The following is a 56502-nucleotide window of genomic DNA, read 5'->3' as shown; positions in this document are numbered from 1 at the left end:
CCAGGACCCGACCGCCTTCCGCCGTCTGGGCTCCGGCTTCGGCGGCCGCCGGGTCACCGGGGTCGGTTTCGACCAGGACACGCTGCGCGAAGCCGGGATCGAGGAGGCGGGCGCCTTCGCCGCCGTCAGCAGCGGCGACAACTCCAACATCATCGCGGCCCGGGTGGCCCGCGAGATGTTCGGCGTGGAGAACGTCGCGGCCCGGATCTACGACCCGCGGCGCGCCGAGGTCTACCAGCGGCTGGGCATCCCCACGGTCGCCACCGTGCGCTGGACCGCCGACCAGATGCTGCGCCGGCTGCTGCCCTCCGGGGCCGAGCCGCTGTGGCGCGACCCGAGCGGCGGCGTCCAGCTCGCCGAGGTGCACACCTCGCCGTCCTGGGTGGGCCACAAGATCAGTCAGCTGCAGGAGGAGACCGGCGTACGCGTCGCCTTCCTCACCCGGCTGGGTGAGGCGATGCTGCCGACGTCCCAGACCGTGCTGCAGGAAGGCGACCTGGTGCACGTCATGATGCGCACCGACGAGGTCGAGAAGGTGGAAGCGGTGTTCGCCGAAGGGCCCGAGGAGGCGCAGGCATGAGGGTCGCTATCGCGGGCGCGGGCGCGGTGGGCCGGTCCATCGCCGGCGAGCTGCTGGAGAACGGGCACGAGATCCTGCTCATCGACAAGGCGCCGACGGCGATCTCGGTCGAGCGGGTGCCGCTGGCGGAGTGGCTGCTGGCCGACGCCTGCGAGATCACGTCGCTGGACGAGGCAGCGCTGCAGCGCTGCAACGTCGTCATCGCGGCGACCGGCGACGACAAGGTCAACCTCGTCGTCTCGCTGCTCGCCAAGACCGAGTACGGCGTGCCGCGGGTGGTGGCCCGCGTCAACAACCCCAAGAACGAGTGGCTGTTCAACGAGGCGTGGGGAGTGGACGTCGCCGTCTCCACCCCGCGTCTGATGTCGGCACTGGTCGAGGAGGCGGTGAGCGTCGGCGACCTGGTACGGCTGCTGCGCTTCAGCCACGGCGACGCCAACCTCGTCGAGCTGACGCTGCCCCCGGAGGCGGCACTGGCCGGCACCCTGGTCGGCGACGTCCAGTGGCCGGAGGACACCTCCCTGGTCACGATCATCCGCGGCAACCGGGTGCTCACCCCCAACAAGGAGGACGCGCTGGAGGCCGGTGACGAGCTGCTGTTCGTCGCGGCCCAGTCGCGCGAGGAGCAGCTGGAGGACCTGCTGTCGGTACGCCGCGAGGCGTGACACCGGGCGGGACGCACCCGTAACGGCGAGGGGCCGGGAACCCATGGGTTCCCGGCCCCTCGCCGTTCGTACTCGTACGCGGCCCTTCGCCGTCCGTACGGCCCGGTGTCAGGCCCGGTGCCGCCCGGCCCGGCCCGGCGGCTCGGCGGCCAGCGCCTGCGGCGTGACGTCCTTGTAGAGGTCGTCGGCCACCCGGTCCAGGACGTCGTTCTCCGTCACCCGGCCCTCCCGCGCGGCCTTCGCCTCCTCCTCGGCCTTCTCCTTGGCCTCCATCTCGGCGAAGACGTCGATCGGCGCCGGCGCCTTGGCCAGGAACACCCAGGTGAGCCAGACCGCCAGCAGGAACGGCGGGATCTTCAGCGCGATCAGTATCCAGCCCAGGTGCGTGGTGTCCGCCCACCAGTACAGCGGGAAGAGGATCGCGCACTTGGCGAGCAGGATCGCGCCCCAGGCGTAGCTGGCCTTGGCGTACGCCTTCTTGCGGCCCGGGTTGCGGGTGCGCCAGGAGAGGTTCTCCTTGAACACCGGCCCCAGGATCAGGCCGATCAACGGCGCACCGGCCAGCGTGGTGGCGATGTAGGCGACACCCAGGCCCAGCGTGTAGAGCATGCCGGGCAGGTAGAAGTCCTTGGCGTTGCCGGTCATCATCGCGAAGACCACGCCGAAGGCCACTCCGAAGACGCCGCCGAAGGCGTGCTTGACGGTGTCCTTGCGCACCAGGCGGGCGACCGCCAGCACCAGCGAGACCGCCAGCGCGGCGATGGCGGAGCTGTGCAGGTCCTTGTTGACCGTGAAGATCGTGACGAACAGCAGGCCGGGCAGCACGGTCTCGACCATGCCGCGCACGCCGCCGAAGGCCTCGAACAGGGCGGCCTCGGTGACGGCCCTGCCGTCCGCTGCGGCGTCCTGCTCGTGGACCGGCTCGCCGGCCGGTCCGGTGGTTCGGTTCGGTCGGTCGTCAGACGTCACCGGCTACTCCTGTCCGAGTGGTCGGAGTTCGTATTTCGGATTGAACAGCACCCGGCGCCCGTGGCTCATGGAGATGCGGCCCGAGGCGATGAGCTTGCGGCCCGGCTCTATGCCGGTGATGGCACGCCGGCCGAGCCAGACGACGTCCAGTGCGGCGGAGCCGTCGAACAGCTCCGCCTCCAGGGCGGGCACACCGGCGCGCGGCCGCAGCGTGACGTGCCGCAGGGTGCCGGTGACCTTGACTATCTGCCGGTCGTCGCAGTCGCAGATGCGGGTGCAGCCGGTGTTCTGCGCGTCCTGTTGCAGCTCGGCGGACTCCAGCTCCTCCTCGGAGGAGGACAGCCTGTCGAGCATCCGGCGGAAACGGCCTGCCGGCTTCTCGGATCGGGTCCCAGCGCTCATGAGGCCAGCGTACCGGTGTGCGGGACCCGGGATCACGCCCCGCACGCCGCCGGACCGCCCGGCTGCCGCGGGCCCGCGGTCACTGCTCGAAGCGGTAGCCCATCCCCGGCTCGGTGACGAAGTGCCGGGGGTGCGAGGGGTCGCTCTCCAGTTTGCGGCGCAGCTGTGCCATATAGACCCGCAGATAGTTGGTCTCGGTGCCGTACGAGGGCCCCCAGACCTCCTGGAGGAGCTGCTTCTGGCTGACGAGACGGCCCGTATTGCGGACCAGGACTTCCAGCAGGTGCCACTCGGTCGGCGTAAGGCGCACGTCCCGGCCGTCGCGGTTGACCTTCTTCGCGGCGAGGTCGACGGTGAAGCCGTCGGTCTCCACGACCACCTCGTCCTCGGCGGGCCCGGTCGGCTCGGCGCGGCGCACCGCGGCCCGCAGCCGGGCCAGCAGCTCGTCCATCCCGAAGGGCTTGGTGACGTAGTCGTCCGCCCCGGCGTCCAGCGCCTCGACCTTCTCGTCGGAGGTCTGCCGGGCGGAGAGCACCAGGATCGGCACCCGGGTCCAGCCGCGCAGTCCCTTGATCACCTCCACGCCGTCCATGTCGGGCAGGCCGAGGTCCAGGACGATCACGTCGGGGTGGCGGGCGGCGGCCAGCTTGAGGGCGGTGGCCCCGTCGGGGGCGGCGTCGACCTCGTACTTGCGCGCCTTCAGGTTGATCACGAGGGCCCGTACGATCTGCGGCTCGTCATCGACCACAAGCACCCGGTTCACTGTCGTTCTCCTCGTGGTGGGGAAACCCGCCGGGCCGCGCCCGCGGGGTGTCGGCTGGATGGCGGCTCCAGGGGGCCGGGAGGCGGCACGCGCGGTGCCGCTCCGGACCCGGCGGGGCGCGCGCTCACGTCGTCGCCTGGGCCGGGAGATCGGGCCGCACCGGCGGCCCGCCGGGTACGGCACGGAGCGTGAGGACCATGGTCATGCCACCGCCGGGGGTGTCCTCGGCGGCGAGCGTGCCGCCCATCGCCTCCGCGAAGCCGCGGGCCACCGCGAGGCCCAGGCCCACGCCCGCGCCGCGCGGGGCGTCCCCGTACCGCTGGAAGGGCTCGAAGATGCGGTCCTTGGCGCTGTCCGGCACGCCGGGGCCGCGGTCGGCGATGCGCAGCTCGACGCGGTCGCCGAGGGCGCTGGCGGAGACCAGGGTCCGTTCGCCCTCGGGGCTGTACTTGACGGCGTTCTCGACCAGGTTGGCGACGGAGCGTTCCAACAGGCCCGGGTCGACGGCGACGATCGGCAGCTCCTCGGGGATGTCGAGGGTGACGCTGCCTTCGGGGACACCGCCGAGCGCCATCGGCACCACCTCGTCCAGGTCGATCTCGCGGATCAGCGGGGTGACCGTACCGGTCTGCAGGCGGGACATGTCCAGGAGGTTGCCCACCAGGTGGTCCAGCCGGTCGGCGCCCGCCTCGATGCCCTCCAGCAGCTCCGCCTCGTCCTCCTCGGACCAGGCGACGTCGTCGGAGCGCAGCGAGGTCACCGACGCCTTGATGCTCGCCAGGGGCGTCCGCAGGTCGTGGCTGACGGCGGCCAGCAGCGCCGTACGGATGCGGTTGCCCTCGGCCAGTTCGCGGGCCCGCTCCGCCTCGCCGACCAGCCGCTGGCGATCCAGTACGACGGCGGCCTGCGCGGCGAAGGCGGCCAGCACGCGGCGGTCCTCGGCGGGCAGGACCCGGCCGGTCAGCGCCAGCGCCATGTGGTCGCCGACCGGCATGTCCACGTCCGCGTCCTCGGGCCGCTGCAGCGGCCTGGCCTGCGGGTCGCCGTCCCCGCTGCCGCCGACGCGGCCGGCGCAGGTCCACGGCTCGACGTCGCCGGCCCGCTCCAGCAGCGCGACCGAGTCCATGCCGAAGGTCTCCCGTACCCGCTCCAGCAGCGCGTCCAGTGTCGTCTCGCCGCGCAGCACGCTGCCCGCCAGGAAGGAGAGGATCTCCGACTCGGCGCGCAGCCGCGCCGCCTGGTGGGTGCGGCGGGCGGCCAGGTCGACGACGGAGGCGACCGAGACGCCGACCGCGAAGAAGATCAGGATGGCGACGATGTTCTTGGGGTCGGCGATGGTGATCGAGTGGGTGGGCGGGGTGAAGTAGAAGTTCAGCAGCACCGAGCCGACGGCGGCCGCGGCGAGCGCCGGCATCAGCCCGCCGAGCAGCGCGGCGGCGACGGTCAGGAAGAGGAAGAGCAGGACGTCGTTGGCCAGTCCCGGGCCGTTGTCGATGGCGGTGAGCAGCAGCGACAGCAGGACCGGCGCGACGGCGCCGACCAGCCAGCCGGCGATGATCCGGGTCCGGCCGAGCCGGGCGCCGCGCGCCACGGGCAGGCCGCGGCCCTTGGCGACCTCGTCGTGCGTGACGATGTGGACGTCGAGGTCGGGCCCCGAGTCGCGGGCGACGGTGACGCCGACGCCCGGTCCGAAGATGTACTGCCAGGTCTTGCGGCGGCTGGAGCCCAGCACGATCTGCGTGGCGTTGACCCCGCGCGCGAACTCCAGCAGCGCGTTCGGTATGTCGTCGCCGATGACGTGGTGGAACGTCCCGCCGAGGTCTTCGACGAGGGTGCGCTGCACGGCGAGTTCCTTGGGCGAGGCGGAGGTCAGCCCGTCGCTGCGCGCGATGTAGACGGCGAGGACCTCGCTGCCCGACCCCTTGGCCGCCATACGGGAGGCACGGCGTATGAGCGTGCGCCCCTCGGGGCCGCCGGTGAGCCCGACGACGATGCGTTCACGTCCCGCCCAGATGGTCGAGACGCTGTGCTCGGTGCGGTACTGCTGGAGGTATTCGTCCACGCGGTCGGCGACCCACAGCAACGCCAGTTCCCGCAGCGCGGTCAGGTTGCCCGGCCGGAAGTAGTTCGACAGGGCGGCATCCACCTTGTCCGACTTGTAGATGTTGCCGTGCGCCATCCGGCGCCGGATCGCCTGGGGCGACATGTCGACCAGTTCGATCTGGTCGGCCCTGCGGACGATCTCGTCCGGCACGGTCTCGCGCTGCCGCACACCGGTTATCGACTCGACGACGTCGCCCAGCGATTCCAGGTGCTGGATGTTGACCGTGGAGATCACGTCGATCCCGGCCTCCAGCAGCTCCTCGACGTCCTGCCAGCGCTTGGCGTTGCGGGAGCCGGGCACGTTCGTGTGCGCGAGTTCGTCGACGAGCGCCACGGCCGGGGCGCGGCGCAGCACCGCGTCCACATCCATCTCGGTGAAGGCCGAGCCCCGGTAGTCCAGCTCCGCGCGCCCGGTCTGCTCCAGGCCGTGCAGCATGACCTCCGTACGGGGCCTGCCGTGGTGCTCGACGAACGCCACCACGGCGTCCGTACCGCGCTCCACCCGCCGGTGCGCCTCGGACAGCATCGAGTACGTCTTGCCGACGCCCGGTGCAGCGCCGAGGTAGATCCGTAGCTTGCCGCGTGCCATGGCCCCATTGTCTTACGTGAAGGCCGCCCCCACCGGGCTGAACCTGAGGCGACCCTACCGACCCCACACCGCCACAAAAGGTGCAGGTAGCGGCTTCGGGCCAGGTCTTGACGCGACTCTGATACGGGAATCCGGGGAACCGGACCCGGACACTCCCGCCCCTCCCCCGGGCCCCATTGACGCACCGAACTCCGGGAAACTACTTTCCTAGCAGGAAACAAGTTTCACTGGAGCAACCGGCCCTCAAGGGGACATCCATGGCATCGGCGCCCTCACCGTCCGGCCTCAAGGGCCTCGACGGCCTCGACGGCCCCCATCCCACGGCGGCTTTCGGACTGCTCGCCGTCGGCTACGTCGCACTGCTCAACACTCGCCGCGGCTCGGCCGTGCTGGGCCGGCCCGTACGCGGCGGCCGTCGCGCGGGAGAGAGCGCCCCCGATGGCACACGCTGACTTCGATCCGGTGCTCCTCGACCCCACCCGGCTGACGATCGTGTCCCTGCTCGCGAGCGCGCAGTGGGCCGAGTTCGGCTGGGTGAAGGAGTCGGCCGGGCTGTCCCCCTCCGCCCTGTCCAAGCAGATCAGCACGCTGGAATCGCACGGGTACGTCGAGGTACGGAAAGGCTACGTCGGCAAGCGCCCCCGCACCTGGGTGAACCTCAGCGACGGCGGACGGGCAGCGCTGGAGGCACACGCGGCGGCCCTGCGACGGATCGTCGAGGAGTCACGGCGCACGGCGGGCGGGGGCACCGACGGCGCAAGCCCTTGATGCCGAGGCGAGCGGTGAAAACACCTTCAGCCCGTACGTCAGCTCAACCCGTGCGTAGGTACACCCCATGCGCAGGTTCACCCCGTACGTCAGCGCGGAAGGTCACCTTGCGTCGGTATGCGGCGCAGGTTCAGCTCGGCCCTCGGGCGGGCGGGGACGCTGTGGTCCAGCTGCCAGCCGAGCGACGCGGCGATCTCCAGGGCGGCGCGCGGTCCGATGCCCCGATAGAGGTGGGCCCGGAGCGGCGCGGTGGTGATCTTGGGCTTCCGCCCGTTCAGCTCCTCTTCGATGCGGGTACGGGGGAAGCCGGGCTCTCCTTCATGGCGGATCTCCCGCCACGTCGCCCACCACTTGGGCCGGACGGGAACGAAGCTCAACGTGCGCTCCATCAGCCGCAGCGCAGGCTTCTCCAGGAAGAAGAGCACCGCGAGCACGATCTCCCCCACGAGCCCGAACGCGAGCACCAGGGCGAACACGGCGACCCACATCGCCACATGGACGGGGAAGTGAAGCAACATCCCGATATGACACAGAATCAGCACCGGCCGCGAGCGGGTGGACTTCGGCTCCCAGCCCGTATCCAGGCGCGGTGGCGGGCCGCTGGGCTGGGCGTACGGCTGACCGGGCGGGTACGGCGGGGCTGCGGGCATGCTCACCGAGCCATCCCATCACGGCGGAGCAGTACATGACAAAGCCACACGGGCAGCACGCCGTGACGCCATTACGCCGTCACGCCGCCCCACCCCCGCCAAGCTCCCCGACCATAGAAGGCATGACGGACGCACACACCCACCTCACCCCCACCCCCCTCACACGCACTCGCCTCGCGCACACCGCGGAACTCGACGCCCACACCCGCGCCGCGGCCAAGGCACTCCTCCAGGACGCCTTCGCGGGCGACATGTCCGAGGAGGACTGGGACCACGCGCTGGGCGGCATGCACGCCCTGGTGTGGGAGGGCGCGGAGCTGATCGGCCACGCCTCCGTCGTACAGCGCCGGATGCTGCACGCCGGCCGCTCCCTGCGCTGCGGCTACGTGGAAGGCGTCGGCGTCCGCGCGGACCGGCGCCGCCGGGGACACGGCGCCGCCATGATGACGGCCCTGGAACAGGTCATACACAACGCCTACGACCTGGGCGCCCTCAGCGCCTCCGCCGACGCCGTCCCCTTCTACACCGCCCGCGGCTGGCAACTCTGGCAGGGCCCCTCCGCCGTCCTCTCCCCAACCGGCCTCCAGCACACGAAGGACGAGGACGGCGCCATCTACGTCCTCCAGGGCAACACCCCCCTGAACCTCAAGGACCAACTGGCGTGCGACTGGCGGGACGGGGACGTCTGGTAGCCGCTTAGGGCGCTCCTGACGGATCTCCGCAGAATCGCGACGCCCACGGAGATCCATCAGAAACGCCCTGGCCGTCCCCGGCTCCCGGATTACTTGGTGAGTTCCCTCAACCCCATATTGAGCCTCAGCACATTCACCCGCGGCTCCCCCATGAACCCCAGTACCCGGCCCTGTGTGACGTCCTCCACCACGCGTTCGACCTTCGTGCGGTCCAGGTGGTTTTCTTTTGCCACTCGGGTGACCTGGAGTTCCGCGTATGCCGGGGAGATGTCCGGGTCGAGGCCGGAGCCGGAGGAGGTGACGGCGTCCGCCGGGATCCGGGACTGTGGGACGCCGTAGGTCCGGGAGACCCACTCCTTGCGTTCCTTGACCGCGGCGATGAGGTCGGTGTTGGTGGGGCCCTGGTTGGTGGCGCCGGAGACCTGGAGGTCGTACTGGGTGTTGACGCCGTTGGTCCGGTTGCTGCCGAGGCCCGCGGACGGCCGTGGCTGGAAGTACCGCAGGTCGGGGATCGGGTTGCCCTTGGCGTCCGTGCCCTTGTCGTAGCGCTGGCCGAGGAGTTCGGAGCCGACGGTCCTGCCGTCCTGCCGGACCTCGGAGCCGTTGGCCTTGTTGTGGAAGGCGGCCTGGGCGACGCCGGTGACCGCCAGGGGGTAGAGCACGCCGCAGATCACGGTCAGGACGAGCAGGGCGCGCAGGCCGGCGCCGAGGAGGCGGGCGTTGTTGCGTACCGCGTTGTTCATGAGGGGGTCACCCGATCCCGGGGATCGCAGAGATGAGCAGGTCGATGAGTTTGATGCCGATGAACGGGGCGATCAGGCCGCCCAGTCCGTAGATGCCGAGGTTGCGGCGGAGCATCCGGTCCGCGCTCACCGGCCGGTAGCGCACGCCCTTGAGGGCCAGCGGTACGAGCGCGATGATGATCAGCGCGTTGAAGATGATCGCGGACAGGATCGCGGTCTGCGAGCTGTGCAGCCGCATGATGTTGAGGGTGTCCAGGCCCGGGTAGGCCACCGCGAACATCGCCGGGATGATCGCGAAGTACTTCGCGACGTCGTTGGCGATCGAGAAGGTGGTCAGCGCGCCCCGGGTGATCAGCAGCTGCTTGCCGATCTCGACGATCTCGATGAGTTTGGTCGGGTTGGAGTCCAGGTCCACCATGTTCCCGGCCTCCTTGGCGGCCGAGGTGCCGGTGTTCATGGCCACGCCGACGTCCGCCTGGGCCAGGGCCGGCGCGTCGTTGGTGCCGTCGCCGGTCATGGCGACCAGCTTGCCGCCCGCCTGCTCCCGCTTGATCAGCGCCATCTTGTCCTCGGGGGTGGCCTCCGCGAGGAAGTCGTCGACGCCCGCCTCGTCGGCGATGGCCTTGGCCGTCAGCGGGTTGTCACCCGTGATCATGACGGTCTTGATGCCCATCCTGCGCAGCTCGACGAAGCGTTCGCGCATGCCGTCCTTGACGACGTCCTTGAGGTGGATGACGCCGAGGACGCGGGCGCCGCGCTCGTCCTCCAGGGCGACCAGCAGCGGCGTGCCGCCGGCCTCGGAGATGTGGTTGGCGAGCCGGTCGGCGTCGTCGGGGACGGTGCCGCCCCGCTCCCGTACCCAGGCGATGACCGAACCGGTCGCGCCCTTGCGGACCCTGCGGGCGGTGCCGTTCTCGGTCACGTCCACACCCGACATGCGGGTCTGGGCGGTGAAGGGCACCCAGGCGGCGTCGGCCAGTTCGCCCTGGTGGCGTTCGCGCAGGCCGTACTTCTCCTTGGCCAGGACGACGATGGAACGGCCTTCGGGGGTCTCGTCGGCGAGTGAGGACAGCTGGGCCGCGTCGGCGACCTCGGCCTCGGTCACGCCCTTGACGGGGACGAACTCGGCGGCCTGGCGGTTGCCGAGGGTGATGGTGCCGGTCTTGTCGAGCAGCAGCGTGGAGACGTCGCCGGCGGCTTCGACCGCGCGCCCGGACATCGCCAGCACATTGCGCTGGACCAGGCGGTCCATGCCCGCGATGCCGATGGCCGACAGCAGCGCGCCGATCGTCGTCGGGATCAGGCAGACCAGCAGCGCCAGCAGTACGATCATGGGCTGCTCGGCGCCCGCGTAGATCGCGAACGGCTGGAGGGTCACCACGGCCAGCAGGAAGACGATGGTGAGCGAGGCGAGCAGGATGTTCAGCGCGATCTCGTTCGGCGTCTTCTGCCGGGCGGCGCCCTCGACGAGGTTGATCATCCGGTCGATGAAGGTCTCGCCGGGCTTCGTCGTGATCTTGATGACGATGCGGTCGGAGAGCACCTTCGTACCGCCGGTGACCGCGGACCGGTCGCCGCCGGACTCGCGGATGACCGGCGCCGACTCGCCCGTGATGGCGGACTCGTCGACCGACGCGACGCCCTCGACGACATCGCCGTCACCGGGGATGATGTCGCCGGCCTCGCACACGACGAGGTCGCCGACGCGCAGCCCGGTGCCGGGGACCCGGGTTTCCGTACCGCCCTCCAGGCGCCGCGCCACGGTGTCCGTCTTGGCCTTGCGCAGGGTGTCCGCCTGCGCCTTGCCGCGGCCCTCGGCGACCGCCTCCGCCAGGTTGGCGAAGATCACGGTGAGCCAGAGCCAGACGGCGATGGCCCAGCCGAACCAGTCCGAGGGGGACGCGACGGCGAAGCAGGTGGTCAGCACCGAGCCGACCTCGACCACGAACATCACCGGGGACTTGACCATCACCCGGGGGTCCAGCTTGCGCAGCGCGTCCGGCAGCGACTTCACGAGCTGCTTGGGGTCGAAGAGACCGCCGCCGACGCGGCCGTCACCGTCCGGCTTGGGCCCGCCCGGTACGTCCTGGTGGGGCGCGCGGGTCGGGGTAGCGGTGGACATGGAGCGGCGCTCCTCGTGCTGTACGTCGTTTACGTCGGTGGTCATGACAGCCCCTCCGCGATCGGGCCGAGGGCCAGCGCCGGGAAGTACGTCAGGCCGGTGATGATCAGGATCGTGCCGGCCAGCAGCCCCGCGAAGAGCGGCTTTTCGGTACGGAGCGTGCCGGCCGTCTCCGGGACCGGCTGCTGCCCGGCGAGGGAGCCGGCCAGGGCCAGCACGAACACCATCGGCAGGAAGCGGCCGAGCAGCATCGCCAGTCCGATCGTGGTGTTGTACCAGGGGGTGTTGGCGTTCAGGCCGCCGAAGGCGGAGCCGTTGTTGTTGGCGCCGGAGGTGAACGCGTACAGCACCTCGGAGAAGCCGTGCGGGCCGGCGCCGAGCGCCTTGGTGTTGAGCATCGAGCCCAGCGCGTCCGGCAGCACCATCGAGGCGGCGGTGAAGCCGAGCACGAGGGTGGGGGTGACGAGGATGTAGCAGGCCGCGAGCTTGATCTCGCGGGTGCCGATCTTCTTGCCCAGGTATTCGGGCGTCCGGCCCACCATCAGGCCCGCGATGAACACCGCGATCACGGCCATCACGAGCATTCCGTACAGTCCGGAGCCGACACCGCCGGGCGCGATCTCGCCGAGCATCATGCCCAGCAGCTGGATGCCGCCGCCGAAGGCCGTGAAGGAGTCGTGGAAGGCGTCCACGGCGCCGGTCGAGGTGAGGGTCGTGGCGACCGAGAAGATCGACGAGCCGCCGATGCCGAAGCGGTTCTCCTTGCCCTCCATCGCCGCGCCCGCCGCCTGGAGCGCCGGGCCGCCGTGGGCGAACTCGGTCCACATCATCAGGGCGGTGAAGCCGAGCCAGATGACGCCCATCGTGGCGAGGATCGCGTACCCCTGCCGTACGTTGCCGACGAGCCGGCCGAAGGTACGGGTCAGGGCGAACGGGATGACCAGGATGAGGAAGACCTCGAAGAGGTTGGTGAAGCCGTTCGGGTTCTCGAACGGGTGGGCCGAGTTGGCGTTGAAGTAGCCGCCGCCGTTGGTACCGAGCTCCTTGATGACCTCCTGGGACGCGACCGCGCCCCCGTTGGTCTGCTGGGTGCCGCCCAGGAACTGTCCGAGACCGTGGATGCCGGAGAAGTTCTGGATCGCGCCGCACGCGACCAGCACGAGCGCGCCGACGACGGCGATCGGTATCAGCACCCGCACGGTGCCGCGTACCAGGTCCGCCCAGAAGTTGCCCAGTTCGCCGGTACGGGTCCGGGCGAAGCCGCGTACGAGGGCGATGGCCACCGCCATGCCGGTCGCGGCCGAGACGAAGTTCTGCACCGCCAGGCCGGCCGTCTGCACGACGTGCCCCATGGCCTGTTCGCCGCTGTACGACTGCCAGTTCGTGTTCGCGACGAACGACGCGGCCGTGTTGAACGCCTGGTCCGGGCTGATCGACGCGAAGCCGAACGACAGCGGCAGGACGCCCTGCAGGCGCTGCAGCAGGTAGAGGAAGAGCAGACCGGCCACGGAGAAGGCGAGGACGCCGCGCAGATAGGCGGGCCAGCGCATCTGGGTGTCCGGGTCGGCGCCGATGCAGCGGTAGATCACCTTTTCGACGCGCAGGTGCTTGCGCGAGCTGTACATGGCGGCCATGTGGTCGCCGAGGGGGCGGTACGCCAGGGCGAGCGCCGCGACGAGCGCGGTGAGCTGGAGCACGCCGGCCAGGGTGGGGCTCATCGGGACGCTCAGAACCTCTCCGGGAAGACGAGGGCGAGGACCAGGTAGCCGAGCAGGGCGACAGCGACGATCAGCCCGACGACGTTCTCGACGGTCACAGCTTCGTCACCCCCTTGGCGACGAGAGCCACCAGCGCGAAAACCGCGAGCGTGGTGACGACGAAGGCCACGTCGGCCATCGTGTGCTCCTAGTGGGTTCGGTGAAACGGACCCTTAGAGCAAACCCCCAACCTGACCGATTCCGACCACCGTTGACGCCTCCCTTACGGCCATTAGCGTCCCGTTGACGATTCTCATACGCTTACCGACCTGACCTGCGGAAACGCCGATGGGCCGCATCCCTTCACAAGGGGATATGGCCCATCGATACGCGGGTTTCGAGCCGCCGAGGCGCCCTCGGGGAGGCCCGGACGCGGCGACCGGCCTCAGGAGGACCAGACCGCCCGCATCAGCTCTCGGCGCTCCGCCGGAGCCTCGGCCCGCACGAAGGCGCCCGAGGTGTCACGGTGCACGCAGTCGATTCCGTAACGGTGCAGGAGAGCGAGATCCGCACGCGCCGGCGGGGCCGGAAGCAGCGCACTCAGCCGGTCGGGCGGCGCAGGGCAGTACGGCGCGTAGTCCAGCAGTTGGCCGAGCGCCTGGCGTACGCAGTAGTGCGAAGCCGTGCTCTTGGCCTCTATGAGCTCGGCGCCCTCGACATCCTCAAGGTAGAGGTCGCTGACACCCGACGGGCAGTAGAAGCGGTCGGCCGGCTCCCGTCCGCAGGATGCGAGATGCTCCTTGAAGGCGGCCACGAGCCGGGCTTCCCGGCGATCGACGACGATGAGCCGTCCGGTCCGCCGGTACGAGGTCTTCGAGGTGCGCATCTCTTCCGCCGCGGCCCGGCGGACGGCTTCCTGGGAGCCCGTGTCCGGCGCGCGGGCCGGTTCGGCACAGGCACGGCTGAAGAACAGGCCTGAAGTGATCATGAACTCGTCCAGCACCGACTGCGCCTTGTCGCCGCGCAGGACCATCTGTCCCGGGTAGTTGTGGTGGGGCCGGTAGCCGAGAACGGCGTTCAGTTCGGAGTACGGGATGTCCGCCTCGACCAGGTCCAGCAGGGTGTAGACGGTGTGCCAGCTGGGACCGCCCGGTTCCGGGGGCCATAAGAGATCGGCCAGTTCGGCGTTGCGGAAGATCACCCCGACCTCGGCCACCGCCCGCACCCGGCCCTGCCCGGTGAAGAACACGATGTCACCAGGCACGACGTCACGCATCTTCGTGTCGTGCGTGGGCACCGCGCCCCAGAAGCACGCCGTGCCGTCCGGGTGGACGGTCTGCAACCGGGCACGCTGCTCGGCACTCAGTGCGTGGACGTACCTGTCGTCGGTGAAGGTAACGGGCTGGTCGACGGTGTCGGCCCAGTGGCGACGTGTCGCTGAACTCCCATAGGACGGCGATATAAGAACGCGCACGGAAGCGCTTCCTCCGGTTCATGGTCTGGAGGGCGGGCACGAACCGCCCTGGAACAGGGGGAAGCCTGGCACAGCCGGGCGGTCTGCCGCGCGAGGAGTTGCCGCGGCCCGGTAACGCACTTCGCTCCCGCGACCGGTTCGGTCACGGGAGCGAAGTGAGGAGGCGTCAGCCGACGCCGCGCGTCAGCGGATTTCGGTGATTTCCGGGCCGCGTTCCAGGCGTTCGACGCCGCCGCCGAAGCGGGAGGTTTCCGCGGGCTCCTGCTGGACGCCGTCGGGGACCATCTGGGCGTCGTCGGGGAGCTTCAGGACGATGGGGTCGCGGGGGGCCATGGGGGACTCGCCGCGGACGACCACCGTGTCCTTGAAGATGTGCTCCAGGATGCCGGCGGCCTCGGGCTGGACCGCGCCCTGGCCGGAGATGACGCCGCGCAGGAACCAGCGCGGGCCGTCGACGCCGACGAAGCGCACGACCTGGACGCCGTTGGTCCCGTCCGGGAGCTGTACGGGGACCTGCGCGCGCAGTTCCCAGCCCAGCGGGCCCTCGATCTCGTCGATGACGCCGCCCTGCTGGGTGATCCCGACGCCGATCTCCTCGCGGACCTCGCCCCAGATGCCCTCCTTCTTGGGAGCGGCGAACGCCTGGAGCTGCACGGCGCTGTCCTGGAGGACCACGGTCGCCGCGACGATCGCGTCACCGGCGACCTCCACGCGCAGTTCCATGCCCTCGACACCGGGGACGAACATGCCGCCCAGGTCCACCCGCCCCTCGGCGGCGTCCGTGACCTCGGAGAGGTCCCAGGGACCGTCGGGCCGGGGAGCCGGAGGCAGGTTCAGCCGCCGCTCCTCCTCGCCGGGCCCGGCCGTCTCGTCCGCGGAGGTTGCGTCCGAGGCCGTCTCGTCGGCGGTTTCCACTGCCGACTCCGCGGGAGCCTCGTTCTTCTTGCGACGTCCGAACACGTCACTGTCCTTCCCGGTCGGCACCGACCGATGCGTATCCATTCCCACCCGTGGAGCCGTCCACCGCCGCATGACCGCCGGTGGAACCGAATCCCCCCTCGGCCCGCGCCGAGCCGGGAAGTTCCGCCACCTCGTGGAAGCGCACCTTCTCGACCTGCTGGACGACCAGTTGGGCGATCCGGTCGAATCTCTCGAACCGCACGCTGTCGCGCGGGTCCAGATTGACCACGATCACCTTGATTTCCCCACGGTACCCGGCATCCACCGTCCCGGGGGCATTCACGAGCGCCAGTCCGCACCGGGCGGCCAGGCCCGAGCGGGGGTGCACGAACGCCGCGTACCCGTCGGGCAGGGCGATGGAGACTCCGGTGGGGAGCACCGCCCGCTCCCCCGGCGCGAGTTCCGCCGCCTCGGTGGTCACCAGGTCGGCGCCCGCGTCGCCGGGGTGGCCGTAGGCGGGCAGCGGCACCTCCGGGTCCAGACGCCGGATCAGCACATCCACCGGATTGCGTACCTGACTCACGGGTTCACCTCAAAAGCACGAGCTCGTCTGACCTGGTCCGGATCGGCCATGGCGGCCTGGATCTCGGCCGGCCGTCCGTTGTCGATGAAGTGGTCGACCTTGACCTCCACGAAGACGGCGTCGGCGCGCACCGCGACCGGGCCGTCGGGCCCGCCGATGCGGCCCACCGCCGTCGAGTAGATCTTCCGGCGGTGCACGGCGGTTATCTCCGCGTCCAGGTGCAGCACCGTGCCGACCGGTACGGGCCGCAGGAAGTCGGTCTCCAGGCGGCCGGTCACCGCGATCACCCGCAGCAGCCAGTTCAGCGAGCCCAGTGTCTCGTCCAGGGCGGTGGCCAGCACACCGCCGTGGGCGAGGCCGGGGGCGCCCTGGTGGGCCTCCTTGACCGTGAACTCGGCGGTCACCCGGACGCCGTCCTCGGCGCGGGCCTGCAGCTGCAGGCCGTGGGACTGTCCCGCGCCGCATCCGAAGCAGTGGTCGTAGTGCGCGCCGAGGAGTTCTCCGGGCGCGGGGGCGTCGGGGTGCCGCACCGGGGCGACGGCGTCGGCCGGTGGCGTCAGCCGCGTCGGGGCCTTGTCGGTTCCACTCACGAGTGCAGACCCTACCCGCGCGCGTAACCGGCCCGCGCCGCCGTGCCAAGCTGGGGCCATGCAGTCGTACGAAGAACGCCTCACCGCGCCCCGCTCCTGGTGGGTGATAGCGGGCCTGATCGGCGTGGCCTGCGCCCTGATGCTGCTCCCGCTGGGGACGCTGCCGATGCTCGGCGGTCTGATCGGCGGCGCGGCGCTGTCCGCCGTGGCGGTCAGCTCGTACGGCTCCGTACGCATCCGTGTGGTGGGCGACTCGCTGATCGCGGGCGACGCCCGGATCCCGGTCGCGGCGCTGGGCGAGGCGCGGGCGCTGGACGCGGAGGAGGCGGTGGCCTGGCGTACGCACAAGGCCGACACCCGCGCCTTCATGCTGCTGCGCAGCTACGTCCGTACCGCGGTGCGGGTGGAGATCACGGACCCGGCGGACCCGACTCCGTACGCGTATCTCTCGACCCGCGACCCGGAGGGCCTGGTGGCCGCACTGGCGGCCGTACGGGCCTGAAACGCCCTGCGGGGGCTTGCCTGGCGGCCAGGGCGCCGTCGGGCGGCACAGCGGCCTTCCCGGGGGTGTGTGGCGGACGTCCGGCGGGGCGGTGGGCCTCGGCGGACGCTCAGTGGCCGTTTCCCGGCGACAGCGCCGCCGACATGGTGTCCGGCAGGGCGTCCCACGGCACCTGCCGGGCGCGCAGGTCCTTGCGGATCTTGTCCGCGAGTTTCCTGGTGTCCCGCCGGTTCATGAGCGCGCCGACCGCGGCGCCGACCATGAACGGCGTCAGGTTCGGCAGGTTGCGCAGCGTGCGCTTCATGATCTGCTGGCGCAGCTCGCGCTTCATCTGGCCGCCCAGCGCCGCGTTGACCGTCGTGGGCTTGGTGACGTCGATGCCGCGTTCCTCGGTCCAGGACGTGAGGTAGGCGGTGGCGCGCTGCCTGAGCTGTCCCGGGGGACGCAGGCCGTAGACCTCGTGGAGCTCGGCGATGAGCTTGATCTCCACGGAGGCCACCCCGACGATCTCGGCGGCGAGCTCGGCCGGCATGGCGGGCGGCACCGGCAGCATCGCCGCCGCGCCCACCCCCGCGCCCACGGTGGCGGTGCCCCGCGTGGCACCGGAGATCAGCTTGTCGGCCAGTTCCTCGGGGGTCAGGCCGGGAAACTGCCGGCGCAGCGTCGCCAGGTCGCGGACCGGGATCCGCGGAGCGTTCTCGATGATGCGCTCGGCGACGGCCGTCAGCCCCTTGCGGGCGCCCGTACGGCCTTTTCTGGTGCCGCGGCCCACTGCCGCCGCGAGCGAGGCCGCACGGCCTCGCTCTTCCAGTGCATCGGTCGTCCGCTCCGCGGGCAGGGCGGTCGGGTCGGCGGGCACGGGCGCGTTTTCGTCGCGTGATCGTGCGCCGGCCGCCGGGCCTTTCTCGCCCTTGCGTCCCTTACGGAACGGGTTCACGCCTGTCACGGCGTCGACCGGTCCTCAGGCCGCGCAGTCGCGGCAGATCGGCTGGCCGTTCTTGTCCTCGGCGGCCAGCTGGCTGCGGTGGTGGACCAGGAAGCAGCTCATGCACGTGAACTCGTCCTGCTGCTTGGGCAGCACCCGGACGGCGAGTTCTTCGTTGGAAAGATCGGCGCCGGGCAGTTCCAGGCCCTCGGCCTGCTCGAACTCGTCGACGTCGACGGCCGAGGCGGACTTGTCGTTCCGCCGCGACTTCAGTTCTTCGATGCTGTCCTCGTTGAGGTCGTCATCTGTCTTGCGTGGGGTGTCGTAATCCGTAGCCATGTCGCTCTCCCCCTCTGGGTGTCTGCGGTGTCTCCAGCGCACGTAACGCGTGAGAGGCCGGACTTGTGCCCGACCTGAGGCGGAGATTTTGCCTCACATCAAGGTCTGTTACTCAATCGACACCCAACCGCACCCCTGAAGAGGTGATCGGTTTGGATGGCGATCAGGACCGTACACGGTCCGAATGTCGCACCTCGCGCACGCCATCACGTGTACTTCCCGTGATCAAGGGCCCCGGAAACCCGGATTTTCCCGGCCTTCCGGCGACCATTCCGATCACGGAGAGTGGGTGGCTCGAATCTCGCGCCTGTGAGGGATCACACACGGACGGGCCGTCAGGCGGACCGTAAGAATTCAGCGCAAAGCGAACTCGGCGAAGGATCCATGGCCGCCCGCCGTCACGTCAAGCCGGGGTGGCCGGCGTGCGGAGGGCGACCAAGAGTGCCAAGAGGTGGGGTCCCGGGTCAAAAAGGACACCGGAACGGGCGGAGCCGCGAACGGGAGGCCGTGGCCCCCGCCCGCGGCCCTCATCCGCCCGCGGCTCCGTCCGCGGTCCTCAACCGCCCGCGGCTCCGTCCACGGCCCTCACAGGGGCAGGACGACCCGCATCTCCAGGCCGCCGCCCTCCCGGGGCGTCGCCGTGATGCTGCCGTCGTGTGCACGCACCACGGACCGCACGATGGACAGGCCGAGGCCGACGCCCTTGTCACTGCCGGTGCGTTCGGTACGCAGGCGCCTGAACGGCTCGAAAAGGTTTTCCACCTCGTAGGCCGGGACCGCCGGACCGGTGTTGGAGACCACCAGCACCGCACAGCCCTGCTGCAGCTCCGTGGTCACCTCCACCCAGCCCACCCGTCGCCCACCACCACCCTCCACCGGAAGCGCTTCGCGCTGCCCCTCTTGCGGCACGTTGTAGCGCACAGCGTTCTGTACGAGATTGAGCGCAATACGTTCCAGCAGGACGCCGTTGCCCTGGACGAACGCCTGCTGGCGTGCGCCGCGGATCTCCACGCCCTTGGCCTGGGCCTCGGTACGGGTCTGCTCGACGGCCTGCGAGGCCACCTCGGCCAGGTCGACCGGCTTCTTGTCGACGATCTTGTTCTCGCTGCGGGCGAGCAGCAGCAGTCCCTCGACCAGCTGCTCGCTGCGCTCGTTGGTCGCCAGCAGCGTCTTGCCCAGCTGTGTCAGCTCCGCCGAGGCTCCGGGGTCGGCGAGCTGGACCTCCAGCAGCGTGCGGTTGATCGCCAGCGGCGTGCGCAGCTCGTGCGAGGCGTTGGCGACGAAGCGGCGCTGCGACTCGAAGGCCCGGTCCAGCCGGTCGAGCATCTCGTCGAAGGTGTCGGCCAGCTCCTTGAGCTCGTCGTCCGGGCCGCCCAGCTCGATCCGGCGGTGCAGGTCCGAACCGGCCACCCGCTGCGCGGTCCGGGTGATGCGGCCCAGCGGCGACAGGACCCGCCCGGCCATCGCGTACCCGAAGGCGAACGCGACGACGGTCAGGCCGAGCAGCGCCAGCAGGGAGCGGTTGAGCAGGGTGTTCAGGGCCTGCGCCCGCTGGTGCTGGAGGCAGCTCTGGATCGCCTGGGTGAAGATCTCCCCGGAGGTCTGGCTGGGCAGGTCGCAGACGTTGCTGGTGGCCGCGAAATTGCCCCGGAGGATCTTGACGGGCAGTTCGCTGCCTTCCTGCAGCGCGTTGGCGGCCAGCATGTAGATGATCGTGAGCAGCACGATGCCGGCCATCAGGAACATGCCGCCGTACAGCAGCGTGAGCCGTATCCGGATGGTGGGGCGCAGCCAGGGGAAGGGCCGTACGTTGACCGGTTTTGGGTCCCAGGTGGGCATGGGCGGGGTGGTGGGCGGCGGGGTGGGCGCCTTGGACGAAGCGGGCATCGTCGATCAGATCCGGTAACCCGAACCCGGCACCGTGACGATCACCGCGGGCTCGCCCAGTTTGCGGCGCAGGGTCATGACCGTGACCCGGACGACGTTGGTGAAGGGGTCGGTGTTCTCGTCCCACGCCTTCTCCAGCAGCTGCTCGGCCGAGACGACCGTGCCCTCGCTGCGCATCAGCACCTCCAGCACCGCGAACTCCTTCGGCGCGAGCTGGACCTCCTTGCCGTCGCGGAAGACCTCGCGGCGGTTCGGGTCCAGCTTGATGCCGGCCCGCTCCAGGACGGGCGGCAGGGCGACCGTCGTACGGCGCCCCAGGGCCCGCACGCGGGCGGTCAGCTCGGTGAAGGCGAAGGGCTTGGGCAGGTAGTCGTCCGCGCCGATCTCCAGGCCCTCGACGCGGTCGCTGACGTCACCAGAGGCGGTGAGCATCAGGACCCGGGTGGGCATCCCCAGCTCGACGATCTTGCGGCAGACGTCGTCGCCGTGCACCAGCGGGAGGTCCCGGTCCAGGACCACCACGTCGTAGTCGTTGATCTCGATGCGTTCCAGCGCGGCCGCGCCGTCGTACACCACGTCGACGGCCATGGCCTCCCGGCGCAGTCCGGTGGCCACCGCATCGGCGAGCAGCTGCTCGTCCTCGACGACGAGAACACGCACGTCGCAAATCCTTCCTCACAGCCCTGGAAAGTTCCGGGGCACGGCAAACTCGGAGTCCCTCCATCCTGCCCCGAACAGCTGTAAACCGGCTGTAAGAGGGGTGGGTGGCGCCCTGCGGCGGCGCTTCCCGTGGTCTTGGGCCGGGGAGCCGCAGGTCCCGGAATGGGTCCCTCCGGGCGGTTTTCGAATTCCCGTGCCTGTTGAGGTTTCCGTGAGGTTGCCCATGGGGAGGACGTCTGCACACCCGCGATCACGCCCTGTACGGCGCCATGCCGCGCTCTGATCCATCGCAGGGACCACGCCGTGATCGCCCCGCCCGTCGGCACACCCCCGTGCCACCGACCCACGACGAGGGGGCGCACCATGGACGCGTTCACCGCAGGCATTCTGCAGCGCATACGGAACACCGAAGCCGATCTGGACCGGGCCCGCGAGTCGGGCGACGACTTCCTCGTCGAGGTGGAACAGGCCGAGCTGGAGGATCTGCAGCGCCTTGCTTCCGAGCACGGCGTGCAGGTCACCGCAGCCAGCGCCTGACCGCCTCCCGGCCACGCACGACGGCAGCGCCCCGGACCCTTCCTCGGGTCCGGGGCGCTGTCGCGTCGGGGGCGGGCCCTCAGTCGTGCCAGGCGCCCAGCTCCTCCAGCAGGGGCTGAAGGACCCTGAACACCTCCGGGGAGGCGGCCACGGCCAGGTCGTTCGAAGCGGGCTCGCCGGGGCGGCCGCCGGTGAGCGCGCCGGACTCGCGGGCGATCAGGGCACCTGCCGCCATGTCCCACGGGTTCAGCCCGCGCTCGTAGTAGCCGTCGAGCCGGCCGCAGGCGACATCGCACAGGTCGATCGCGGCCGAGCCGCCGCGGCGGATGTCGCGGACCTGCGGCAGCAGGGTGCGCAGCACCTCGGCCTGGGCCGCGCGGCGCTCGCTGAGGTAGGCGAAGCCCGTACCGATCAGGGCCTGGGACAGCGGCGGCGCGGGGCGGCAGTGGACCGGCTCCCCGTTGCGGAACGCGCCGCCGCCCAGGACGGCGTGGTACGTCTCGCCGCGCATCGGCGCCGCGACGACACCGACGACGGCCTCGCCGTCCTTCTCGGCGGCGATGGACACGGCCCAGGAGGGCAGCCCGTACAGGTAGTTGACCGTGCCGTCGACCGGGTCGATGACCCAGCGCACCCCGCTGCTGCCCGCGACGCTGGCGCCCTCCTCCCCCAGGAAACCGTCGGCCGGGCGGTGCTCGGCGAGGAAGCCGGTGATCAGCTTCTCGCTGGCGATGTCCATCTCGGTGACGACGTCGATGGGGCTGGTTTTCGTGGCGGCCACGCCGAGGTCGGCGGGGCGGCCGTCGCGCAGCAGCTCGCCGGCGCGGCGGGCGGCCTCCAGGGCGAGGTCGAGAAGTTCGTCCTGCAGCGGATCGGACACGGTGCTCCTTGCTCGTACGGGCCGGGGTCGTGACGGCCTGCGGGGCGGCTGCGCCGCCGTCGGGGATCTCGTTACGGGGCGAGCCGGGCTACCCCTGGACTCCGGCCACCGGGCCCGTCCAGTCCGCGCCCGCGGCGGCCGGGCGCGGGGCGCGGGCCGGGCAGCAGCCGACCGGGCACAGGTCGTGGCTCGGGCCCAGCGCGCCGAGGGCGCAGCGCGCCGGGGCGCGGCCCTGCTCGGCGGCGGCGCGCTCCAGGACCAGATCGCGGACGGCCGCGGCGAAGCGCGGGTCGGCGCCGACGGTGGCGGAGCGGGCCACCGGCAGGCCCAGCTCGGCGGCCTTGGCGGTGGCTTCGGTGTCGAGGTCGTACTTGACCTCCATGTGGTCCGAGACGAAGCCGATGGGCGCCATGACGACCGCGGGGACGCCCGCACGGTGCACCTCTTCGAGGTGGTCGCAGATGTCCGGCTCCAGCCACGGGATGTGCGGGGCGCCGCTGCGGGACTGGTAGACCAGCTGCCACGGGTGGTCGACGCCGGTCTCCTCGCGGACCGCCGCCGCGATCACCCGGGCCACGTCCAGGTGCTGGGCGACGTACGCACCGCCCTCGCCGGCCCTGCTGTCGTCGGTGTGGTCCTCCGGGCGGCCGGAGGTGTCGGCCGCGGCGGTCGGGATGGAGTGGGTGGTGAAGGCGATGTGCGCGCCGTCGCGGACGTCGGCGGGCAGCTCGGCGAGGGAGGCGAGGACGCCGTCGACCATGGGGCGGACGAAGCCCTCGTGGTTGAAGTAGTGGCGGAGCTTGTCCACCTGCGGCACCGGCAGGCCGTCGGCCCGGAGGGTGGCCAGCGCGTCGGCGAGGTTCTCGCGGTACTGGCGGCAGCCCGAGTAGGAGGCGTAGGCGCTCGTGGCCAGGACGGCGATGCGGCGGCGGCCGTCGCGGACCATCTCGCGCAGCGTGTCGGTCAGGTACGGGGCCCAGTTGCGGTTGCCCCAGTAGACCGGCAGGTTCAGGCCGTTTTCGGCGAAGTCTTTGCGCAGGGCGTCCAGCAGCTCTCTGTTCTGCGCGTTGATCGGGCTGACGCCGCCGAACAGGAAGTAGTGCTGCCCGACCTCCTTCAGCCGCTCGCGGGGGATGCCGCGGCCGCGGGTGACGTTCTCCAGGAAGGGGACGACGTCGTCCGGGCCTTCGGGGCCGCCGAAGGACAGCAGCAGCAGGGCGTCGTAGGGACCGGGGGTCCCCCCGGCGGTTGAAAGGGGCGGATCGCACTGTTCGGGCATGTCTTCGATCCTGCCACCAGCCACTGACAGCCGGAAAACCGGAGGCGGCCACGCGGAACCCTTGCGTAAGCTGTCTCGGCCCCAGACATACCTTACCGACCTCCGGGTTCCCCCGGCGTCGGCTCTTCACCGGCGGAGCCCCCATGCCAAGCCCGTACCGCGCGCTCTTCCACACGCCCGGCACCAAGTCGTTCACCGCGGCCGGGTTCCTGGGCCGGATGACGCTGTCGATGAGCAGTATCGGCATCGTCACCATGGTCTCCCTGATGACCGGCCGGTACGGCCTCGCCGGCGCCCTGGCGGCGACGGTCGCGATGTCCTCGGCGGTGCTCAGCCCGCAGGTCTCCCGGCTGGTGGACCGGCACGGCCAGCGCCGGGTGCTGCGCCCGGTGACGCTGGTCTCGGCGGCCGCCATGGCCGGGCTGCTGGTGAGCGCGCAGCAGGGCTGGCCGGACTGGACGCTGTTCGTCTTCACGGCCTGCGCGGGCTGCGTGCCGAGCGTCGGGTCGATGGTCCGGGCCCGCTGGGCGGCCGTCCACCCCAGCTCACCGCGCCTGCTGCACGCCGCCTACTCGTGGGAGTCCATAGTCGACGAGGCGTGCTTCATCGTCGGGCCGATCCTCTCCATAGGCCTGTCCACCTCCTGGTTCCCCGAAGCGGGCCCGCTGCTCGCGACGGTCTTCCTGGTGGCGGGGGTCTTCTGGCTGACGGCGCAGCGCGCGACCGAGCCGGCGCCGCATCCGCGCGAACACCACACCAAGGGATCGGCGTTGCGCTCGCGCGGCCTCCAGGTGCTGGTGGTCACGTTCGTGGCGACCGGCGCGATCTTCGGCGCGACCGACGTGGTGACGCTGGCGTTCGCCAAGGAGGAGGGCCACCAGGGCGCCGCCAGCCTGGTGCTGGCGACCTACGCGCTCGGTTCGTGCGCCGCCGGCGTGGTCTTCGGGATGATCCATTTCAAGGGCCCGGCCGCCCGGCGGTGGGTGGTGGGCGTATGTGCGATGGCCGTGAGTATGATCCCGCTCCAACTGGTCGGGAACCTTCCGTTGCTGGCCGTGGCGCTCTTCTTCGCGGGCCTGTCCATCGCGCCGACGATGGTGACCACCATGGCCCTCGTCGAGCAGCACGTACCGCGCGCGAACCTGACCGAGGGCATGACCTGGACCAGCACCGGGCTCGCGGTCGGGGTGGCGCTCGGCTCGTCGGCCGCCGGGTGGGTGGTGGACGCGGCCGGGGCCGGGCGCGGCTACCTGGTGCCGGCCGTGGCGGGGGCGCTCGCGGCGGCGGTGGCGTTCCTCGGATACCGCCGGCTGCGGCCGGCGCCGCAGCGTGAGGGGACGGGCGCAGATGGCCGAGGCACACAGGACGACCGGCGGGAACAGGACGACCGCACGGGCAAGGGCGATCCGCACGGTGCGGGCGGTCCGGGGGACCACACCCCGGCCGGCCTGGCGTAACTGGGCGGGCACCGTCGCCGTGACGCCGGCCCGGAGCGTCTCGCCGGCCTCCACCGGCGAACTGGCCGCGGCGGTGCGCGCGGCGGCGGCCGACGGGCTGACGGTCAAGGCGGCCGGCACCGGCCACTCCTTCACCGCGGCCGCCGCCACCGACGGGCTGCTGATACGGCCCGAGCGCCTGAGGGGCATACGGGAGGTGGACCGCGCCGCCGGCACGGTGACCGTGGCCGCCGGCACCACGCTCGAACATCTCAACCGGGTCCTCGCCTCGCACGGCCTGTCGCTGGCCAACATGGGCGACATCATGGAGCAGACGGTCTCCGGGGCGGCGAGCACCGGCACCCACGGCACCGGCCGCGACTCGGCGTCCATCGCCGCCCAGATCACCGCGCTCGAACTGGTCACCGCCGACGGCTCGGTGCGCACCTGCTCCGCCACGGAACATCCGGAGATCTTCGCGGCGGCCCGGGTGGGGCTGGGCGCCCTGGGCGTGATCACGTCCGTCACCTTCGCCGTGGAGCCGCAGTTCTGGCTGTCGGCCCGGGAGGAGCCGATGTCCTTCGCCCGGGTGACGGCCGAGTTCGACCAGCTCGTCGCCGAGAACGAGCACTTCGAGTTCTACTGGTTCCCGCACACCGGCAACTGCAGCACCAAGCGCAACAACCGCAGCCAGGGCCCCGCCGCCCCGCTCGGCCGGGTCAGCGGCTGGATCGACGACGAGCTGATCTCCAACGGGGTCTTCCGCGCCGCGTGCGCCGTCGGCCGCGCGGTGCCCGCCACCGTTCCGGGCATCGCCCGGCTCTCCAGCCGCGCGCTGTCGGCCCGTACGTACACCGACATCCCGTACAAGGTCTTCACCAGCCCCCGCCGGGTGCGCTTCGTGGAGATGGAGTACGCGCTGCCACGGGACGCCGCCGTCGAGGCGCTGCGGGAGCTGCGGGAGCTGATGGAGCGCTCGGACTTCCGGGTGAGCTTCCCGGTGGAGGTGCGGACCGCGCCGGCCGACGACATCCCGCTGTCCACCGCTTCCGGGCGGGACACCGCCTACATCGCCGTGCACATGTACCGGGGCACGCCGTACCGGGCGTACTTCACCGCGGCCGAGCGGATCATGACGGCGCACGGCGGGCGGCCGCACTGGGGGAAGCTGCACAGCCGTGACGCCGCGTACCTGTCCGGGGTCTATCCGCAATTCGGCGAGTTCGCCGCGCTGCGCGACCGGCTGGACCCGGAGCGCCTGTTCACCAATGCCTACCTGCGGCGCGTGCTGGGCTCATGAGGCCGGGGCCGGTCCGCAGGACCGCCCGGACGGCTGAAACGCCCATTCGGCCCAACGTCCCGCAGGGATGAAGGCCCGGCGGGCCCGCGGGCCGCGGCAAAACGGCCCGGACCCGGCTGTGCGCCGGGTCCGGGCCGGTCCGTTGACCGTCCGCGCGGGGCGGCCCGGCCCGTTCTCCCGGGCCGAATGGGATTCGGTCCGCACGAAGGAGGGAAATGCCGCGCCGGTTAAGGGGATTAGGTCCCCGTGCGGGACGGCATTACGTCCCGCACGGGTGCGGATTTCCGTCCCGCGTTCACGGGGATTTCGGGTCCGGTGCCTGCTGTCCGCCGGGCTCCTGCTTCTTCCCGTCGCCGGAATCGCCCTTGGAGTCGTCACCGCCCTTGCCGGTGTCGTCACCGGTGTTGCCGCCGGACTTCGACGGCTGCGGGCTCGGCGGCGGCGTGGGCTTGCCGCTCCGGCTCGCGTCCGGGCTCGGCGGCGGCGTGGACGGCTTTCCCGTACCGCCGGTGGAGCTGCCGTCGCCGGTGCCGGTGGAGCCGCTGGGGCCGGGCGACGGAGTGCCGCCGGTGCTGCCCGTCGTGCCGTCGCCGTGGGAGGTCCCGGGAGACGGCGAGTCCGTGACGGGCGGGGCCTGCGGCTCGGACTTGTGCCCGTTGCCCCGGAAGACGTTGCCCACCGAGGTGCCCGTGCCGCCCGCCGCGTCCTGCCCGGTGAGCAGCTCGACGCAGGTGACGGCGCCCATCGACAGCACGAAGATCGCCAGCGCGGCGAGCCCCGGCCGCTTCCAGCCGCGCAGCCGGGTGCCGTACGTGGCGGTGCTGACCTCGTCGGCCCGGCGCGGCACCGCGGTGGCGCCGGCCGGCGGGTGGTCGGGGCGTGCCTGCCCCAGTGCCATGGTCCGGTCGTCGAGGCGCGGCACCAGCTGCGTCTTGTCGGTGGCCCCGGCATCCGCCCCGGGACCGCGCGCCGCGTCGGCCTGCGGCAGCAGCTGCGTACGGTCCGGGTCCCCGGCCTGCGGCAGCAGCTGCGTACGGTCGGCGTCCCCGGCCGGGTCCCGGTCCTTGGCCGCGACGGACGTGATCTCGTCCTCCGCGCCCTGCCGGTCGAAGGTGGGCAGCACCATGCCGGTGCCGGATGCGGCGTCCGGCGGTCTGCGGGACACCGAGGACCGGCGCGGCTTCGGCCGGGTGCCGACGGTCGCGGCTTCCTTGAGCTGCTCGCCGGTCCGCCGGAAGAGATGCTGGAAGACCGAGCCGCCGGTCGTGGCCACGACACTCACCACACCCGCGCCGATGATGGTCCCGTACACGCCGAGCTTGCCGGCGAGAAACGCGGCGACCGCGGCCGCCAGGGCACTGCCGGCGACCTGAGGAACGCTCAGGTCGAGCCGTTTCCCCTTGTTTTTCGTGTCGGTATCGCTTTTGTTGTCCATCTCCAGCCTTTGATCGCCCCTTCGATCCATCTTGCACGGACAAGTGACCTATGGGCGAAGCCGGTAGTTCCGATTCTGCGGATTCTGTGAACCTCGCCACCCGTCACGCGGTGTAGAGAGATCGACAAGGCGACCAACTCCCTTGGCGTACGAGAACTTCGGCGGCGCGGCGGTCCACCTCAGTGGCCCGAATGGAGTACTGTGGCGAGCCCTGGCCCCGGAATCCCGTCCGGCTGCCCGGATACGGGAAGGGGCCGAAAGGTGGCACTCAACCCCCGGGTGCCGCCACCGGACACGGGTGACTGGGAGCAGGAACAGGACATGGTCACTGAGCGTTGCGAACAGGTAACCGTGTCATAACGGCGTTTCTGGGCCAAGCCTCGACACGCCGGGTAACTCGGCAATGTTGTGGCAGGCTGCACCCGGGCAGGCCACACTCGACTAGCGGAAGCAGCGACGCACGTGACGTCGGCAGGCACCACCCGGGAGGTCCCCATGCCCGAACTGCGTGTCGTGGCCGTCTCCAACGACGGCACACGGCTGGTGCTCAAAGCTGCGGACAGCACCGAGTACACGCTTCCGATCGACGAACGGCTGCGCGCCGCGGTCCGCAACGACCGCGCGCGGCTCGGCCAGATCGAGATCGAGGTCGAGAGCCACCTGCGCCCCCGGGACATCCAGGCGCGTATAAGGGCCGGTGCCTCCGCCGAGGAGGTCGCCCAGCTCGCCGGCATCCCGGTCGACCGGGTACGCCGCTTCGAGGGCCCGGTGCTCGCCGAGCGCGCCTTCATGGCCGAGCGGGCCCGTAAGACGCCCGTGCGCCGCCCCGGGGAGAACACCGGCCCGCAGCTCGGCGAGGCCGTCGCGGAGCGGCTGCTGCTGCGCGGCGCCGACAAGGACTCCGTGCAGTGGGACTCCTGGCGGCGCGACGACGGCACCTGGGAAGTCCTGCTGGTCTACCGCGTCGCGGCCGAGCCGCACTCCGCGAGCTGGACCTACGACCCGCCGCGGCGCCTCGTCCAGGCCGTCGACGACGAGGCGCGGGCGCTGATCGGCGAGACCGACGACACCCCGGAGCCCAGCTTCCCGTTCGTACCGCGCATCGCGCGGCTGCCGCGCGACCGGCCGCTGGACCGTGCCCTGGACCGTCAGACGTCCCAGGACCGGGACCGCGACCGGGATCGGGACCGTACGGGCGGCGAGGACGACGAGCAGGCGCGGGCCGAGGACGGCTCCGGCGAACGCGAGCGCGACTCGCTCACCAGCCTCCTGGAGGCGGTGCCCAGCTTCCGGGGCGACATGGTCGTACCGGAGGCTCCGAAGGCGCCCCCGCAGGAGGAGTCCGTCGAGGACGAGGAGCTGGAGGAGCCGGCCGCTCCGGCGGCCAGCGCGGGCGCGGGATCGGCCTACGCCGACGTGCTCATGCCACGGGCGGTGGCCGGCCACCGGGACCGCCTCACGGGGACCACCGACCGGCAGGCCGAGGCCGACGGTGTACGGCCGGGGCGGCGCGCCGCCGTACCGAGCTGGGACGAGATCGTCTTCGGGACGCGGCGCAAGAAACCGGAGTAGCTCCGGCGCACACGGCCGAGCGGCACGGGATGCCGCCCGGCCGTCCGCAGGCCGCTCTCAGCCCGCCTGCGCGCCGGTGGCCACCGGACGCGCCGGATCGGCGGACCACTCGCTCCAGGAACCCACGTACAGGGCCGCGGGAACCCCCGCCACAGCCAGGGCCAGCACCTCCTGCGCGGCCGAGACGCCCGAACCGCAGTAGACCCCGACCTCGGTGTCGGCGGTGGCTCCGAGGGCGCCGAAGCGCGCGGCCAGCTCCGGGGGCGGCAGGAACGTGCCGTCGGCGGTGAGGTTCTCCGTCGTCGGCGCGGACAGCGCGCCCGGGATGTGCCCGGCGACGCGGTCGATGGGCTCCACCTCGCCGCGGTAGCGCTCACCGGCCCGTGCGTCCAGCAGGACACCGCGCCGGGCCAGGGCCGCGGCCTCGTCCGCCGTCAGCAGTGGCAGCGCGCCGGGCACCGCGGTGAAGTCGCCGCCCTTCGGCGACGGTACGTCGGTGCTGAGCCCGCCGCCGGACGCGGTCCAGGCGGCCAGCCCGCCGTCCAGGACCCGTACCGAGGCGTGTCCGGTGTAGCGCAGCAGCCACCAGGCGCGGGCCGCCGACCACCCCTGTCCGCCGTCGTACACGACGACCGGCGCGTCCGCCGATACCCCGGCCCGGCGCATGGTCGCGGCGAACGCGTCGAGGTCCGGCAGCGGATGGCGGCCGGCCGGGCCCGCGGGCGCCGCGAGTTCGCCGTCCATGTCCACGTAGACGGCGCCGGGTACGTGCCCGGCCTCGTAGTCGGGGCGGCCGGGCGGGCCGCCGAGCCGGTAGCGGACGTCGAGAAGGACCGGCGGGTTCCCGGAGGCCAGTTCGTCGGCCAGCCCGGCGGCGGTGATGGTGACATTCATGGGGCTCATCCTCGCGCAGGGCGGGCCCGTGCTGAAGGCGGTGTCCATGGCGGCGACGGCCTTCCCCAGGGCCGGATGCCGCGCGTCCACGAACGGCAACATCACCGAAACGGGTGCGAAACATCAAATCGGGCATTCTCCCATGGGAACGCGCCGAAGACGGCGCGGCCGGGGCGCGCAGCGGATGAGGTGGTGCGAGCATCTGCACGGGACGGCGCACTCGCGCCCGGTCCCCGCACGGCCACCACCCCGATGGTCCGAGGAGAGAGTGACGATGACGACCGAGGCAACGACTCGGCGGACGCCCGGCGCGCCTTGCTGGGTGAGTCTCATGGTGCACGACCTGGCCGCGACAGAGCAGTTCTACAGTGCGCTGTTCGGCTGGGAGTTCAAACCGGGGCCGCAGCACTTCGGTCCGTACGTCCGGGCGTATCTCCACGGGCGGGAGGTGGCCGGGATCGGGGAACTGGCGCCCGACCGTCACCTGCGGGTCGCCTGGACGACGTACCTGGCGAGTGACGACGCCGACGCGGCCGCCGAGCAGATCCGCGGCTGCGGCGGCACGGTCGCCGTCGGACCGCTGGACGCGGACGACGAGGCGGGGCGGATGGCCATCGCCTCGGACCCGCAGGGCTCGGTCTTCGGGCTGTGGCAGGGCAAGGAGATGGTCGGCGCGGCGCTGGTCGGCGTGCCCGGGGCGCCGGTGTGGAACGAGCTGGTGACCCGGGAGACGGGAGTGACCGCTTTCTACGAGGCGGTGTTCGGCTACGAGACCCGGCCGGAGGCCACCGTCCCCGACTACCTGACGCTGCATCTGAAGGGGCAGCCGGTGGCGGGCGTGCACGGCGTGGGCGACGCGCTGCCGCGGGAGCTGGGGCCGCACTGGGTGACGTACTTCGCCGTCTCGGACACCGATGCCGCGGTGCGGCGCGTGGCGGAACTGGGCGGCCAGGAGGTCGAGGCGGCCTGGGACTCCGCATACGGGCGGGTGGCGAAGGTCGCCGACCCCGAGGGGGCGGTGTTCGCCGTACTCCAGCAGCCGGGCTGAGCAGCCGTCCGGCGGGGGCGCGCGCCGTGCTGCCGAGCGCGGCGCGCCCTCCGGCGGACCGGGCGCTACTCGGCGGCGTACACCGGCAGGACGTCCGGGGAGAGGGCTGCCGCATGGGCGGCGGCGGAGGTCTGGCGGCGCCGGTGATGGCGGCGGCAGAGCACCTCGTAGCCGACCTCGGCGGGCGCGCTCTGCACGTCGCCGATGACGACCTGCGCGCCCTCGACGACCATCTGGCCGTCGAGGGTGCGGGCGTTGTGCGTGGCGCGGGCGCCGCACCAGCACAGGGCCTCGACCTGGAGGACCTCTATGCGGTCGGCCAGTTCGACCAGGCGCTGCGAGCCGGGGAAGAGCTTGCTGCGGAAGTCGGTGCTGATGCCGAAGGCGAAGACGTCCAGTTCCAGGTCGTCGACGACGCGGGCGAGCTGGTCGATCTGGTCCGGGGCGAGGAACTGCGCCTCGTCGGCGATGACGTAGTCGACCCGGCCGCCGGAGCTCAGGGCGGCGACGATGTGGGCGTAGAAGTCCATCTCGTCCGTCGCCTCGACGGCCTCGGTGACCAGTCCGAGGCGGGAGGAGAGCTTGCCGCGGCCCGCCCGGTCGTCGCGTGTGTAGATCATTCCTTGCAGGCCGCGGGCCGAGCGGTTGTGCTCGATCTGCAGAGCGAGGGTGCTCTTTCCGCAGTCCATCGTTCCGGAGAAGAACACCAGCTCGGGCATGGGAGAACGCGGGCCTTTCGGGCTCGTATCGAGTGGGGGACGGCCGGGAGCGCGCGTGGGGTGCGCTCGCCGGGCGGCGGGGGCGGGGCGTGCGGGGCCGGGCTCGGGTGCACGGCGGGGTACGGGGTCAGGTACGGACTTCGAGGAGCGGTACGAGCTGTTCGGCCGGGGTCATCGAGCCGTGCATACCGACCATCGCGGACTCGCGCGGCTCCCTCTCGCTCGCCACGATCACCATGTCGGTGTGCGCGGCGGCGACGACGTCGCCGATACGGGCCCGGACCCGGTCGTCGACCCGGGGGCCGAACCAGCCGGCGGCGATGGCCTCGTCACGGCCCGCCACCCACATGTCTTCCCCGACCACCTCGCGCCATACCGCGAGCACGTCTCCGGCCGCGCCGGGGTGTGCGTACAGATGCCGCGCGCGCCCCTCGCCGCCCAGCAGCCGCACACCGGCGCGCAGTTCCCAGTCCTCGTCGAAGTCGATGCGGGACTCCGGACCGAACGGGATGTCGATCATGCCGTGGTCGGCGGTGACGTACAGGGCGCTGCGCGGCGGCAGTTGCTCGGCGAGGCGCTGGGCGAGGCGGTCGACGTACATCAGCTGGCCGCGCCAGGCGTCGGAGTCGGTGCCGTAGCGGTGCCCGGCACCGTCCACCTCGGCGTAGTACGTGTAGACCAGCGACCGGTCACCGGCGGCGAGCTGCTCGGCCGCCAGGTCCATGCGCTCCTCGCCGGCGAGCCGGCCGTGGAACGTGCCGCCGCTGAGCGCGACGTCGGTGAGCGGGGTGCGCTCGAAGTTCGGCGAGGAGACCTGGCAGGTGTGGATCCCGGCGGCGTGCGCCCGCTGGAAGACGGTCGGGTACGGCTGCCAGGCGTACGGGTCGGACCACGGGTACCAGCGCAGCTGGTTCATCAGCTCGCCGGTGTCCGGGTTCAGGCAGGTGTAGCCGGCCAGGCCGTGCTCGCCCGGCGGCAGGCCGGTGCCGACGGAGGCGAGCGAGGCGGCGGTGGTGGCCGGGAAGCCGGCGGTGATCGGGCGGCCGGTGCGGTTGAACGAGCTGTCCAGAAGGGACGTCAGGAACGGCGCCTCGTCCGGGTGGTCGCGCAGCAGTTCCCAGCCGAGGCCGTCGATGAGGAAGACGCAGACGCGGTCGGCGGGGTCCAGGGCCATGCCCGGCCCGCCCGCCTGCCCGGCGCCGGGCAGGGTCAGGCCCTGGCCTGCGGTGATGGTGGGCAGCAGGTCGGCGAGCGAGCCGGTGCCGTACGCGGGCACCGGCGCGCCGGTGAGGTCGAGGGGTTCCGGTTCCGGCCAGGCGGGGACGGCGTGTGCCATCAGCGGGTGGTGGCCGCGGTGGCCTCGGACAGCGACTGGGCGAAGGCGAGGGTCTGCCGGACGGTGTCCGGGCCGTCGCCGGCCTCGCTGACGCGCAGCGACAGGTCGTCGGCCGTCGAGGAGCCGGTGTAGCCGTGGTCGGCCTCGCAGTTGGGGTCGCCGCAGGTGGCGGGCTCCAGGTCCAGACGGGCTACGGCGCCCCAGCCGATGGTCAGGACGACCTCGCGGGGCAGCCGGCCCGGGGTGTAGGACTCGGGGTTGGCGACCACCCGGCTGAGCACGACGGAGGAGATCCGGCCGAGCTTCACGGACTCGGTGGAGGTCGTCGCGTACGGCGAGGGGGAGGTGTCGTCGGCGGACTGCTCGTCGGTGTGGCTGACGATGAAGCGGGTGCCGGTCAGGACCAGGACCGTGACGTGGCGGCGGACCTCGTTGGCGTCGAAGGTCGTCTCCTGGTGGACCAAGTACGACACCACCGGCTCGCCGCCGACCGCGGCCTGCACCGCCTCGGCCACCAGGGCCGGGTAATAGCCGCTGCGCTCGATCGCCGCGCGCAGCCCTTGGGTCGTCGTACCGGTCTTAGCCATGCGCCCCATCTTACGGGGCGTACCGGCCGGGGCGGGTCGGAGAGCCCGGGTCCGGGCCAGGGGCGCCCGGCAGGGCCCCGCGGCGCCCGCTGTCAGTAGGCGGGCATCCGGCGGGGGCCCAGGTCGGTGGTGGCCGGCGGGCGGGCCAGGCGGACGGTGGCGTCCAGGACGGCGAGGCCGTGTGCGGCGACGACGACGGGCTCCAGGTCGACGCCGACGACCTCGGGGTGGTCGTCGACCAGCCGGGAGACGCGCAGCAGCAGGTCCTCCAGGGCGGCGGTGTCCACCGGCTGGCTGCCGCGCCAGCCGAACAGCAGCGGCGCCGTGCGGATGGACCGTATCTGGTCGGCGACGTCGCGGTCCGTCGCGGGGATCAGGCGGTGGGCCGTGTCGCCGAGGAGCTGTGAGGGGGCGCCGGCCAGGCCGAAGGAGAGGACGGCGCCGGCGGCCGGGTCGATGGCGGCGCGGACGACCGTGTCGACGCCGCGCGGCACCATCGGCTGGACGACCGGGCGCAGCTCCTCCGGTTTGCCGAGGAAGTCGGTCAGCTCGGCGTAGGCACGGCGCAGCTCCGCCTCGCCGGTCAGGTCGAGTCGGACGCCGCCGAGGTCGGGGCGGTGCCGCAGGTGCGGCGCGGTGGTCTTCAGGGCGACCGGGTAGCCGAGGCGGGCGGCGGCGCGTACGGCGGTGTCCGGGTCGGGGGCCGGGTGGGCGGGGCGCACGGGAATGCCGTAGCGGGCCAGGAGGGCGTGGGCGTCGTCGGCCGGCAGCGGGACGGAGCGGGTGATGTCGGCGTGCCGGCCCAGTTCGTCGAGCAGCCGGTCGATGTCGGCGCCGGTGGCGGCCTCCTCGATGTCCTCGTATTCGGGCACCCGGCCCGGGTCGGTGGCGTCCCGGCGCCATTTCGCGTAGCGCACCGCCTGGGCGAGCGAGCGGACGGCGCGCTCGGCGGCGGGGAAGACCGGTATCAGGGGGGCGGGCGGGGAGGCGGGGGGTGTGGTGTCGGCGGGTGTGGTGCCTGGGGGTGTGCTGCCGGGTGGGGCGGGTGGGGCTGCGGCGGGGGTCTGCGGGGCTCCGGAGGCGCCGTCGGGGGCCGCGGGGGTGTCGGGGCGGGCCGGGGCGCCGCCGGAGGGCGGCGGGGCCGCCAGCGCATCTGCGAGGGCGTCCATGGCGAGGTGTACGACGGTGACCGGCTTGGCGGGCGCGGCGGACGAGGCCGCTTCGCGCAGCGCCGCGGCGAGGTCGGCGCCCTCCCCCGGGGAGGCCACGCCCTCCTCCCCCACCCAGGGGATGGCCGTCACCACGACGGCGTCGCAGAGCCCGTTGGCCAGGGCCGCGGACAGCGCCGTACGGAAGTCCTCCGGTGTGGCCGCGGCGGCGAGGACGTGCGGGCGCAGCGGGCGCAGCCCTTCGGTGAGGCAGGCGTCGTACGTCAGCAGGGCGAGGGACTCGCTGTTGCCGAGGATGGCCACGCGCGGGCCGTCCGGCAGCGGCTGGGAGGCGAGCAGCAGCCCGGCGTCGATCAGCTCGGTGACCGTGTCGACGCGGATCACGCCGGCCTGGCGCATCAGGGCGGAGACCGTGCTGTCGGGAATGCGGACCGTGGGGACGGTGTGGCCGAGCGGCGCGGTGCCGGTGTGGCGGGCGCCCTTGGCCACGACGACGGGCTTGACGGCTGCCGTACGGCGGGCGAGCCGCATGAATTTGCGCGGGTCGCCGATGGACTCCAGGTAGAGGATCGCGACGTCGGTGGCCGGATCGTCGTACCAGTACTGGAGCAGGTCGTTGCCGGAGAGGTCGGCGCGGTTGCCGGCCGACAGGAAGGTGGAGATGCCGGCGATCGAGCCGTCGCCGGGGCCGCGCCGGTGCAGGCCGCTCAGCAGGGCGATGCCGATCGCGCCGGACTGGGTGAAGAGGCCGATGCGCCCGGCGCCGGGCATCTGCGGCGCGAGGGAGGCGTTCAGACGGACGTCCGGGGCGGTGTTGATCAGGCCGAAGGCGTTCGGTCCGATGAGCCGCATCCCGTACGAGCGGGCCTGGCGCAGCAGGGCGCGCTGCCGCTCGCGGCCCTCGGTGCCGGACTCGGCGTACCCGGAGGAGAGGATCACCAGGCCGCGCACGCCGTGCTCGCCGCAGTCCCGGACCACGTCGGGGACCCGGTCGGCGGGGACGGCGAGCACCGCGAGATCCACGGGCTCGGGGATCTCGGACACCGAGCGGTGGCCGGGCACGCCCTCGGGATCGAGGCGGGTGCCGCCCTCGGGGAAGGCCCGGTTGACCGCGTACACCCGGCCCGGGTAGCCGGAGTCGAGGAGGTTGCGCAGGACGGAGCGGCCGACGCCGCCGGGGGCGCGGCCGGTGCCGACGACGGCGACCGAGCCGGGCGCCAGCAGGCGCTGTACGGAGTGGGCCTCGGCGCGCTGCTCGCGGCCGCGCATGACGGCCATGGACTGCTCGGTGGGCTCCAGGTCGAACTCCAGGCGCACCACGCCGTCTTCGAAGGTGCGCTGCTGGGTGTACCCGGCGTCCGTGAAGACTTTGATCATTTTGGAGTTGGCGGGCAGCACCTCGGCGGCGAACCGGCGGATGCCGCGCTCGCGGGCGACCGCGGCGATGTGCTCCAGGAGCGCGGAGGCCACGCCGCGGCCCTGGTGGGCGTCCTGGACGAGGAAGGCGACCTCGGCCTGGTCGGCGCCGGGCTCCTTGGCGGGGCGGCCGCGCTCGTCGATGCGGTCGTAGCGGACCGTGGCGATGAACTCGCCGCCCACGGTGGCGGCGAGGCCGACCCGGTCGACGTAGTCGTGGTGGGTGAAGCGGTGCACGTCGCGGTCGGAGAGGCGCGGGTAGGGCGCGAAGAAGCGGTAGTACTTCGATTCGTCGGAGACCTGTTCATAGAACGAGACCAGGCGCTGCGCGTCGTCGGGGGTGATGGGGCGGATGCGCGCGGTGCCGCCGTCGCGCAGCACGACATCGGCTTCCCAGTGGGCCGGGTAGACGCTGTCCGACGGGCTCTGCATGGGTGACAGCGTACGACCCGCCACCGACAACCGGCTCGGTGTGCGTGCCCGTACGGGCCGGGGCAGGCCGGGAGCCGGGCGGGGGCCGGGCGGCGGGTCCCGGATGGCGGACGGTCCGGCCGCGTGCCGGAGAGCTGCCGGTAGCGTGCCCACGGCCTGCGGAAAGTGCCGTCGCGAGTCCGGTACGGGTGCCGAGCAAGCGCCGTCGCGAGTGCCGTCACGAAGGCCGTCGCGAGAGCCGTCGCGAGGGCCGTACAAACGCCGTCGCAAGCGCCGTCGTGGCCTGCCGGAGCACTCCCGACAGCATGAGACACTGGTCTAGACAACCGTTACGACTTGAAGGGCAACACCATGGCTGAGCGCCGCGTCAATGTCGGTTGGGCCGAGGGTCTGCACGCCCGCCCCGCCTCGATCTTCGTCCGTGCGGCCACCGCCGCCGGGATCCCCGTGACGATCGCCAAGGCCGACGGCAACCCGGTCAACGCGGGCTCCATGCTGGCCGTGCTGGGCCTGGGCGCCCAGGGTGGCGAGGAGATCGTGCTGGCCTCCGACGGCGAGGGCGCCGACGCCGCGCTCGACCGCCTCGCGAAGCTGGTCGCCGAGGGCCTTGAGGAGCTCCCGGAGACCGTCTGAACCGCTTCGCGGGTCATCGTGTTCGCGGCTCCGCCGCGGTAGCCGGATCACCGGCGCCGGGCGGGGCCGCGTTTTTGTATGTTCCGGCTTGCGGGGGGGGGCAGGGGGTATTCACCCCACAGCAATCCGTGCCAATACCGCAATTCCGCAATACCGCATCGCCTGTACGGCACCGCGAATACCGCACCGGGAATCCGATTTCCCGGAGAATGCGCCTACCGCTTGCATACGGCTGTCGTGTTAATTCTGTTCGCGCGCCGTGTTTACGGTCTGTTTCGAATCCCTCACCGTTTGCCCGGGAACCGCCGGGCGCAGCCGGTACGCCGGGCGCGAGCGCTCGATGTGCGCCGCCATCAGGGACCGGGCCCGCTCGGCGTCCCCCCGGCTCACCGCGTCCAGCACCGCGCCGTGCTCCTCCCACGGCCGCGCGTCGCGGACCGGGAGTTCGACTGCGTACATCCAGTCGGTCTTGCGCCGCAGCTGGGTGAGCAGCGCCGCCATGCTGGCGCTGCCGGACGCCTGGGCGAGCGTCTCGTGGAACCAGCCGTCGAGTTGGCGCAGCTCCGCCCGGTGGCCGTGCCGGGCGCGCTCGCGGCCCAGCCGTACGACGCCGCGCAGGACCTTGATGTGCGCCTCGGTGCGGCGGACGGCGGCGCGCGCGGCGCCCAGCGGCTCCAGCAGGCCCCGGATGTCCAGGACGTCGGCCGCTTCGCGCTCGGTCGGCTCGGCCACGCAGGCGCCCGCGTGGTGCCGGATGACGACGAAGCCCTCGGACTGCAGCGTGCGCAGCGCCTCACGCACGGGGACGCGGGAGACCCCGTAACGGCCGGCCAGTAACTCCTCGATCAGCCGGCTTCCCGGCGGCAGAACGCCGGATACGATGTCGTCGCGGATCGCCGTGCACACCACATGAGCGGAAATGGTGCCTCGCATCGTCTGCGCCTCCGCCGTAATCCCCTGGGAACATCCGGAAATGCCGCCGGGCGGCGGCATGGGGTGTGACTCTATTCGACGGTAACGTGCTGTCCGACGGCCGCGGCGTATTCATGGATATTTTTGGCCAGGAACGCGCGGAACGGCATTCGGGCGGCCCGCCTGCCGAGCGGCCCCTGGAGCGGTCCCCGAAACGCAGACGCCCCGGCCGCGGGGGCCGGGGCGTCGTACGGGGGACGGGTGTGCGTCAGACGTTCACGCCGTGCGAGCGCAGGTAGGCGACCGGGTCGATGTCCGAGCCGTAATCGGCGCCGGTACGGGCCTCGAAGTGCAGGTGCGGGCCGGTGGTGTTGCCGGTGCTGCCCGACAGGGCGATCTGCTGGCCCGGGGTGACGGTCTGGCCGACCGAGACGCCGATGGACGACAGGTGGCCGTACTGGGTGTAGGTGCCATCGTTCATCTTGATGACGACGTTGTTCCCGTACGCGCCGCCCCAGCCGGTCTCGACGACGGTGCCGGAGCCCACGGCGTGGACGGTGGTCCCGGAGGCGGCGTGGAAGTCGACGCCGGTGTGGCTGCCGGAGGACCACAGGCCGCTGGAGGCCTTGTAGCTGGTGGAGACGTAGGAGCCGTCGACCGGGGCGACGTACGTGAGCAGGCGCTTGCGCTCGGCCTCGCGGGCGGCGCGCTCCTTGGCCTCCCGCTCCTTCTTCGCCTCCGCCTCGGCCTGGCGCTTGGCCTCTTCGGCCTGCTGACGCGCTTCGGCCTCGGCCTTGGCCTGCGCGGCGGCGGCCTCGGCGGCCTCCTGCTGCGCGTCGGCCTGCGCCTCGATCTGCTCGGCGAGCTCGTCGCCGAGGACGACGGCGTGGTGGAGGCCGGTGTCGTGGTTGCTCGCGTCGTCCGGGTTGCCGGCCGCCAGTGCCGGGGAGGCGACGGAGGCGATGACGCCGGACGCGGCGAGCGTGGCTATGCCGGCGAGGTTACGGGTCGTCCGCGCGCTGCGGCTCGGACCACGGTGCTTCCCGGTGGCACGGGTGAACGCCATGAGCTGGCTGTGTCCTTTCCTTCCCTCTCGCCTACCGGGTTAGCTGACGGGTTCGGAGCAGGAAGGTCTCCTACGGGCGCCTCCGGGAAGGCGTCCGATTCACCCCAAGGGACATGGGTCCCCGGCTCCCCTGGCTCGCGCCGTACGGGGACTCGGCGATGCCTGTCCGTGCCACGGTTGCGGCGGTGATCCTGCGGACAGCCGGATCGACGCTAAACGGGGCAACTTTCAATCGGCAAACAGAACCGCGGTTTTGTGCCGTACGCCACACGGGCACCTCGCAACCACCCCCAACAATTGGGGCATAAAGAAGATCCAGTGGCGCCTGCGCGCCACTGGATCCCTTATATGATCATTCGTCATCCGGACGGATCACGAGCCGTCGGCCTCCGGTGTCCGCCGACGGCCGCCACCGCGCCGATGACGTGCCGTCAGCCCTTGACGACCGTCACCTCTCCGATGCCGAGCGCCTTGACGGGCTCCTCGATCTCGGCGGCGTCGCCCACCAGGACCGTCACCAGCCGGTCGACCGGGAAGGCGTTGACGGCCGCCGCGGTGGCCTCGACCGTGCCGGTCTGCGCCAGCCGCTCGTACAACCGGGCCTGGAAGTCGTCCGGGAGCTGCTGCTCCACCTGGTCGGCGAGGGTTCCGGCGACGGCCGCCGCGGTCTCGTACTTCAGGGGCGCGACCCCGACGAGGTTCTGTACGGCCACATCGCGCTCGGCGTCCGTCAGGCCCTCCGCCGCGAGGGTGCGCAGCACCTTCCACAGGTCCTCCAGCGCCGGGCCGGTGGAGGCGGTGTCCACCGAGCCGCTGATGGCGAGCATCGCGGCGCCGTCCCCGTCGGCCGAGGAGCGCAGCACCTGCCCGAAGGCCCGCACCCCGTAGGTGTAGCCCTTCTCCTCGCGCAGCACCCGGTCCAGGCGGGAGGTGAGGGTGCCGCCCAGGCAGTACGTGCCGAGCACCTGGGCGGGCCAGACGCGGTCGTGCCGGTCGGCGCCGATCCGGCCGATCAGCAGCTGGGTCTGCACGGCGCCGGGGCGGTCGACGATCACGACGCGGCCGGTGTCGTCGGCGGTGATCGCGGTGGCCTTGACCGGTTCGGCGGGCGACCCCGTCCAGGCGCCGAGGGTCTCGGTGAGGGCCGCGTCCAGGTCCACGCCGGTGAAGTCGCCGACGATGACGGCCGTGGCCGTGGCGGGGCGCAGGTGGGCCTCGTAGTAGGCGCGGACGGCCGCCGCGTCGATACGGGTGACGGTCTCCTCGGTGCCCTGGCGGGGCCGCGACATCCGGGAGTCGGCGGGGAAGAGCTCCTTGGAGAGGGCCATCGCGGCGCGCCGGGCCGGATTGGCCAGCTCGTGCGGGATCTCGTCGAGGCGGTTGCGCACCAGGCGCTCGATCTCGCCGTCCGGGAAGGCCGGGGCGCGCAGGGCGTCGGCGAGCAGGCCGAGCGCCTGGTCCAGCCGGGAGACCGGGACCTCCAGGGAGACGCGGACACCGGGGTGGTCGGCGTGCGCGTCCAAGGTGGCGCCGCAGCGCTCCAGCTCGGCCGCGAACTGCTCGGCGTCGTGCTTGTCGGTGCCCTCGGACAGGGCACGCGCCATGATCGTGGCGACGCCGTCCAGGCCCGCGGGCTCGGCCTCCAGGGGCGCGACGATGTCGATCTCGACGGCGACGACCTGCTGGCCGGGGCGGTGGCTGCGCAGGACCGTGAGGCCGTTGGGGAGCTGCCCGCGCTCGGGGGCCGGGAAGGCCCACGGCTTGGGCTCGCCGCCGGCCGGCTGCGGATGGAACGTCATCGGGTTGCTGACGGCGTCGCTCACTGGGCCGCCTCCTCGTCGTTGTCCTCGGCGGCGGTCGGCTCGGTCGGCTCGTACACGAGGACCGCGCGGTTGTCGGGGCGCAGCCGGGCCTTGGCGACCTCCTGCACCTCCTGCGGGGTGATGTCCAGGACGCGCCGCACGGCGGTCAGGGCGAGCTGCGGGTCGCCGAAGAGGACCGCGAAACGGCACAGTTCGTCGGCGCGGCCGCTCGCCGTGGCCAGCCGGTCCAGCCACTCGCGCTCCAGCTGGGCCTGCGCGCGCTCCATCTCCTCGGGGCTGGGCCCCTCGGCGGCGAAGCGGGCCAGCTCCTCGTCCACGGCGCTCTCGATGCCGGGCACCTCCACGCCGCCGGAGGTCTTCACGTCCAGCCAGCCGAGCGAGGGGGCGCCGGCCAGCCGCAGCAGGCCGAAGCCCGCCGCCACGGCCGTACGGTCCCGGCGCACCAGCCGGTTGTACAGGCGCGAGGACTCGCCGCCGCCGAGCACCGTCAGGGCCAGGTCGGCCGCGTCAGCCTCACGGGTGCCGTCCTGCGGGAGGCGGTAGGCGGCCATCAGGGCGCGGGAGGGGACGTCCTCCTCGACGACCTCGCGCAGCTCCTTGCCGACGACGTCCGGGAGGGAGCCGTCGCGCGGCGCCTGCTTGCCCTCGTGGCCGGGGATGGAGCCGAAGTACTTCTCCACCCAGGCGAGGGTCTGCTCGGGGTCGATGTCGCCGACGATCGACAGGACGGCGTTGTTGGGCGCGTAGTACGTACGGAAGAAGGCCCGTGCGTCCTCCAGGGAGGCGGCGTCCAGGTCGGCCATCGAACCGATGGGCGTGTGGTGGTACGGGTGTCCCTCCGGATAGGCCATGGCCGTCAGCTTCTCGAAGGCCGTGCCGTAGGGGACGTTGTCGTAGCGCTGGCGGCGCTCGTTCTTGACGACGTCGCGCTGGTTCTCCAGGGACTCTTCGTCGAGCGCCGTCAGCAGGGAGCCCATGCGGTCGGCCTCCAGCCACAGCGCGAGCTCCAGCTGGTGGGCGGGCATGGTCTCGAAATAGTTGGTGCGCTCGAAGCTGGTGGTGCCGTTCAGGGAGCCGCCGGCGCCCTGGACCAGTTCGAAGTGACCGTTGCCCTTGACCTGGGCGGAGCCCTGGAACATCAGGTGCTCGAAGAGGTGGGCCAGGCCCGTACGGCCCTTGACCTCGTGACGTGAGCCGACGTCGTACCAGAGGCAGACCGCGGCGACCGGGGTCAGGTGATCTTCTGAAAGCACCACGCGCAGGCCGTTGGCCAGCCGGTGCTCGGTCGCTGTCAGGCCGCCGGAGCCGGCTTGTTCTGTGGCCGTGTGACCCATGGGCATGTACGTCCCTTCGATCCGCTTGCGAGGAAGTTCTGTCACTGTATGCAAGCGCGCCGAGCTATGGCGAAGTTCCCGGCCGGGCTGCCTCGTACGAGCGGACTTCCCGGCGACCCCGTCCGGGGGCTCCGGGGAGGGTCGCGGTCGGCGTTGTCAGTGGGGCGGGCCACAATGGTCCGCGAAAGACCCGAACGTTGATCCAGCATCGGCAAGCAGCAGGACGCAAGCGAAGGAGCCGCAGCCGCGATGGCCCGCCGTAGCACGAAGACCCCGCCGCCGGACGACTTCGAGGAGAGGATCCTCGACATCGACGTCGTCGACGAGATGCAGGGCTCCTTCCTTGAGTACGCGTACTCGGTCATCTACTCCCGCGCCCTCCCGGACGCCCGCGACGGCCTCAAGCCCGTGCACCGCCGCATCCTCTACCAGATGAACGAGATGGGGCTGCGCCCCGAGCGCAGCTACGTCAAGTGCGCCCGCGTCGTCGGCGAGGTGATGGGCAAGCTCCACCCGCACGGCGACGCCTCCATCTACGACGCCCTGGTGCGGATGGCGCAGTCGTTCTCGATGCGACTGCCCCTGGTGGACGGCCACGGCAACTTCGGTTCGCTCGGCAACGACGACCCGCCCGCCGCCATGCGGTACACCGAGTGCAAGATGGCCTCGGCCACGTCCCTGATGACGGAGTCCATCGACGAGGACACCGTCGACTTCGCACCGAACTACGACGGCCAGGAGCAGGAGCCGGTCGCCCTCCCGGCGGCCTACCCGAACCTGCTGGTCAACGGTGCGTCAGGAATCGCGGTCGGCATGGCGACGAACATGCCGCCGCACAACCTCGGCGAGGTGATCGCCGCCGCCCGCCACCTCATCAAGCACCCGAACGCGGACCTCGACACGCTGATGCGGTTCGTACCGGGCCCCGACCTGCCGACCGGCGGCCGGATCGTGGGTCTGGGCGGCATCCGGGACGCGTACGAGTCCGGGCGCGGCACCTTCAAGATCCGCGCCACGGTCTCGGTGGAGAACGTGACCCCCCGCCGCAAGGGCCTGGTCGTCACCGAACTCCCCTTCGCCGTCGGCCCCGAGAAGGTCATCTCCAAGATCAAGGACCTGGTGGGCGCGAAGAAGCTCCAGGGCATCGCGGACGTCAAGGACCTCACCGACCGCGAGCACGGCCTGCGCCTGGTCATCGAGATCAAGAACGGCTTCATCCCGGAAGCCGTCCTGGAGCAGCTCTACAAGCTCACGGCCATGGAGGAGTCCTTCGGCATCAACAACGTCGCGCTGGTGGACGGCCAGCCGCTGACGCTGGGCCTCAAGGAGCTGCTGGAGGTCTACGTCGACCACCGCTTCGACGTGGTGCGCCGGCGCAGCGAGTTCCGGCGCGGCAAGAAGCGCGACCGCCTCCACCTGGTCGAGGGCCTGCTGACGGCCCTCGTCGACATCGACGAGGTCATCCGCCTCATCCGCTCCAGCGACAACAGCGCGCAGGCCAAGGAGCGCCTGATGGACCGCTTCGCGCTGAGCGAGATCCAGACGCAGTACATCCTCGACACCCCGCTGCGCCGCCTGACCAAGTTCGACCGGATCGAGCTGGAGTCGGAGCGCGACCGGCTCAAGGCGGAGATCGAGGAGCTGACCAAGATCCTCGAATCGGACTCCGAGCTGCGCAAGCTGGTCTCCGGCGAGCTGGCCTCGGTGGCCAAGAAGTACGGCACGGACCGGCGCACGGTCCTGCTGGAGTCGGCGGGCGCCCCGGTGACCGCGATGCCGCTGGAGGTCGCCGACGACCCGTGCCGGGTGCTGCTGTCCTCGACGGGCCTGCTGGCCCGTACGGCCAACGGCGAGGTGAACTTCGACGCGGAGGCCAAGCGCGTCAAGCACGACGTGATCGTCTCGGCGGTACCGGCCACCACCCGCGGCGAAGTGGGCGCGGTGACGTCCACCGGCCGGCTGCTGCGGCTCCAGGTGGTCGACCTGCCGCAGCTCCCGGACACCGTCGCGGCGCCGAACCTGTCCGGCGGCGCGCCGGTCTCGGAATTCCTCGGCCTGCAGGACGGCGAGGAACTGATCTGTCTCATGACGCTCGACGAGTCCTCGCCGGGGCTGGCCCTCGGCACGGAACAGGGCATCGTCAAACGCGTGGTGCCGGACTATCCCTCCCACAAGGAGGAGTTGGAGGTCATCACCCTCAAGGACGGTGACCGCATCGTGGGCGCCGCGGAGCTGCGCACCGGCGAGGAGGACCTGGTCTTCATCACCGACGAGGCACAGCTGCTGCGCTACCCGGCGGGGCAGGTACGGCCGCAGGGCCGGCCGGCGGGCGGCATGGCGGGCATCAAGCTCAGCCCGGACGCGAAGGTCATCTTCTTCTCGGCCGTCGACCCGGCCGCCGACGCCATGGTCTTCACGGTCTCCGGCTCGCACGGCACGCTCGACGACTCGATCTCCACGGCCAAGCTCACCCCCTTCGACCAGTACCCGCGCAAGGGCCGGGCGACCGGCGGCGTGCGCTGCCAGCGGTTCCTGAAGGGCGAGGACTGCCTGTCCCTGGCCTGGGCGGGCGCCACACCGGTGCGCGCGGCGAACTCCAAGGGCGTACCGGTCGACCTGCCGGAACCGGACCCGCGACGGGACGGCTCGGGCGTACCCCTCACGAAGCCGGTCGCGACGCTGGCCGGGCCGGTGTAACGGGCGCGGTCCCGGTCGAAGGACGATGACGACGCCCCCGGACGGCTGCGGCCGGGCCGGGGGCGGTGTCGGGGCTTCGGGGCGTTGGGGCTTCGAGGCGTCGGGGGCGTCGTCTGGGTGGTTCGGTGTCTGGGGTGGGGCGGGTGGGGTGAGTGGGGCGAGTGGGTGGCTACCGGTCGTCGGACTCCCCGGGCCACTCCGGCTCATCCGGCTCATCCGGCTCGCTCGGCGCATCCGGAACTGCGAAGTCTCCGGGCTCTCCGGGCTCTCCGGGCTCTCCGGGCTCTCCGGGCTCTCCGGGCTCTCCGGGGGACGGTACGTAGCGCAGTACGCCCCACATGCTGCTCGCGGCGGCGCGTTCCGGGCCCGTCTCCCGGCAGTCCGTCAGCTCCTTGCGCAGTGCCGCCGCGTCGACCCCGCTGCCGATCAGGACGAGCTGGGTGCGCCGCTCCTCGTCCGGCTGCCACGGCGACGGGTAGAAGCGCAGGAAGCTGCCGACCGCGTGCACGGCGAACTTCTGGCGGTTCTCCGGTACGTCGAAGTGGACGAACCCCTTGATCCGGTAAAGACCGGCGGGCCTGCTGTCGAGGAAGGCCATGAGCCGACGGGGGTTCATCGGTTCGTCCGAGACGAACTCGACGCTCTCGTAGGCCGTGTGGAAGTGGCGGCCGGCCCCGTGGCCATGGCCACGGCACCCCGGGCCGTGCTCACCGCACGCATGCTCCCCGCCCGCCTCGGCCTCCGCTCCCGCCTCCTCTTCCGCCTCCGTCTCCTCGCGGAACAGGTCCTCGAAGGACAGCTGACGGGCCGCCTCGCCGTCCGCGTCGCGTGGTTTGCGGTCGAAGAACAACTCCGGGTCGATCCGCCCGTACGCGGCGGGCACGACCGGCGTCCCCGGGCTCAGCTCGGTGAGGGTGTCCAGGAGCGAGCGCTGCTCTTCCTCCCCGATCCGGTCGGCCTTGTTCAGGACCACCAGGTCGGCGATGGCCACATGCCGGTCGATCTCCGGATGCCGGGCCCGGGTGGCCTCGAACTCCGCCGCGTCGACGACCTCGGCCAGCCCGCCGTAGACGATGCGGTCGTTCTCGCTGGCCAGGATCATGCGGATGAGTTCCTGCGGCTCGGCCAGCCCGCTCGCCTCGATGACGATGACGTCGATACGGGCCGAAGGCCGCGCCAGGCGTTCCAGGTACTCGTCCAGTTCGCTGGTGTCGACGGCGCAGCACAGGCAGCCGTTGCCCAGCGAGACCATCGAGTCGACCTGGCCGGCCACCGTCATGGCGTCGATCTCGATGCTGCCGAAGTCGTTGACGACCGCTCCGACACGGCTGCCGCCGCTGCGGCCCAGCAGATGGTTGAGCAGGGTCGTCTTGCCGGAGCCGAGGAATCCGGCAAGCACGATGACCGGGATCTGTCGCGGGGCCTGTGGAGCCTGCAGGGCCAAGGGGGCGCCTCCATCGTCGTACGTCGGTGCGGCGGCGCGCCGTCGGTCCGGCACGCCGTCAGTTCAGCGCGGCGGGAACCGGCTGCGGCGGGGGCGGGCCCACATAGCGGGCCGCCGGACGGATGATCTTCGCGTCGTCCGCCTGCTCCAGGATATTGGCGCTCCACCCGATCACCCGGGCCGCACAGAAGGTGGGAGTGAACATCTCACGCGGCAGGCCGCACAGCTCCATCACCACACCCGCGTAGAACTCGACGTTGGTGTGCAGTTCCCGGCCGGGCTTGAGTTCGGCGAGCAGCGCCTCGACGCGCTCCTCCACCTGCACCGCGAAGTCCACGAGCGGCCCGCCGAAGCTCCGGGCGATGTCACGCAGCATCCGCGAACGCGGGTCCTCGGTGCGGTAGACGGGGTGCCCGAAGCCCATGATCCGCTCCCCCGAGCGGACCCGTTCGCGGATCCAGGCGTCGATACGGTCCGGGCTGCCGATGGCGTCGAGGGCGTCCAGGGCCCGGCTGGGCGCGCCGCCGTGCAGCGGTCCGGAGAGCGCACCGACCGCGCCCACCAGGCAGGCAGCGAGGTCGGCGCCCGTGGAGGCGATGACGCGGGCGGTGAACGTCGAGGCGTTGAAGCCGTGGTCGATGGTGGAGATCAGGTACCGCTCGATGGCCCGGGTGCGCGCGGGGTCGGGCTCCTCGCCGGTGAGCATGTACAGGTAGTTGGCGGCGTACGGGAGGTCGTCCCGCGGCTCGACCGGCGCCAGGCCCCGGCCGATGCGGTGCAGCGCGGTGAGCACGGTGGGCACCGCAGCACTCGCGGTGAGCGCGTCGGCGCCACGCTGCCGGGGATCGATGTCGTAGAGGGGCTGGAAGCCCGCCGCGGCGCCGAGCAGGGAGAGCGCGGTGCGCAGGCCGGCAAGCGGACCGCTGCGGGCACTGGCGCGGGCGATTCCGGGCAGCGCGTCCCATACGGCGCCGGGCAGGTGGCGCAGCACCGTGGTCTCCGTCCCGAAGGCCGCGCGCTGCTCCACGTCCGGCAGGCTGCCGCGGAGCATCAAGTGCCAGACGTCCTCGAAGGTACGGCTCTGGGCGAGCTCCACGGCGGAGTACTGGCGGTAGTGGTAGAAGCCCTCCCCGCCCCGTACGTCCCCCAGCTCGGTCTCGGTGACGATCACACCCGCGAGCCCGCGGGGCGCGTCGAAGGTCGCTCCGGCTCCGGCATTCGACATGACGGTCCTCCTGCTCTCCTGGCTGCTCTCCTGGCCACTCCTCATTGACTCGACTGTCTATTCTGGACTGAATACCTGTCAATATTGATTCAATCAACCTACAAGCAAGATCAATCGATACGGTGGGCGTCATGGCGGATCACGAAACGGACGACGGCCACGGCGGCAGTAGCGGCGACGGCCACGGCGGCAGCGGCAGCGGCCACCGTGGCGGCGATGGTGGCGACCGTGGCGAGCGGCGGCTGAGCACCCGGGAAGCGGCCGAACGGCTCGGCGTGAAACCCGAGACGGTCTACGCCTACGTCAGCCGCGGCCAGCTGACCAGCCGACGGGCCCCCGGCGGCCGGGGCAGCACCTTCGACGCGAAGGAAGTGGACGCACTCGCCCGACGCGGCGCCCGGCGCGAACCGCTCCCCGCCAACGGTGACCTGGCGTTCCGTACCGGCATCACCCTCATCGACAAGGGCCGCTGCTACTTCCGCGGCGTGGACACGACCGAACTGGCCGACCGTTACGGCTACGAGGAGGTCGCCGACTGGCTCTGGACCGGCCTGCTGCGCCCCGGCGTCCGCTTCAGCGCTCCGGAGGAAGCCCTCGCGGCCGCCCGCCGGGCCGTCGACGCACTGCCCGCCCACAGCAGTCCGCTGGACCGGCTGCGCGTCGCGGTGGTGGCGGCGGCCTCCGCCGACCCGCTGCGCTTCGACCTGTCCGAGGACGCCGTTCTGGGCACCGCGCGCGCCCTCATCCCCGTCCTCGTGGACGCCCTCCCCCGTCTGGAGGACGGGACCGACTGCACCTCGGCCCCGCTCCCCCGCCGCTTGTGGTCACGCCTCACCGGGGAACGACCCGACGACGCGTCACTGCGCGCCCTCGACGCGGCACTTGTCCTCCTCATCGACCACGACCTCGCCTCCTCGACCTTGGCCGCCCGGGTGGCCGCCTCCGCGCGGGCCCATCCGTACGCCGTCGTGTCGGCCGGTTTCGGCGCCCTGGACGGGCCTCTGCACGGCGCCGCGAGCAGCCTCACGCACCGCATGTTGCTGGAGGTACTGGAACGGGGCAGTGCGGCGGCCGTGGTGGCGGACCACCTGCGCGCCGGGCGCCGCGTACCCGGTCTCGGCCACCGGGTCTACCCGGGCGAGGACCCGCGCGCCCGCACCCTGTTCCGCCTCCTGGAGGACGTACCGCAGGCCGGCCCGGCCCTACAGGCAGCACGCGACGTGGTCGCGACGATCACCCGCCACCACGCGCTGCACGCCAACGTCGACCTCGCCCTCGCGGTGCTGACCGTCTCGGCAGGCATGACCGCCGAGGCCGGCGAAAACGTCTTCGCTGTAGCCCGCACCGCCGGCTGGATCGCCCACGCGCTGGAGGAGTACGAGGAACGCCCCATGCGGATGCGCCCCAGCGGCCACTACCAGGGCCCCCGCCCGCCCCAACCCCTACCGTGACCCACGACCACCGTCACCGACCACCTGCCCCCACCATCGACCACCGGCCCCAGGCTCACACCCGGAGCCCTGCCCCACCCCTCAGTCTCCGCGCCCGGCCCTCGCACAACTCATCTAGCCGCCGAAGGGATTCGTGACCCGCTCCAAGACCCTGGCCACCGCCCGGACATCGTGCTCGTCGATGGGGTCCTCGAAGGCGGACACCGAAAGGCCCTCGGAACCCGGCTTGGGGCCTGCGGCACTCGCGGCCATCGCGGTCGGGGACGCCATCGCGGCACCGGCCAGAGCGACCACCGCGACGAACGCGGGACGGATTTGCATGATTGTCTCCCACAGGGATTGAGCTCAACGAGCAGGCGAGCGGACCGACATGTCGCACGATCCGGCGAACCGGTCCACGGCTGTGGACGGGGCCCATCGTAGGGGCCATTAACTCCTCCTCTGGACAGATACGGGGCGTTTTCGCCCGACAGAACCTGGTTCGAACGAAGATGGGGAGACGGGGCGGCAAGGGCGAGCGGACACGGGAGAGGGGGGCGGGCGCGGAGGGGAGGGGGCCGGGCGCGGAGGGGCGGAGCCCGTGCCCCGAATCGACGGCTGACGGCTCGGTGCGGCTTCCGCGAGCGGAGTCGCTAGTGGAGTCACTTAGGGAGGCCGCGCGGTATCCGAGTCCGGATACGCACCCAGAGCCGCGCAGGATCCGCAAGCCCGGAGCCGCGCAGCATCCGCTGGCGGGGTCGCGCGTGGCTGCGGACGGGACCGCGCATGACCGCCGGACGGGGGCCACTTCGCTCCATGGGCGGAGCCGTGCGTGGGCTCGTGGACGGGAACCGCATATGGCTCGCAGGCGGGAGCCACATGCGGGCCCGTGGGCACAGTCACGCATGGCCCGTGGGCGGTGGCGGCGGACGACTCTCGCAGGCGGGCTTCGCGGGCGCTCCTCGCAAGTGGACGGGTGGCCGGGCCTGGCGGGTGATCCGGTTTTGAACTCCCTTGCCTCAGTCTCAAATTCCGGTGTTTTCGATTCTGGATTCCGGTCGCTCCGCGGCAGGTTAGGGTTACCTATGTGAGCACGTGCGCAACCGCTTCCCGCGATGCCGCCGAGCCCGTCGCGGGCACTTCCGCCACCGCCCGGACCTGGCTGCTCGTCGAGCAGACCGGCCCCTGGGGCACCGAGGCGCTGACCGAGAGCCATCTCGATCCCCGCATCGGCCGCGCCTTGGAAACCGCAGCCGACGGTACGGGCGTGCGCGTGGCCCTCGTCCGCCGGCCGGGCCGGCACGCGGACTGCCACGGATCCGTGGCCCGCCGGGCCTTTCTCGCACACACCGCGCCGGACCGCCCGTGGATCCGGACCGGCTCCGTCACCGAACCGGAAGCGCTGCTGCGCCTCGACTTCGCCCGGCTGGGCGCGGGCGAGCACGACGGCCTCTGGGACCCGTATGACGGCGAGCCGCTGGTCTTCGTCTGCACCAACGGCAAGCGTGACAGGTGCTGTGCCATTCTCGGGCGTCCGCTGGCCTCCGAACTCGCCGACAGCGGCGCCGAAGCGTGGGAAATCACCCACATCGGCGGTCACCGCTTCTCCCCCACCCTCTTCGTGCTCCCGTACGGCTATGCCTACGGGAGGGCTTCCGCCCCGCTGGTCAAGGACGCCGTCGCGTCGGCGCGCGAGGGGCGGATCCTGCTGGACCACTGCCGAGGCCGTTCGACCTGGGAGCGACCGGGCCAGGCTGCCGAACTCGCCGTGCGGGAACTGATACGCGAGGACCGGGCGGACGCGATCGACGTCGTGCACAGCGAAGCCGTACCGCCACCCGACGATGTCAGCGGCGGCAACGACGACACGGACGAGGGGGCGGCAGGCCCAGGCCACGAGGGCGCAGTCGCGACGGCTCCGATGACCCCGACGACATGGGCGACTACGCCACCACCGATGACTCCGAAGCCCCTGGCACCCTCCGTACCTCTGGGAGCCCCGGCAGCCCCGGCAGCCCCGGCAGCCCCAGGAGCCCTGGGATCCCCGGCAACCCCGGCCGCTCCGGCACCCCCGGCTGCCGACCGCCGCGCCGACACCCCCGCCCTCACCTGGGCCGTCACCATCGCGCACCGCGACGGCCGGACTTGGCGAGTCATGGTCGAACAGCGCGCCGACGGCGCCCCCGCGCCGGTCAGCTGCGGCTCCCCGCTGGGCAGGCCCGCCCGCATGGCCGTGCTCGCCGTACTCCCCCTCAGCTGCCCAGGTCGCGCGTCCGTGCCCTCCGCCCCCTCTCCCGACCACCCCACCCGCGCAACCGCACCTCCCGAGCTCCCCATCAGCCCGCCTTCCCGCACGACCACACCATTTGAGCTCCCTGCCGACCGCCCGACCCGCGCGCCCCACCCGACCCGCGCAACCGCGCCTTCCGAACTCCGTCTCGGCTGAGCCACCCGCGCGCCCGCGTCCCCCGCACCCCCTCCCGACCGCCCCGGCACCCCCTCTCGCCTGCGGCTTCCCGGGCCCGGCCACTTCCGCTCCCGTCGCGCCCTCCGTAGGACCTCTCCGCCACCTCCGCACGACGCGCCCCACGACACCGATCGACCTCATCTCGCCCCTCCCCCGCCTTTCCGAATCACCCCGGCCGTCGCGGACGGTGACCGTCCGTGACTCTGTGAGACTAGACAGGTGCGGGAAGGTTCCGAAACCCCTGTGGATAACCTCCGCAGCGCCTGTCCACAGGCCTCTCGATGACCGCGGCCACCGACCACCCCGCCCAGCATCCGGGCTGGTTACCCGACCGCCCTCCGGCCCACTTACTGTTCGTTCGTATGGGCATGAAGGGCGAGATCGACGCGCAGCCGGGAGCGGACCGGCCCGCCGGCAGCGGGCTCCGCGCCGTGCTGTCGGGGCTGCGTCTTCGCGTGGGCTGGCCGCGCCGCGTCTTCGCGCAGGTGCTGCTGATGCAGCTGGCCATCGCCGCCGGTGTCACGGCACTCGCCACCGGCCTCTTCCTCGCTCCGCTCGGCGCACAGCTCGACGACCAGGCGATGCGCCGGGCCCTGGCCATCGCCCAGACCACCGCCGCCGAGTCCCGCCTCGACGACGCGCTGGAGAGCTCCCGCCCCGGCCGTCGCGGCCCCGTCCAGAGCGAGGCGGAGCGGATCCGCCGTGCCACCGGAGCGGAATACGTCGTGATCATGGACACCCGCGGAGTGCGCTGGTCCCACACCGATCCGAAGCAGATCGGGCGGCGCGTCTCCACCGATCCCAGCGGCGTCCTCGCAGGCCGCGAGGTCATGCAGATCGACGAGGGCACCCTGGGCCGCTCCGCGCGCGGGAAGGTGCCGCTGCGCGATGAGAAGGGGGACATCGTCGGCGCCGTCTCGGTCGGCATCGCGTACGAGAGCGTGCAGCAGCGCCTCCTGGCCACCGTGCCGCAACTGCTCGCCTACGCGGGCGGAGCGCTCGCCGTCGGCGCGCTCGCCGCCTACCTGGTCGCCCGGCGCCTCCAGCGCCGTACCCACGACCTGGCGTTCTCCGACATCTCCGCCCTGCTCACCGAGCGCGAGGCGATGCTGCACGGCATCCGGGAGGGTTTTGTCGCGCTCGACGCGCACGGCCGCATCCGTCTGCTGAACGACGAGGCTCAGCGCCTCCTCGACCTGCGTTCCGAGGACACCGGACGCCCCGTGGACGATGCGCTGCCGCCCGGCCGCACCGCCGAGGTCCTCTCCGGCCGGGTCCGCGGCGCCGACCTGCTCACCGTCAGCGGGCAGCGCGTCCTGGTGGCCAACCGGATGCCGACCGACGACGGCGGAGCGGTGGTGACGTTGCGCGACCGTACCGAACTGGAGCGGCTGGGCCGCGAGCTGGACGGCACCCAGGGGCTCATCGACGCCCTCCGCGCCCAGGACCACGAGCACGCCAACCGCCTCCACACCCTGCTGGGCCTCCTCGAACTGGGCCTGCACGAGGAGGCCGTGGAGTTCGTGACCCAGGCGGTGGGCGTGCACCGGGCGACCGCCGAGCAGGTCACCGAAAGGGTGCACGATCCGCTGCTGGCGTCCCTGCTGGTCGGCAAGGCGACGGTCGCCACCGAACGCGGCGTCTCGCTGAGCATCGCGGCCGGCAGCCGGTTGCCCGACCGTGTGGTGGACCCGCACAGCCTGGTCACCGTGCTGGGCAACCTGGTCGACAACGCCTTGGACGCGACGGCAGGCGGCCCCGGGGGACGCGTCGAGGTGGATGTGCGCTCCGAAGGCCGCACCGCGGTCGTTCGGGTCCGCGACAACGGTCCCGGAGTGCCGGAAGCCCGGCGTGCGGAGATCTTCACCGAGGGCTGGACGACCAAAGAGCCCCCGGCACACGGGCAGCGCGGCATCGGCCTCGCGCTCGTACGCCGTCTGGCCGAGCGGTACGGGGGCTCCGCCGAAGTCGGCGAGAGTCCTGAAGGGGGCGCGGAGTTCACCGTCACGCTCCCCGACGCGCTGTCCGACGCCCTCTCCGACGAAGCGCCGGAGGAACGACCTGACAGCGTCACCCCCACGAACAGGGGCCCGGACGGTGCGGGCACGGACGACACAGACCCGGACGGCGCGGGCACTGGCGAAGGGGGCGAAGAGGGCGCAGGCGACGTGGACACGCGAGGCCCGAAGAAGCACACCCCCGAAGGCCGCGATCCCGGTGACGCCACGGAGGCCGCCCGATGATCGACGTACTGGTGGTGGACGACGACGTACGGGTCGCCGAGATCAACGCCGCATATGTCGCGAAGATCCCTGGGTTTCGCGTGAGCCGCCTCGCCCACTCCGCCGCCGACGCACTGGCCGCCCTGGAGGCGCTGCCCGTCGATCTCGTCCTGCTGGACCACTACCTGCCCGACGGGACCGGCCTCCAGCTGGTCTCGCGGCTCCGGCAGCGCGGCCTGCAGACCGACGTGATCATGGTGACCGCGGCCCGTGACATCGCGACCGTCCAGGCGGCCATGCGCCAGGGAGCGCTGCAGTACCTGGTCAAGCCGTTCACGTTCGCCGGTCTCCGTTCCAAGCTGGAGGGCTACGCGGCCCTCCACCGCACCTTCGAAGGCGGTGGCCAGGCCGAACAGTCCGAGGTCGACCGGATCTTCGGTGCTCTGGGGTCCGCCAACGCCGGCCCCGCGGAGCTGCCCAAGGGCCACTCGACGGCCACCGCCGACCGGGTGCGGTCCGTTCTGCGCTCGGCCGACGCGCCGCTCTCCGCCCAGGAGGTGGCCCGGCAGGCGGGCCTGAGCCGGCAGACCGCGCAGCGCTACCTCAAGCTCCTCGAACGTGCCGGGCGGGTCCGTCTCAGCCTCAGGTACGGGGAAACCGGCCGCCCCGAACACCGTTACGTCTGGGTCTGACGGCCGGACGCCGCACTGAGGGGCCATTCACCCCATCAGGTGATGGACGATCCGGGCGGTTGTGCGAGACCGTGCCGGTAGGCGTAGTGGATCGCCTGGGCCCGGTCCCGCAGCCCGGCCTTGGCGAAGAGGTTGTTGATGTGGGTCTTCACGGTCGCGTTCGAGACGTGCAGCGACCGGGCGATCTCCGGGTTGGACAGCCCCTCGGCGACCAGCCTCAGCACCTCCACCTCGCGCGCGGTCAGCCCGTCCGGGGGCACGGCCGGCGCTGCCGGGACGACGGTCCGTGCGGGCTCGGCGAACCGCTCCAGCAGCCGCCGCTGCACCTTCGGCGACAGCCCGGCCTCGCCCGACAGCACGTCCTCGATGGCCCGGACGATCTCGTCGCCGTCCGCGTCCTTCGTCAGATAGCCCCGGGCGCCGGCCTCCAGCGCGGGGAAGAGGTGGTCGTCGTCGGCGTAGGTCGTCAGTACGACGATTTCGGTGCCCGGGTGCTCCGTCCGGATCCTCCGCGTGGCCTCGACGCCGTCGCAACGGGGCATCCGGAGGTCCATCAGGACGACGTCCGGGGCCAGTTCCGCGGTGAGCCGCACCGCCTCCTCGCCGTCCCCGGCCGAGCCCACGACCTCGATACCCGGCAGCAAGCCCAGCAGCATCACGATTCCCTCGCGCACCACCGTCTGGTCGTCGGCGACCACGACGCGCGCCGTCATACCGGCACCCTCAACCGCACCGTGAAACCCTCCTCGTCAGGACCGGAGTCCAGCGTTCCACCGAGGAGTTCGGCACGCTCCCGCATCCCCAGCAGACCGTACCCGGAACCGGACGAGCCGAGATCACCGAGGGCCCCCGGCCTGCCACCGCGGAGTCTCCTGCGCGCGCCGGAATCCCGTACCTCCAGCTCCACTTCCCCCTCCCCGTAGGCGAGGCGCACGGTCACCCGTGCGCCCGGCGCGTGCTTGCGTACGTTCGTGAGCGCCTCCTGTGCGACCCTGCGCAGCGCGAGGCCGGCCTCCGGGGACAGGCGGCGCTGCTCCCCCGTCACCTCCAGGCCGGCGTTTTCGGCGGCCGTCAAGTGGCGCAGGTAGTCCTCCACCGGGGCCATCTCGCCCCGCAGAGCCGACAGCGCCTGACGTGTGCCGTCCAGCCCTTCCCTGGCCATACCGCGCGCCGCCACGACCCGCTCCAGGATCTGCTGCCGGTCCGCCTCCAGGTCGTCGCTCCGATGGATCAGCAGCCGTGCCGCCTCCAGGTGCACCAGCTGCGCGCTCAGACTGTGTGCGAGCACGTCGTGGATCTCGCGGGCGATACGGCTCCGCTCGTCCAGCGCGGCCGTCTCGGCCTCGGCCTTACGGGCGGCCCGCTCCTGGGTCAGCAGCCGCTGCGCGTTGCCCCGCGCCTCGGAGTCCAGGCGTACGACGTATCCGGCCAGCCCGAGCCCGATCACCGTCGCCATGATCGACAGCCAGCCGTCCGGGCTGCGCGTGGCGTACGCCCCCAGGGACACGACCATGCACGGCACCGCCGCCGCCAGCGGAAGCCGCGCCATCGAGACGATGGCGCTCGCACCCCACATCACGGCGGCCGGCACCCTCGCGCCTTCCATGTGGAACCAGAACGCGCCCGCCTCGAGAAGCGCCAGCAGACCGAGCGCCGGCCACAGCCGGTGCTGGAGCGTCGTACGGAAGAATCCCCACAGGACCAGGCCGCAGAGCGCGACCGCGGTCAGCCCCAGCATCACTCCCGTGTTCCGGAACGCCTGGTCCGCCAGCGTGCTCCACAGCAGCCCGACCATGATCACGAGGCGGATGGCCCTGCCGATCCACACCCGGGGACGGCTGAGGCCCTCCCGGGAAAGCGCTTCCCGCAAGGGCCAGCTCGTCCAGAAACTCAGCGGCACAAACGATCCTTCCG

The 56502-nt window shown here is 71.9% G+C and carries 51 protein-coding genes and 1 riboswitch (1 of these 52 running past the window's edge); of the genes, 17 read left to right on the top strand and 34 right to left on the bottom strand.

Going from position 1 to position 56502, the window contains the following annotated elements; genetic code table 11:
* On the top strand, nucleotides 1–580 hold the 3' portion of the coding sequence (locus tag A6A06_RS07950; RefSeq protein WP_073760470.1) for a potassium channel family protein. 89 nt of this gene lie to the left of the window's left edge; 580 of the gene's 669 nt are visible here — the last part of the coding sequence; the start codon falls outside the window, past its left edge; it ends in the stop codon at nucleotides 578–580.
* Nucleotides 577–1245 (top strand): potassium channel family protein, encoded by a 669-nt coding sequence (locus A6A06_RS07945; RefSeq protein ID WP_073760469.1) that lies wholly within the window; start codon nucleotides 577–579, stop codon nucleotides 1243–1245. The genes A6A06_RS07950 and A6A06_RS07945 overlap by 4 nt, the downstream gene beginning before the upstream one ends.
* 108 nt (nucleotides 1246–1353) lie before the next feature.
* Here A6A06_RS07945 and A6A06_RS07940 read toward each other — a convergent pair whose 3' ends face one another.
* From A6A06_RS07940 to A6A06_RS07925, 4 genes are all read right to left on the bottom strand, one after another.
* Nucleotides 1354–2214 (bottom strand): DUF3159 domain-containing protein, encoded by an 861-nt coding sequence (locus A6A06_RS07940; protein WP_073760468.1) that lies wholly within the window; start codon nucleotides 2212–2214, stop codon nucleotides 1354–1356.
* Nucleotides 2215–2217: 3 nt separating this feature from the next.
* Complete coding sequence (locus tag A6A06_RS07935; protein WP_073760467.1) at nucleotides 2218–2616, bottom strand: OB-fold nucleic acid binding domain-containing protein; 399 nt, start codon at nucleotides 2614–2616, stop codon at nucleotides 2218–2220.
* A gap of 79 nt (nucleotides 2617–2695) precedes the next feature.
* Nucleotides 2696–3379, bottom strand: a complete 684-nt coding sequence (locus tag A6A06_RS07930) for a response regulator (RefSeq protein ID WP_073760466.1) — start codon at nucleotides 3377–3379, stop codon at nucleotides 2696–2698.
* Nucleotides 3380–3503: 124 nt separating this feature from the next.
* Nucleotides 3504–6071 (bottom strand): sensor histidine kinase, encoded by a 2568-nt coding sequence (locus tag A6A06_RS07925; protein ID WP_073760465.1) that lies wholly within the window; start codon nucleotides 6069–6071, stop codon nucleotides 3504–3506.
* A 257-nt stretch (nucleotides 6072–6328) separates the two neighbouring features.
* Here A6A06_RS07925 and A6A06_RS07920 point away from each other — a divergent pair, with 257 nt between their 5' ends.
* Nucleotides 6329–6523: a hypothetical protein gene (locus A6A06_RS07920; protein ID WP_073760464.1), complete on the top strand. Its 195-nt coding sequence runs from the start codon at nucleotides 6329–6331 to the stop codon at nucleotides 6521–6523.
* Nucleotides 6510–6839: a transcriptional regulator gene (locus A6A06_RS07915; protein ID WP_073760463.1), complete on the top strand. Its 330-nt coding sequence runs from the start codon at nucleotides 6510–6512 to the stop codon at nucleotides 6837–6839. Before A6A06_RS07920 ends, A6A06_RS07915 begins: the two co-directional genes overlap by 14 nt.
* Before the next feature lie 89 nt (nucleotides 6840–6928).
* On the opposite strand, the gene A6A06_RS07910 is transcribed toward A6A06_RS07915, so the two are convergent.
* A complete protein-coding gene (locus A6A06_RS07910; RefSeq protein WP_199930748.1) occupies nucleotides 6929–7357 on the bottom strand; it encodes a hypothetical protein in 429 nt (142 codons plus the stop codon).
* 254 nt (nucleotides 7358–7611) lie between these two features.
* Between A6A06_RS07910 and A6A06_RS07905 the strand changes: the two genes are divergently transcribed.
* A complete protein-coding gene (locus tag A6A06_RS07905; protein ID WP_073760461.1) occupies nucleotides 7612–8181 on the top strand; it encodes a GNAT family N-acetyltransferase in 570 nt (189 codons plus the stop codon).
* Between the two features lie 89 nt (nucleotides 8182–8270).
* Here A6A06_RS07905 and kdpC read toward each other — a convergent pair whose 3' ends face one another.
* The 8 genes from kdpC to A6A06_RS07865 form a co-directional block, all read right to left on the bottom strand.
* Nucleotides 8271–8924: a potassium-transporting ATPase subunit KdpC gene (gene kdpC / locus A6A06_RS07900; RefSeq protein WP_073760459.1), complete on the bottom strand. Its 654-nt coding sequence runs from the start codon at nucleotides 8922–8924 to the stop codon at nucleotides 8271–8273.
* A gap of 7 nt (nucleotides 8925–8931) precedes the next feature.
* Nucleotides 8932–11091, bottom strand: a complete 2160-nt coding sequence (gene kdpB, locus A6A06_RS07895; protein ID WP_073760457.1) for a potassium-transporting ATPase subunit KdpB — start codon at nucleotides 11089–11091, stop codon at nucleotides 8932–8934.
* Nucleotides 11088–12764: a potassium-transporting ATPase subunit KdpA gene (kdpA, locus tag A6A06_RS07890; RefSeq protein ID WP_073760455.1), complete on the bottom strand. Its 1677-nt coding sequence runs from the start codon at nucleotides 12762–12764 to the stop codon at nucleotides 11088–11090. The genes kdpB and kdpA overlap by 4 nt, the downstream gene beginning before the upstream one ends.
* Nucleotides 12765–12772: 8 nt before the next feature.
* A complete protein-coding gene (gene kdpF, locus A6A06_RS07885; RefSeq protein ID WP_073760453.1) occupies nucleotides 12773–12862 on the bottom strand; it encodes a K(+)-transporting ATPase subunit F in 90 nt (29 codons plus the stop codon).
* A 326-nt stretch (nucleotides 12863–13188) separates the two neighbouring features.
* A complete protein-coding gene (locus A6A06_RS07880) occupies nucleotides 13189–14217 on the bottom strand; it encodes a hypothetical protein (protein WP_199930747.1) in 1029 nt (342 codons plus the stop codon).
* 183 nt (nucleotides 14218–14400) lie between these two features.
* Nucleotides 14401–15177 carry a DUF3710 domain-containing protein gene (locus A6A06_RS07875; RefSeq protein WP_073760451.1) on the bottom strand — a complete coding sequence of 259 codons (777 nt, stop codon included), beginning with the start codon at nucleotides 15175–15177 and terminating at the stop codon, nucleotides 14401–14403.
* A 1-nt stretch (nucleotide 15178) separates the two neighbouring features.
* Complete coding sequence (gene dut / locus A6A06_RS07870; RefSeq protein ID WP_073760449.1) at nucleotides 15179–15700, bottom strand: dUTP diphosphatase; 522 nt, start codon at nucleotides 15698–15700, stop codon at nucleotides 15179–15181.
* Entirely contained in the window at nucleotides 15697–16290 is a 594-nt protein-coding gene (locus tag A6A06_RS07865; protein WP_073760447.1) for a PaaI family thioesterase, read from the bottom strand. The genes dut and A6A06_RS07865 overlap by 4 nt, the downstream gene beginning before the upstream one ends.
* Nucleotides 16291–16348: 58 nt before the next feature.
* Between A6A06_RS07865 and A6A06_RS07860 the strand changes: the two genes are divergently transcribed.
* Nucleotides 16349–16792 (top strand): DUF3093 domain-containing protein, encoded by a 444-nt coding sequence (locus A6A06_RS07860; protein WP_073760445.1) that lies wholly within the window; start codon nucleotides 16349–16351, stop codon nucleotides 16790–16792.
* A gap of 109 nt (nucleotides 16793–16901) precedes the next feature.
* Here the strand turns inward: A6A06_RS07860 and A6A06_RS07855 are convergent, their stop codons facing one another.
* The 4 genes from A6A06_RS07855 to A6A06_RS07840 all read right to left on the bottom strand — a co-directional run bounded on the left by A6A06_RS07855 (nucleotide 16902) and on the right by A6A06_RS07840 (nucleotide 20603).
* On the bottom strand, nucleotides 16902–17738 hold the full coding sequence (locus A6A06_RS07855; RefSeq protein ID WP_443333722.1) for a hypothetical protein: 837 nt from the start codon (nucleotides 17736–17738) through the stop codon (nucleotides 16902–16904).
* Nucleotides 17739–17753: 15 nt separating this feature from the next.
* Nucleotides 17754–18056, bottom strand: coding sequence for a DUF4193 domain-containing protein (locus tag A6A06_RS07850; protein ID WP_003982531.1), 303 nt, complete (start codon nucleotides 18054–18056; stop codon nucleotides 17754–17756).
* Nucleotides 18057–18641: 585 nt separating this feature from the next.
* Nucleotides 18642–19943 carry a sensor histidine kinase gene (locus A6A06_RS07845; RefSeq protein WP_073760441.1) on the bottom strand — a complete coding sequence of 434 codons (1302 nt, stop codon included), beginning with the start codon at nucleotides 19941–19943 and terminating at the stop codon, nucleotides 18642–18644.
* A gap of 6 nt (nucleotides 19944–19949) precedes the next feature.
* Nucleotides 19950–20603: a response regulator transcription factor gene (locus A6A06_RS07840; protein WP_030021221.1), complete on the bottom strand. Its 654-nt coding sequence runs from the start codon at nucleotides 20601–20603 to the stop codon at nucleotides 19950–19952.
* A 363-nt stretch (nucleotides 20604–20966) separates the two neighbouring features.
* On the opposite strand from A6A06_RS07840, the gene A6A06_RS41505 reads away from it, so the two are divergent.
* Nucleotides 20967–21140, top strand: coding sequence for a hypothetical protein (locus A6A06_RS41505; protein ID WP_167515092.1), 174 nt, complete (start codon nucleotides 20967–20969; stop codon nucleotides 21138–21140).
* 79 nt (nucleotides 21141–21219) lie between these two features.
* Here the strand turns inward: A6A06_RS41505 and A6A06_RS07835 are convergent, their stop codons facing one another.
* Both A6A06_RS07835 and A6A06_RS07830 read right to left on the bottom strand, forming a co-directional pair.
* Entirely contained in the window at nucleotides 21220–22020 is an 801-nt protein-coding gene (locus A6A06_RS07835) for an inositol monophosphatase family protein (protein ID WP_073760439.1), read from the bottom strand.
* 88 nt (nucleotides 22021–22108) lie between these two features.
* The gene (locus A6A06_RS07830; protein WP_073760437.1) at nucleotides 22109–23299 is read right to left on the bottom strand and encodes a ferrochelatase; all 1191 of its coding nucleotides are present in this window, start codon (nucleotides 23297–23299) and stop codon (nucleotides 22109–22111) included.
* Nucleotides 23300–23442: 143 nt separating this feature from the next.
* Here A6A06_RS07830 and A6A06_RS07825 point away from each other — a divergent pair, with 143 nt between their 5' ends.
* Together A6A06_RS07825 and A6A06_RS07820 are read left to right on the top strand one after the other, a co-directional pair.
* Nucleotides 23443–24756 (top strand): MFS transporter, encoded by a 1314-nt coding sequence (locus A6A06_RS07825; RefSeq protein WP_073760435.1) that lies wholly within the window; start codon nucleotides 23443–23445, stop codon nucleotides 24754–24756.
* Nucleotides 24647–26035, top strand: coding sequence for a D-arabinono-1,4-lactone oxidase (locus A6A06_RS07820; RefSeq protein ID WP_079193867.1), 1389 nt, complete (start codon nucleotides 24647–24649; stop codon nucleotides 26033–26035). Before A6A06_RS07825 ends, A6A06_RS07820 begins: the two co-directional genes overlap by 110 nt.
* Before the next feature lie 295 nt (nucleotides 26036–26330).
* Here A6A06_RS07820 and A6A06_RS07815 read toward each other — a convergent pair whose 3' ends face one another.
* Entirely contained in the window at nucleotides 26331–27470 is a 1140-nt protein-coding gene (locus A6A06_RS07815; RefSeq protein WP_073760431.1) for a hypothetical protein, read from the bottom strand.
* A 495-nt stretch (nucleotides 27471–27965) separates the two neighbouring features.
* On the opposite strand from A6A06_RS07815, the gene sepH reads away from it, so the two are divergent.
* The gene (gene sepH, locus A6A06_RS07810) at nucleotides 27966–29042 is read left to right on the top strand and encodes a septation protein SepH (RefSeq protein WP_073760429.1); all 1077 of its coding nucleotides are present in this window, start codon (nucleotides 27966–27968) and stop codon (nucleotides 29040–29042) included.
* Nucleotides 29043–29099: 57 nt separating this feature from the next.
* Here the strand turns inward: sepH and A6A06_RS07805 are convergent, their stop codons facing one another.
* The gene (locus tag A6A06_RS07805; protein WP_199930746.1) at nucleotides 29100–29936 is read right to left on the bottom strand and encodes a sulfurtransferase; all 837 of its coding nucleotides are present in this window, start codon (nucleotides 29934–29936) and stop codon (nucleotides 29100–29102) included.
* 274 nt (nucleotides 29937–30210) lie between these two features.
* Between A6A06_RS07805 and A6A06_RS07800 the strand changes: the two genes are divergently transcribed.
* A complete protein-coding gene (locus tag A6A06_RS07800) occupies nucleotides 30211–30984 on the top strand; it encodes a VOC family protein (RefSeq protein ID WP_073760427.1) in 774 nt (257 codons plus the stop codon).
* A gap of 65 nt (nucleotides 30985–31049) precedes the next feature.
* On the opposite strand, the gene A6A06_RS07795 is transcribed toward A6A06_RS07800, so the two are convergent.
* From A6A06_RS07795 to A6A06_RS07780, 4 genes are all read right to left on the bottom strand, one after another.
* Nucleotides 31050–31703 carry a thymidine kinase gene (locus tag A6A06_RS07795; protein WP_073760425.1) on the bottom strand — a complete coding sequence of 218 codons (654 nt, stop codon included), beginning with the start codon at nucleotides 31701–31703 and terminating at the stop codon, nucleotides 31050–31052.
* A 127-nt stretch (nucleotides 31704–31830) separates the two neighbouring features.
* The gene (locus A6A06_RS07790; RefSeq protein ID WP_073760423.1) at nucleotides 31831–33039 is read right to left on the bottom strand and encodes an alkaline phosphatase family protein; all 1209 of its coding nucleotides are present in this window, start codon (nucleotides 33037–33039) and stop codon (nucleotides 31831–31833) included.
* A complete protein-coding gene (locus A6A06_RS07785; RefSeq protein WP_073760421.1) occupies nucleotides 33039–33626 on the bottom strand; it encodes a DUF5998 family protein in 588 nt (195 codons plus the stop codon). Before A6A06_RS07785 ends, A6A06_RS07790 begins: the two co-directional genes overlap by 1 nt.
* A 92-nt stretch (nucleotides 33627–33718) precedes the next feature.
* Nucleotides 33719–36643: a bifunctional acetate--CoA ligase family protein/GNAT family N-acetyltransferase gene (locus tag A6A06_RS07780; protein WP_073760419.1), complete on the bottom strand. Its 2925-nt coding sequence runs from the start codon at nucleotides 36641–36643 to the stop codon at nucleotides 33719–33721.
* A 351-nt stretch (nucleotides 36644–36994) separates the two neighbouring features.
* On the opposite strand from A6A06_RS07780, the gene A6A06_RS07775 reads away from it, so the two are divergent.
* On the top strand, nucleotides 36995–37276 hold the full coding sequence (locus tag A6A06_RS07775; protein WP_073760563.1) for an HPr family phosphocarrier protein: 282 nt from the start codon (nucleotides 36995–36997) through the stop codon (nucleotides 37274–37276).
* A 240-nt stretch (nucleotides 37277–37516) separates the two neighbouring features.
* Here the strand turns inward: A6A06_RS07775 and A6A06_RS07770 are convergent, their stop codons facing one another.
* The 4 genes from A6A06_RS07770 to A6A06_RS07755 form a co-directional block, all read right to left on the bottom strand.
* Nucleotides 37517–38209 carry a GntR family transcriptional regulator gene (locus A6A06_RS07770; protein WP_073760417.1) on the bottom strand — a complete coding sequence of 231 codons (693 nt, stop codon included), beginning with the start codon at nucleotides 38207–38209 and terminating at the stop codon, nucleotides 37517–37519.
* 247 nt (nucleotides 38210–38456) lie between these two features.
* Nucleotides 38457–39254 (bottom strand): M23 family metallopeptidase, encoded by a 798-nt coding sequence (locus A6A06_RS07765; protein WP_073760415.1) that lies wholly within the window; start codon nucleotides 39252–39254, stop codon nucleotides 38457–38459.
* A 13-nt stretch (nucleotides 39255–39267) separates the two neighbouring features.
* Nucleotides 39268–39422, bottom strand: a riboswitch (cyclic di-AMP (ydaO/yuaA leader).
* Nucleotides 39423–39685: 263 nt separating this feature from the next.
* The gene (locus tag A6A06_RS07760; RefSeq protein ID WP_443333727.1) at nucleotides 39686–41053 is read right to left on the bottom strand and encodes a M16 family metallopeptidase; all 1368 of its coding nucleotides are present in this window, start codon (nucleotides 41051–41053) and stop codon (nucleotides 39686–39688) included.
* Between the two features lie 20 nt (nucleotides 41054–41073).
* On the bottom strand, nucleotides 41074–42411 hold the full coding sequence (locus A6A06_RS07755) for a M16 family metallopeptidase (protein ID WP_073760411.1): 1338 nt from the start codon (nucleotides 42409–42411) through the stop codon (nucleotides 41074–41076).
* A 249-nt stretch (nucleotides 42412–42660) separates the two neighbouring features.
* Between A6A06_RS07755 and A6A06_RS07750 the strand changes: the two genes are divergently transcribed.
* Nucleotides 42661–45108 carry a DNA gyrase/topoisomerase IV subunit A gene (locus A6A06_RS07750; protein WP_073760409.1) on the top strand — a complete coding sequence of 816 codons (2448 nt, stop codon included), beginning with the start codon at nucleotides 42661–42663 and terminating at the stop codon, nucleotides 45106–45108.
* 169 nt (nucleotides 45109–45277) lie between these two features.
* On the opposite strand, the gene A6A06_RS07745 is transcribed toward A6A06_RS07750, so the two are convergent.
* Complete coding sequence (locus A6A06_RS07745) at nucleotides 45278–46552, bottom strand: CobW family GTP-binding protein (protein WP_199930745.1); 1275 nt, start codon at nucleotides 46550–46552, stop codon at nucleotides 45278–45280.
* Nucleotides 46553–46610: 58 nt separating this feature from the next.
* Nucleotides 46611–47777, bottom strand: a complete 1167-nt coding sequence (locus A6A06_RS07740; protein WP_073760407.1) for a citrate synthase/methylcitrate synthase — start codon at nucleotides 47775–47777, stop codon at nucleotides 46611–46613.
* Nucleotides 47778–47908: 131 nt separating this feature from the next.
* Here A6A06_RS07740 and A6A06_RS07735 point away from each other — a divergent pair, with 131 nt between their 5' ends.
* Nucleotides 47909–49228: a citrate synthase gene (locus tag A6A06_RS07735; RefSeq protein ID WP_079193866.1), complete on the top strand. Its 1320-nt coding sequence runs from the start codon at nucleotides 47909–47911 to the stop codon at nucleotides 49226–49228.
* Nucleotides 49229–49342: 114 nt separating this feature from the next.
* Here the strand turns inward: A6A06_RS07735 and A6A06_RS07730 are convergent, their stop codons facing one another.
* Nucleotides 49343–49549 carry a hypothetical protein gene (locus tag A6A06_RS07730; protein WP_073760405.1) on the bottom strand — a complete coding sequence of 69 codons (207 nt, stop codon included), beginning with the start codon at nucleotides 49547–49549 and terminating at the stop codon, nucleotides 49343–49345.
* Between the two features lie 745 nt (nucleotides 49550–50294).
* On the opposite strand from A6A06_RS07730, the gene A6A06_RS42595 reads away from it, so the two are divergent.
* From A6A06_RS42595 to A6A06_RS07715, 3 genes are all read left to right on the top strand, one after another.
* Nucleotides 50295–51653 carry a sucrase ferredoxin gene (locus tag A6A06_RS42595; protein ID WP_079193865.1) on the top strand — a complete coding sequence of 453 codons (1359 nt, stop codon included), beginning with the start codon at nucleotides 50295–50297 and terminating at the stop codon, nucleotides 51651–51653.
* A 515-nt stretch (nucleotides 51654–52168) separates the two neighbouring features.
* Nucleotides 52169–53917 (top strand): sensor histidine kinase, encoded by a 1749-nt coding sequence (locus A6A06_RS07720; RefSeq protein WP_242440638.1) that lies wholly within the window; start codon nucleotides 52169–52171, stop codon nucleotides 53915–53917.
* Entirely contained in the window at nucleotides 53914–54588 is a 675-nt protein-coding gene (locus A6A06_RS07715; RefSeq protein WP_073760403.1) for a DUF7342 family protein, read from the top strand. Before A6A06_RS07720 ends, A6A06_RS07715 begins: the two co-directional genes overlap by 4 nt.
* Before the next feature lie 35 nt (nucleotides 54589–54623).
* On the opposite strand, the gene A6A06_RS07710 is transcribed toward A6A06_RS07715, so the two are convergent.
* Both A6A06_RS07710 and A6A06_RS07705 read right to left on the bottom strand, forming a co-directional pair.
* Nucleotides 54624–55301, bottom strand: a complete 678-nt coding sequence (locus A6A06_RS07710; RefSeq protein WP_073760402.1) for a response regulator transcription factor — start codon at nucleotides 55299–55301, stop codon at nucleotides 54624–54626.
* Nucleotides 55298–56488, bottom strand: coding sequence for a sensor histidine kinase (locus A6A06_RS07705; RefSeq protein ID WP_073760400.1), 1191 nt, complete (start codon nucleotides 56486–56488; stop codon nucleotides 55298–55300). The genes A6A06_RS07710 and A6A06_RS07705 overlap by 4 nt, the downstream gene beginning before the upstream one ends.
* Nucleotides 56489–56502: the final 14 nt, after the last annotated feature.

Origin of the sequence: Streptomyces sp. CB02923 (genome assembly GCF_001905005.1) — a bacterium.
GTDB lineage: Bacteria > Actinomycetota > Actinomycetes > Streptomycetales > Streptomycetaceae > Streptomyces.
Note: the sequence above shows the minus strand (reverse complement) of the source record. Positions and strands in the feature narration are given on the sequence as shown.

Coding starts and splice junctions, on each gene's coding strand:
- A6A06_RS07730 (WP_073760405.1), bottom strand. CDS start 49,549: ATGCAAATCCGTCCCGCGTTCGTCGCGGTGGTCGCTCTGGCCGGTGCC.
- A6A06_RS07910 (WP_199930748.1), bottom strand. CDS start 7,357: ATGTTGCTTCACTTCCCCGTCCATGTGGCGATGTGGGTCGCCGTGTTC.
- A6A06_RS07780 (WP_073760419.1), bottom strand. CDS start 36,643: ATGCAGAGCCCGTCGGACAGCGTCTACCCGGCCCACTGGGAAGCCGAT.
- A6A06_RS07795 (WP_073760425.1), bottom strand. CDS start 31,703: ATGCCCGAGCTGGTGTTCTTCTCCGGAACGATGGACTGCGGAAAGAGC.
- kdpA (WP_073760455.1), bottom strand. CDS start 12,764: ATGAGCCCCACCCTGGCCGGCGTGCTCCAGCTCACCGCGCTCGTCGCG.
- A6A06_RS07755 (WP_073760411.1), bottom strand. CDS start 42,411: ATGGGTCACACGGCCACAGAACAAGCCGGCTCCGGCGGCCTGACAGCG.
- A6A06_RS07740 (WP_073760407.1), bottom strand. CDS start 47,777: ATGTCGAATGCCGGAGCCGGAGCGACCTTCGACGCGCCCCGCGGGCTC.
- A6A06_RS07935 (WP_073760467.1), bottom strand. CDS start 2,616: ATGAGCGCTGGGACCCGATCCGAGAAGCCGGCAGGCCGTTTCCGCCGG.
- A6A06_RS07850 (WP_003982531.1), bottom strand. CDS start 18,056: ATGGCTACGGATTACGACACCCCACGCAAGACAGATGACGACCTCAAC.
- kdpC (WP_073760459.1), bottom strand. CDS start 8,924: ATGAACAACGCGGTACGCAACAACGCCCGCCTCCTCGGCGCCGGCCTG.
- A6A06_RS07805 (WP_199930746.1), bottom strand. CDS start 29,936: ATGAATGTCACCATCACCGCCGCCGGGCTGGCCGACGAACTGGCCTCC.
- A6A06_RS07790 (WP_073760423.1), bottom strand. CDS start 33,039: ATGGCACACGCCGTCCCCGCCTGGCCGGAACCGGAACCCCTCGACCTC.
- A6A06_RS07765 (WP_073760415.1), bottom strand. CDS start 39,254: ATGGCGTTCACCCGTGCCACCGGGAAGCACCGTGGTCCGAGCCGCAGC.
- A6A06_RS07770 (WP_073760417.1), bottom strand. CDS start 38,209: ATGCGAGGCACCATTTCCGCTCATGTGGTGTGCACGGCGATCCGCGAC.
- A6A06_RS07715 (WP_073760403.1), top strand. CDS start 53,914: ATGATCGACGTACTGGTGGTGGACGACGACGTACGGGTCGCCGAGATC.
- A6A06_RS07815 (WP_073760431.1), bottom strand. CDS start 27,470: ATGGACAACAAAAGCGATACCGACACGAAAAACAAGGGGAAACGGCTC.
- A6A06_RS07825 (WP_073760435.1), top strand. CDS start 23,443: ATGCCAAGCCCGTACCGCGCGCTCTTCCACACGCCCGGCACCAAGTCG.
- A6A06_RS07830 (WP_073760437.1), bottom strand. CDS start 23,299: ATGCCCGAACAGTGCGATCCGCCCCTTTCAACCGCCGGGGGGACCCCC.
- A6A06_RS07760 (WP_443333727.1), bottom strand. CDS start 41,053: ATGACGTTCCATCCGCAGCCGGCCGGCGGCGAGCCCAAGCCGTGGGCC.
- A6A06_RS07845 (WP_073760441.1), bottom strand. CDS start 19,943: ATGCCCGCTTCGTCCAAGGCGCCCACCCCGCCGCCCACCACCCCGCCC.
- A6A06_RS07710 (WP_073760402.1), bottom strand. CDS start 55,301: ATGACGGCGCGCGTCGTGGTCGCCGACGACCAGACGGTGGTGCGCGAG.
- A6A06_RS07720 (WP_242440638.1), top strand. CDS start 52,169: ATGCAGCTGGCCATCGCCGCCGGTGTCACGGCACTCGCCACCGGCCTC.
- A6A06_RS07920 (WP_073760464.1), top strand. CDS start 6,329: ATGGCATCGGCGCCCTCACCGTCCGGCCTCAAGGGCCTCGACGGCCTC.
- A6A06_RS07820 (WP_079193867.1), top strand. CDS start 24,647: ATGGCCGAGGCACACAGGACGACCGGCGGGAACAGGACGACCGCACGG.
- A6A06_RS07735 (WP_079193866.1), top strand. CDS start 47,909: ATGGCGGATCACGAAACGGACGACGGCCACGGCGGCAGTAGCGGCGAC.
- A6A06_RS07945 (WP_073760469.1), top strand. CDS start 577: ATGAGGGTCGCTATCGCGGGCGCGGGCGCGGTGGGCCGGTCCATCGCC.
- kdpB (WP_073760457.1), bottom strand. CDS start 11,091: ATGACCACCGACGTAAACGACGTACAGCACGAGGAGCGCCGCTCCATG.
- A6A06_RS07925 (WP_073760465.1), bottom strand. CDS start 6,071: ATGGCACGCGGCAAGCTACGGATCTACCTCGGCGCTGCACCGGGCGTC.
- A6A06_RS41505 (WP_167515092.1), top strand. CDS start 20,967: ATGGACGCGTTCACCGCAGGCATTCTGCAGCGCATACGGAACACCGAA.
- A6A06_RS07785 (WP_073760421.1), bottom strand. CDS start 33,626: ATGGCTAAGACCGGTACGACGACCCAAGGGCTGCGCGCGGCGATCGAG.
- A6A06_RS07775 (WP_073760563.1), top strand. CDS start 36,995: ATGGCTGAGCGCCGCGTCAATGTCGGTTGGGCCGAGGGTCTGCACGCC.
- A6A06_RS07750 (WP_073760409.1), top strand. CDS start 42,661: ATGGCCCGCCGTAGCACGAAGACCCCGCCGCCGGACGACTTCGAGGAG.
- A6A06_RS07905 (WP_073760461.1), top strand. CDS start 7,612: ATGACGGACGCACACACCCACCTCACCCCCACCCCCCTCACACGCACT.
- sepH (WP_073760429.1), top strand. CDS start 27,966: ATGCCCGAACTGCGTGTCGTGGCCGTCTCCAACGACGGCACACGGCTG.
- A6A06_RS07915 (WP_073760463.1), top strand. CDS start 6,510: ATGGCACACGCTGACTTCGATCCGGTGCTCCTCGACCCCACCCGGCTG.
- A6A06_RS07800 (WP_073760427.1), top strand. CDS start 30,211: ATGACGACCGAGGCAACGACTCGGCGGACGCCCGGCGCGCCTTGCTGG.
- A6A06_RS07860 (WP_073760445.1), top strand. CDS start 16,349: ATGCAGTCGTACGAAGAACGCCTCACCGCGCCCCGCTCCTGGTGGGTG.